The organism is Ramlibacter sp. (assembly GCF_036383835.1).
Classification (GTDB): Bacteria; Pseudomonadota; Gammaproteobacteria; order Burkholderiales; family Burkholderiaceae_C; genus Ramlibacter.
The window spans coordinates 1-55,553 of the sequence record NZ_DASVNN010000043.1 but is presented as its reverse complement, the minus strand read 5'-3'; the positions used below and the strand labels follow the sequence as shown (position 1 = coordinate 55,553).

Genomic DNA, 55,553 nt, shown 5'->3' with positions numbered 1-55,553 from the left:
CCCGAAACCATGTCGAAGCGGAACAGGCGGCACTCGATCGGCCCGTTCCACATGGGCACGCGCCGCGACTCCTTCAGGCGCATGCGCGTGGGCAGCTTGGGATCGGGCACCAGCACCCAGCCGGTCCAGCCGGCGTAGTTCTTCTTCCAGTGCGAGGCGAGCTGGGTGAAGAAATCGCCGGCCTCTTCCATCTGCGCGCGTTCGCGCCCGCCGCGCCCCGCCCCTGCGACACCGCCGACCTCGATGCGCTCGCCGTACGGAGGATTGAGCAGCATGATGCCGGGCGTGTCGGTGGGCGGCATGCGCTGCAGCGCGTCGCCGCCGCGCAGCTGCACGGCGTGCTCGACGCCCGCGCGCTGCGCATTGCGCTGCGCGAAGTCGACCATGCGGAAAGCGACGTCGCTGCCGAACACCGGCGCGGTGGGGGCGCGCCGCGCCGCCTGCGCCTCGGCCTTCAGCGCCGTCCAGTCGGCGGCCGCGTGCTGCCGCAGGCGCTCGAAGCCGAAGCGGCGCAGCAGGCCCGGCGCGACGTTGCACGCGACCTGCGCCGCCTCGATCGCGATGGTGCCGCTGCCGCAACAGGGGTCGTACAGCGGGACGGTCGCGTCCCAGCCGCTGGCCGCGATCATCGCGGCGGCCAGGGTCTCCTTCAGCGGCGCCTCGCCCTTGTCCTCGCGCCAGCCGCGCTTGAACAGCGGCTCGCCCGAACTGTCGATGTAGAGCGTGACGGTCTCGGCGGCGAGGTGGGCGAAGATGCGCACCGCCGGCCACTGCGTGTCGACGTCCGGCCGAACGCCTCCGCGCGCGCGGAAGCGATCGGCGACCGCGTCCTTGATGCGCAGCGCCGCGAAGTTCAGGCTCTTGAGCGGGCTCTGGTGCGAGGTGAGCTCGATCTTGAAGCTGTCGCGCGGCGTGAACCACTCTTCCCAGGCGACCGCGGCGGCCGCCTCGTAGATGTCCTGCTCGGCGCGATACGGCCCGTGCCGCAGTTGCACCAGCACGCGCTGCGCAAGCCGGCTGTGCAGGTTGAGCTTCATCACCTCGGCCCAGCCGGCCACCAGCTGCACGCCGCCGCGCGCGGTGCGCAAGTCGCGCGCCGCCGCGCCGCAGATGCGCGCCACTTCTTCGGAGAGATAGGTTTCGACCCCGCCCGCGCAGGGCAGGAACAGTTGCAGTTGGAGTTGCATCAGAGCGCCTTGCGCAGGTTGGCCGGGGCGATCCGCAGCGCCTCGCGGTATTTGGCGACGGTGCGGCGCGCACACTCGATCCCCTGCTCCTTGAGCATCTCGGAGATCTGGCTGTCCGACAGCGGCTTCCTGTCGTCCTCGGAAGCGACGAACTGCTTGATCAGCGCGCGCACCGCGGTGCTCGACGCATTGCCGCCGGTCTCGGTGCCGAGCGCCGAGCCGAAGAAGTACTTCAGCTCGAAGGTGCCGAAGGGCGTGGACATGTACTTGGCCGTGGTCACGCGCGAAATGGTGGATTCGTGCAGGCCCAGTTCGTCCGCGATCTCGCGCAGCACCAGCGGCCGCATCGCGAGTTCGCCGTGGATGAAGAAGTTGCGCTGCCGCTCCACGATGGCGCCCGACACGCGCAGGATGGTGTCGAATCGCTGCTGGATGTTCTTGATGAACCAGCGGGCTTCCTGCAGCCGCTGCTGCAGCGCCTGGTGGCCTTCGCCGCGATGCGCCTTCAGCGCGCCGGCGTAGACGTCGTGCACGCGCAGGCGCGGCATCACGTCGGGATTGAGCTGCACCCGGAAGCCGACGCGCGCGCCGCGGCCGGTCTGCGTGACGATCACGTCCGGCACGATGATGTTGCGCTCGACGTCGATGAAGCGCCGGCCCGGCTTGGGCTCCAGCCGCGTGATCAGCGAGATCGCCGACTTCACGCGCAGCTCGCTGTCGCCGCAGAGCTGGGCGAGCCGCTTGACGTCGCGCTTGGCCAGCAGGTCGATCGGCTGGCGGCACACCTTGATCGCGACGGGGCAGACCTCGTCGTCCGGCGTCGCATCCCGCATCGCCCGCAATTGCAGCGTCAGGCACTCGGCCAGGTTGCGCGCGCCCACGCCCGGCGGATCCAGGCTTTGCAGCAGGCGCAGCGCCACCGTGAAGCGGTGCGCCAGCTCCTCCTGCTGCTCCAGATCGGCGGGCGACAGGCCCGAGGCGAGCGCCTCCAGCGAGTCCTCCAGGTAGCCGTCGTCGTTGAGCGACTCGATCAGGTAGCGCAGCGCCGCGCGATCCAGCTCCGACAGCCGCAGCGCGAGCGCCTGGCGGTGCAGCCAGGACGGCAGCGACTCGTTGCCGCGCGCCAGGTCGGTGGCGTCCACCTCGTCGTCGTCGCCCAGCGAATTGCGCTTGGCGGCCGGCGCATCCCCGCCCCACTCGCCGTCGTCGGGCACGGTCTCGGTGGTGCCGTCGCCGTCCCAGTTGGGGGCGGCATCGTCGCCGAAGTCGGCCGGTTCCGGATCGCTGGCGCCGTTCGGCACGGACGACTCGAGCGGCGCCGCGGCGGTCTCGTAGTCGCCTTCGTCGGCCGGGCGGGCATCGGACTGGGCCGCGCCGAACTCCTCCGCCACCTCGTCGGCCTGCACCTCGAGGAAGGGGTTCTCGTCCAGCATCTGCTGGATCTCCTGGCCCAGCTCGAGCGTCGACAGCTGCAGCAGCCGGATCGACTGCTGCAGCTGCGGCGTGAGCGCCAGGTGCTGCGAGACGCGGAGAGAAAGGCCCTGCTTCATACTGCCAGCAGCGTCCTTACATGCGGAAATGCTCGCCGAGGTAGACCCGGCGCACGTCGGCGTTGTTCACGATCTCGGCGGGCGTGCCCTGCGCCAGCACGTGCCCCTCGCTGATGATGTAGGCGTGGTCGCAGATGCCCAGGGTCTCGCGCACGTTGTGGTCCGTGATCAGCACGCCGATGCCGCGCGACTTGAGGAAGCCGATGATCCGCTGGATCTCGATCACGGCGATCGGGTCGATGCCGGCGAACGGTTCGTCCAGCAGGATGAAGCGCGGTTGCGTCGCCAGGGCGCGCGCGATCTCCACGCGGCGGCGTTCTCCGCCCGACAGCGCCAGCGCCGGCGAGTCGCGCAGGTGGTCCACCCGCAGGTCCTGCAGCAGGGCGGTGAGCCGCTTCTCGATCTCGTCCTTCGACAGGGACTTGCCGTCGGGGCCGTGCTGCAGTTCGAGCACGGCGCGCACGTTGTCTTCGACGTTGAGCTTGCGGAAGATCGACGCTTCCTGCGGCAGGTAGGACAGGCCCAGGCGCGAACGGCGATGGATCGGCATGTGCTCCACCGGGCGGCCGTCGATCGAGATCTCGCCGCCGTCGGCGCGCACCAGGCCCACGATCATGTAGAACGAGGTGGTCTTGCCCGCGCCGTTGGGGCCCAGCAGCCCCACGACTTCGCCCTTGGCGACGGCCAGCGAGACGTCTTGCACCACCTGACGCCCGCCATACGACTTGCGCAGGTGGCGCGCCTCCAGCCGGCTGGCCGCGGCCACTTGCGGTGCCGCGTGCACCGTCTCCGCGTCGCCCATCAGCGGCTCTCCTGCCGCAGCGTGTCCGAAGGCCGCAGGCGGGCGGCCGCCGGCGCGGGCGCATTGCCCGAGACGGCGGCACCACCGGGTGCCGAAGCCGCGCTGCGCGGCGCCAGCGTGGCGCGCACGCGCCCGCCGGGATTGGAGGCGGCCGCGGTGTTGCTGCCGCCGTCCACCGTGAACTGGTCGTTGCCGTTGTCGTAGGTGATCACGGCGCCGCTGGTCTCGTCGTTGACGGCGGTGCCGCGCAGGCGGCGCATCTCCGCGCGGCCGATGAACTTCACCTTGTCGGCGCGGCCGTCGTATTCGATGGTGTCGGCCTCGCCCTCGATGTATTCGTCCACCCCGTCGCGCTTCTGGCGGAAGAAGGCGCGCTTGCCCGCTTCGGCCGTCACCGTGCCGGACTGGTAGCCCTCCGGATCCTGCTTCACCGTCATCTTCGCGCCGCGGATCACGATGGAGCCCTTGGTGACCACCACCTTGCCGGTGAAGACGCTGGTCTGCTGCAGGTCGTCGTAGCGCAGCGCATCCGCCTCCACGTTCATGGGCTTGGTGCGGTCGGCCTTTTCCGCGCCCGCGGACATCGCGGTCAACGCCAGGGCCGCGGCGAGGGCCAGGGAGGCATAGGAGGAGGTTTTCATAGAGGCACGATTCTTGCTGCGGATTGTAGGCCACACAGACGGAAAAAGCCCGCGAGCGCGGGCTTTTCTCGTGAAGCGCGCGGGGGTGCCCGCGCACCGAAGCGTGCTTTTTACTTGGTCTTGCGGGCTTCCGCGATGAGGTAGTCCACCACCTGCAGCATCTTTTCCATGCTGCCGGCCATGGTGGCATCGGTGTACCAGCGGCCGGCGACGCCCAGGGCGGGCACGCCTTCCACCTCGTACTGCTTCTGCAGCTGGCGCGCGCGGCCGGCCTTGCTCTCCACCGCGAAGGAGCCGTAGACCTGCTGGAACTGCTTGGGGTCCAGGCCGTTCTGCTGCGCGAACTCCAGGATCAGCGGTTCGGTGTTGGTGGGCTTGTTCTCGCGATGGATCGCGTTGAACACCTTGCCGTGCAGGTCGCCCAGCTTGCCCATCGCCTCGAGCGTGTAGAACAGGCGCTGCTGCGGCACGAAGTCGTCGCGGAAGTGCACCGGCACGCGCTTGAGGACGACGTCCTTGGGCATGCGCTGCGACCAGCCGACCAGCCTGGGCTCGAAGGCGTTGCAATGCGGGCAGCTGTACCAGAAGAACTCGATCACTTCGACCTTGCCGGCCGGCGCATCCACCGGCGCGCGCTTGTCCAGCGCGCGGTAGTCCTTGCCCTCCTGCGGCGCGCCCTGCGCCAGGGCCTGGCCCGGCAGGCCCAGCGCGGCGGAACCCAGCACACCCGCGGCACCCGCCGCGAACTCACGTCGATCCATTGCTTGTTTCTCCTTGAAGCGAGTCTGAGCCGCGCGCCGGCCGCGGGTTCCCCCGCCCGGCGGCCGCAGCCTACCGCTGGACGCGCACCAGCGCGGTCTCGAATCCGCCGGCGTCGAGCTTTTCCTTCTGGCGGTCGGCGTCGTCCCGGCTGTTGAAGGGGCCCACGCGCACGCGGTAGACCTGCCGGCCCGCCTGCTCGCGTTCGGTCACCCTGGCCTCGATGCCCATGAGGGACAGCTTGGCGCGCTGCGCCTCGGCGTCTTCCGGCGTGCGGAAGGCGCCGGCCTGCACGAAGTAGAGGAAGGGATCGCTGCCGCCGCCGCCCGTGCGGGCCGCGGCGAGGTCGCCCAGCGGGTCGGCCGGCGCCGGACGGCCCGTCACGGCGGGCGCTTCCGGCGGTTTGTCCTTCGCGTCCTTCTTGTCCACGCCGGGCACGGCGGTTTCGGGCGCCTTGGCGGTGGCGGCCGGGTTGGGCGGCACGGTGGGCGTCACGCCCGGCGCCGGCGGCAGCGGCTTGGCCGGGTTCTTGCCGTAAAGCGGCGCGTTCGGATCCCAGTTCTGGTTCTTGCGCGACTCCGCGGCGTCCTGCTCCGCGGAGCGGCTCGGGCCCTTCTGCAGGAAGGGCACCGGCACCTTGGTGACGTACACGGCGACCGCGAGGGCGGCGGCCAGTCCCAGCACCACCCCGATGATGATGCCGACGACGATGTTCCCGCGTTGCTTCTGTTTCATGCTCACATCTTCTGCGGGGCACTCACGCCCAGCACTGCCAGGCCATTGTGCAACACCTGCGCGACGGCAGCCACCAGCGCGAGGCGCGCGGCGCGCAACTTCTCGTCGTCCACCAGGATCCGCTCGCTGTCGTAGTAGCTGTGGTACGCGGCGGCGAGCTCGCGCAGGTAGAAGGTGACGTCGTGCGGCGCGAAGTCCGCCGCCGCCGCCGTCAGCACCTCGGGATAGCGCGCGAGCTGCAGCATGAGGTTCGCCGCCGCGGGGTGTTCCAGCGAAGACAGGTCGGCGCCGGCGAGCGTGCCGGCATCGCCGCCCCAGGCCGCCAGGACCGAGCAGATGCGCGCGTGGGCGTATTGAACGTAATAGACCGGGTTGTCGTTGTTCTGCGCCAACGCCAGGTCCACGTCGAACACGTACTCGGTGTCGGGCTTGCGTGACAGCAGGAAGAAGCGCACCGCGTCCTTGCTGGTCCACTCGACCAGGTCGCGCAGCGTCACGTAGCTGCCGGCGCGCTTGGAGATCTTCACCTCCTGGCCGCCCCGCATCACGCGCACCATGGTGTGCAGCACGTAGTCCGGATAGCCCTCGGGGATGCCCACGCCCGCCGCCTGCAGGCCGGCACGCACCCGCGCGATCGTGCCGTGGTGGTCGGTGCCCTGGATGTTGACGACCTTGGTGAAGCCGCGCTCCCACTTGGTGATGTGGTACGCGACGTCCGGCACGAAGTAGGTGTAGCTGCCGTCGCCCTTGCGCATGACGCGGTCCTTGTCGTCGCCGTAGTCGGTCGACTTCAGCCACAGCGCGCCTTCGTGTTCGTAGGTCTTGCCGGCATCGCGCAGCCGCTGCACCACCCCGTCGACCTTGCCCGAGGTGTACAGGCTGGACTCGAGGTAGTACTGGTCGAAGCGCACGGCGAAGGCCTGCAGGTCCAGGTCCTGCTCGTGGCGCAGGTAGGCCACTGCGAACAGGCGGATGCCGTCGAGGTCGTCCGCATCGCCGCTGGCGGTGAACTCGCGGTCGTCCGACTTCACCGTCTTCTTCGCCAGGAAGTCGTTCGCGATGTCCTGGATGTAGTCGCCGTTGTAGGCGGCCTCGGGCCACTGCGCGTCGCCGGGCTTGAGGCCCTTGGCACGCAGCTGCACCGAGGTGGCCAGCGTCTGGATCTGCACGCCGGCGTCGTTGTAATAGAACTCGCGGTGGACGTTCCAGCCCTGCGTGGCGTACAGGTTGCAGATCGCGTCGCCCAGCGCGCCCTGGCGGCCGTGGCCCACGTGCAGCGGGCCGGTGGGGTTGGCCGACACGTATTCCACCAGGACGCGGCGGCCGTGCAGCGCCTGCTGGCCGAAGCCGGCACCGGTGGCGAGCACCTCGCGCACCACTTCCTGCTTGGCGGCGGGCTTGAGGCGGATGTTGAGGAAGCCGGGGCCGGCGATCTCGATCGCATCGACCCACTTCTGGAAGGCCGGCGACGCGAGCAGGGCCTCGCGCAGGCCTTCGGCGACCTGGCGCGGGTTCTTCTTCAGCGGCTTGGCGAGCTGCATCGCGGCGGTGCAGGCGAGGTCGCCGTGGGCCGCCACCTTGGGGCTTTCGAAAGCAGCCTTGTCGGCCGCACCCGGCGACAGCTGTTCCAGCCCGGCCGCCAGCGCGGCGAGCAGTTCTTGTTTCGCTTGGAGCATCGGGGGATTTTAAGTTGGGGACCCCGCCCGTCCCCGCCGTGGCCTCATTTGCCCCCGAAGCCCCGCGCCAGGCAGGCCGCGGCCAGCGGGATGAAGGGGATGATGTGGGCCTGGAGCATGACCAGCTTGCGCGCCTTGCGCACCTCCTCCGGCGCGGGCAGCGCGCCGGAAGCGCGCAGGTCCTTGCGCCAGCGGAGGAAGCGCAGCGTCGGCGCGATCGAGATCAGCCCGACCGCGATGAAGGCCCCGAGCTTCAGGTGCAGCAGCCAGTTGCCCCAGTACCAGGCCGCGCCCTTGGGGCCCAGGTAGACGCGGACCAGGCCGGTGGCGAGCACGGCCAGCGCCGCGATGCCGTAGATGCGGTCGACCGTCGCCAGCCGCTCGACGATCTTCGCGTTCATCCACTCGGGACGGCACAGCGCCGCCTCGCTGGAGATGAACACCACCAGCGCGAGGATGGCGGAGATGTGCAGGAATTGGAGGATGGCGTCCAGGGTCATGCGGGCGGGTGCGCGGCCATCCAGAAGTGCGGCTGCGCGTAGTGGTGCTTGAGGAAATCGATCCACAGCCGCACCCGCAGCGGCAGGTGCTTGCGCTGCGGGAACACGGCGTAGATCCCGTTGGGCGGGGCGGCGAAGCCGGCGAGGATCTCGACCAGGCGGCCGTCGGCGATCTCCTGCTCCACCTCCCAGGTGCTGCGCCAGGCGATGCCGTAGCCGGCCACGCACCATTCGTGCAGCACCTGGCCGTCGGAGCAATCGAGCGGGCCGGCGGGCTTGAGGTGGACGATCTCCGATTCGGCCTTCGGGCTGTCGGGCGGGAGCAGGAAGGCCCAGCCCCGCGTCTGCGACGCATCGCTGGACAGCGTGAGGCAGGCGAAGCGCATCAGGTCCTGCGGATGGTCGGGCGTGCCGTGCCGCTTGAGGTATTCCGGCGCGGCCACGCACATGCGGCGGTTGTCGGCCAGGCGCACGCTCACCAGCGAGGAATCGGGGAAGTCGCCGACCCGCACGGCGCAATCGAAGCCTTCGCCGGCAAGGTCCACCACCCGGTCGCTCAGGTTGAGCGAGATGGTCACGTCGTTGTGCAGTTCGCGAAAGCGCGGCACCAGCGGCGCCACGTGGCGGCGGCCGAAGCCGGCCGGCGCGGTGATGCGCAGGTGCCCGCTCGCCTTGACGCCGCCGGCGCTGACGCTCGCTTCGGCGTTGGCGAGGTCGGCCAGCAGCCGCTGGCAGTCCTCGAGGAAGGCGCTGCCCTCGTGCGTGAGCGTGATGCGGCGCGTGGTGCGCACCAGCAGCTTCACGCCCAGGCGCTCTTCCAGCGCGTCGAGCCGGCGTCCCATGATGGCCGGCGCGACGCCCTCGGCGCGCGCGGCGGCCGTCAGGCTGCCCTTGGTGGCGACCGAGACGAACGATTCCAGCTGCTTGAGCTTGTCCATGGCGCGCTGATTATGCGCGCGCAGGTCACGAATCCAAGCGAGTCCTCAAGTCATTGCGCCGGACGGTGGCGGCAGCATCCGGGCGATCTGGTCTTCACCGTAGCCCAGTTCCTTCAGCAGTTCGGCCGTGTGCTCGCCCAGTTTCGGCGGCGGCAGGCGCACGCCGGGACGCTCGCCGGCCAGCGTGAGGGGCAGCAGCGGCACCCGCGTCTCGCGCCCGTCGGGCAGCGCCAGCGGCGCCAGGCCGCCGGTCGCGTTGAGGTGCGGATCGTCCAGCAGGTCCTGCGGCCGCGTGATGGGCGCAAACGGCAGGCCCTTGCGCTCGAACACCTCGCTCAGCTCCCCGGCGCCGTGGCGCGCCAGTCGCTCCCGCAGCAGCGGGATCAGCCAGTCGCGCGCCCGCACCCGGTCGTTGTTGGTCTTCAGGCGCTCGTCGCCCTGCAGGTCGGCATAGCCGAAGGCCTCGCAGAAGATCTTCCACTGCGTGTCGCTCACCGCCGCCAGGAAGATCTGCTCGCCGTCCTTCACGGTGAACACGTCGTACACGGCCCAGGCCGAGATGCGCGCCGGCATCGGGTCGGCCGCCTTGCCGGTGACGGCGAACTGCATCATGTGCTGGGCGACCAGGAACACGTTGTTCTCGAACAGCGCGCTCTGCACTTCCTGGCCGCGGCCGGTCTGCTCGCGCTGCGCCAGCGCCGCCATCGCGCCGATCGCGCCGAACATGCCGCCCATGATGTCGTTGACGCTGGTGCCGGCGCGCAGCGGGTCGCCGGGGCGGCCGGTCATGTAGGCCAGGCCGCCCATCATCTGCACCACTTCGTCGAGCGCCGTGCGGTGGTCGTAGGGACCGGGCAGGAAGCCCTTGTGGCTCACGTAGATCAGGCGCGGGTTCAGCTTCGCCAGCGACGCGTAGTCCAGCCCCAGCTTCTTCATCGTGCCGGGCTTGAAGTTCTCGCTGACGACGTCGGCGGTCGCGACCAGGCGCAGCGCCGCTTCCTTGCCTTCGGCCGACTGCAGGTCGAGCGCGATGCTCTTCTTGTTGCGGTTGAACAGCGGATAGAAGCCCGCGCCGGAGCCGAGCAGCCGGCGCGTGTTGTCGCCCGCGGGCGGCTCCACCTTGATCACTTCGGCGCCGAGGTCCGCGAGCACCATGCCGCAGGTGGGGCCCATCACCATGTGGGTGAATTCGACGACGCGGAGGCCCGCGTAGGGCAGCTTGGCTTCAGGCATGCGCCACCTCCTGCGCGAAGCCCTTGGGCAAGCCGGCATCGGGTGTCATGCCGTAGAGCGGCTCGCCGGGCAGGCCTTCGGCCAGCGGCGCGCGCGCGGCCATGAGCTTTTGCAGGTCGACGCCGGTGCGCACGCCCATCGCTTCGAACATGAACACGAGGTCCTCGGTGACCACGTTGCCGGAAGCCCCCGGCGCGTAGGGGCAGCCGCCGAGCCCGCCCAGCGAGCTGTCGAAGGTGCGCACGCCGACGTCGTAGGCGGCCAGGCAGTTGGCCAGGCCCAGGCCGCGCGTGTTGTGCATGTGGGCCGCGCCGGTCTTGTCGCCGATCTCGGCGCGCACGCGCTGGAACAGGCGACGCACCTGCGCGGGATTGGCCATGCCGGTGGTGTCGGAAAGGCCGACGTCGTCGACGCCGGCTGCTGCGAGCGCCGCCGCCAGCCGCACGACGTCGTCCTCGGGCACCACGCCTTGCAGGGTGCAGCCGAAGGCGGTGGAGACGCCGGCTTCGATCTTCGCGGTGGGCGCGAGCTCGTCGCGCAGCGCGAGGATCGCGCGGACCTCCTCCACCATGTCCAGCGGCGTCTTGCGCACGTTGGCCAGGGAATGCGCCTCGCTGGCGGAGACAGGGAGGGTCAGCTTGTGGGCGCCGGCACGCAGCGCGGCTTCGGCGCCCTTGCGGTTCGGCACCAGGGCCATGACGGTCCAGCCGGGCAGCGTCAATGCGTACTGGACGACTTCGGCCGCGTCGGCCATCTGCGGCAGCAGGCGCGCCGGCACGAAGGAGGCGACTTCGATCTCGCGCAGGCCGCTGCCGTGCAATGCGGCGATCCAGCGCAGTTTGGCGGCGGTCGGCATCGTCGCCTTGACGGACTGCAATCCGTCGCGCGGGCCGACCTCGCTGATGAGGACTTCGGGGAGCATGCCGCGATTGTGCGGCAGGCGTGGCAAGGCCGCGTTCCCGGCGTAGGGTGGGCAAGCTCGCTTGCCCACCATCCGCATCACTCCGCCTTGAACCCCGACGCCTTGATCGGCGCTTCCCAGCGCTTCAGGTGCGTGGCCTGCGTGACCGCCAGGTCGGCGGCCGGCGCGTGGTTCGGCACCAGGCCGAAGTTGTTGATCTTCTCCTGCACGTCCGGCTGCTTGAGCGCATCGGCCACCGCGCGATCGATGCGCGCCACCACGTCGGACGCCATTCCCGGCGGGCCATACAGGCCGAAGAAGGCATCGGCCGCCATGTTGATGCCCTGCTCCTTCAGCGTCGGCACCTCGGGCAGCGCGCGCGAGCGCTGTTCGCCGGTGACGGCCAGGATGCGCACCTTGCCGGCCTTGTGGTGCTCGATGGTCTCGGAAGCCGTGTCCACCATCAGCGGGATCTGCCCGCCGATGAGGTCCTGCGCCGCCGGCGCGCCGCCGCGGTAGGCGACGTGCGTGAGCGGCACGCCGGCCGCCTGCGCCAGCAGCAGGCCGGCGAAGTGGGGCACCGTGCCGGCGCCCGAGGTGGCGTAGTTGGCCTTGCCCGGGTTGGCCTTCATCCAGGCCAGCACCGACTTCAGGTCGCCCTGCGGCGCGGCCGGGCCGGCGGTGACCGCGAAATCGAAAGTGACGATGCGCGAGACCGGCGTGAAGTCCTTGATCGGGTCGTAGCCGATGTTGCTGTAGAGCCAGGGCGCGATCACCATCGCGCCGCTCGGCGACAGCACCAGCGTCTGGCCGTCGGGCGCGGCGCGCTTCAATTCGCCCAGCACCAGGCGGCCGGCCGCACCGGGCTTGTTGTCGACGATGACGGTCTGGTTCAGCGTCACCGCCATCTTCTGCGCCAGCAGGCGGGCGATGACGTCGGCCGAGCCGCCGGGCGGGAAGCCCACCAGGATCTTGAGCGTGCGGTCCTGCGCGAGCGCGGCCGGCGCTGCCAGGGTGGCGGCCGCGAGCGCGGCGAAGTGGCGGCGTTTCATGTCGTGTTCTCCTCGGATGGTTTTCGGATCCCTTCGAACGTTAGCAAGCTACCATTCCGCCTGCCATCCGGGCGCACCCGGAGGACCCTCCAACGGAGACAAGAGGAAGTACGCCATGACCGTCATCGACGTCCACACCCACATGTTCACCCACAAGTGGCTCGCGCTGCTGCAGGAGAAGGGGGGCATCTACAACATCCAGGTCCGCCCGGACGGCCAGCGCGAGATCTTCCGCGGCAACACGCCGGTCGTGCTGCCGCAGAAAGGCCACTTCGACTGGGAGCTGCGCATCGAGCACATGAACGCGGCCAAGGTCGACGTCTCGGTCGTGTCCCTCACCTGCCCCAACGTCTACTGGGGCGGCGAGGAAGCGAGCGTGCAGGCCGCGCGCGAAGCCAACGACAACGTGGCCGAAGCGCAGTCGCGCTACCCCGACCGCATCCGCTGGTTCGCCTCGCTGCCCTGGGAGTATCCGCAGCGCGCCGTCGAGGAGCTGGAGCGCGCCTGCGCCAAGGGCGCGGTGGGCGTGATGGTGCTGGCCAACGTGGCCGGCAAAAGCCTCACCGATCCCATGTTCGCGCCGATCTGGAAGGCGATCGACGACCGCAAGCTGCCGGTGCTGGTGCACCCGACCGATCCGCCCGGGGTCGATGCCATGGACATGACCAAGTTCGACCTGAGCTGGTCCGTGGGCTTCATGTTCGACACCACGCTGGCGATCACCCGCATGATCTTCGAGGGCTTCTTCGACCAGTACCCGAACCTGAAGGTGATCGCGTCGCACGGCGGCGGCACCCTGCCCTACCTGGTCGGGCGTTTCGAGAAAGGCGACGAGGTCGAGCTGCCCTCGCGCCGCCAGATGAAACGCAAGCCCACCGATTACCTGCGCCATATCCATTACGACTGCATCACCTACAACCCCGGTGCACTGCAATACCTGATCTCCGTGGTGGGCGCGGAGCAGGTGATGTTCGGCACCGACTGGCCGCACTGGGTGCACGACACCAAGGGCGCCTTCGCCAACACGGCGCTGCTGCCGGAAGCGCAGATGCACGCGGTTCGATCTCGCAATGCGGAACGCGTTTTCGGGTTCTGAGGTCGATTACCGACACCAACGTCACTGATTCCGAACTTTTCTCGTCACCAATGACGAGGAAGGTTCCGAATACAGTATCGCCATGGACCATCCCAAGGCGGTACTGTTCGATGCCTACGGCACCTTGTTCGACGTGTACAGCGTCGGCCTGCTCGCGGAACAACTGTTTCCCGGGCAGGGACAGGCCTTGTCCGTCCTCTGGCGCGACAAGCAGATCGAGTACACGCGCCTCGTCACCGCCAGCAACGACGGCGCGCACTACCAGCCCTTCTGGGAACTGACGCGCGCCGGACTGCGCTACGCCTGCAAGCGCCTCGGCCTCGAGCTCACGGCCGAACGCGAGCAGCAGCTGATGAACGAGTACCGGCATCTCTCGGCCTTCCCCGAGAACCGCGAGGTGCTGCAGGTGCTGCGCACGCGCGGCGTCGTCACCGGCATCCTGAGCAACGGCGACCCCGAGATGCTGCGCATCGCCGTGCGCAGCGCCGGACTCGAAGGGCTGCTCGATCACGTGATCAGCGTCGACGGCGTGCGCAAGTACAAGACGCATCCCGAGGCCTACCGCCTCGGCGTGCAGGCCGTGAAGAAGCCGGCCGGCCAGATCCTTTTCGTCAGCTGCAACGGGTGGGACGCGCTGGGCGCCACCTGGTTCGGCTACCGCACGCTGTGGGTCAACCGCTACCGCCTGCCCTTCGAGGAACTGGGGACCCAGCCGACGCGCGTGGGCAGCAGCCTCGACGACGTGCTCGCATTTTTCGATTAGCAACTTCCCGAGAGAGAAACCATGACCAGCCGGACCCCGATCCACGGACTCGAAGTGGACGACGCGCTCAAGCGCTTCATCGACGAACAGGTGCTGCCCACGGTGGGCGTAGCCCAGGAGAAGTTCTGGAAAGGCTTCGATGCGATCGTTCGCGAGCTCGGCCCGAAGAATGCGGCGCTGCTCGCCGAACGCGAGCGCCTGCAGTCGGAGCTCGATGCCTGGCACCGGAAGAACCCGGGCCCGATCCGCGACATGGCCGCCTACCGCGGCTTCCTGGAAAAGATCGGCTATCTCGTGCCCGTCCCGGAGGGCGCGAAGGCCACGACCGCCAACGTCGACGCCGAACTCGCGCTGCAGGCCGGCCCGCAGCTGGTGGTGCCCATCCTCAACGCCCGCTACGCGCTCAACGCCGCCAACGCGCGCTGGGGTTCGCTGTACGACGCCTTCTACGGCACCGACGTGATCCCCGAAACCGGCGGCGCCGACAAGGGCCCCGGCTACAACGAAGTGCGCGGCGCCAAGGTGATCGCGCGTGCGCGCCAGGTGCTGGACCAGGCGGCGCCGCTGGCCAAGGGCTCGCATGCGGACGCCACGGCTTACCGGGTCGAAGGCGGCCAGCTGGTGGTGCAGTTGCGCGGTGGCCAGTCCAGCGGCCTGAAGGATCCGGCGAAGTTCGCCGGATTCCAGGGCGAGGCTTCGGCGCCCTCCTCCGTGCTCCTGAAGAACAACGGCCTGCACCTGGACCTCGTGATCGACCGCAGCAGCACGATCGGTGCGACCGATGCCGCGGGCGTGAGCGACCTGGTCGCCGAAGCGGCCCTGTCGACCATCCTGGATCTCGAGGACTCCGTAGCCGCTGTGGACGCGCAGGACAAGCTGCTCGCCTATCGCAACTGGCTGGGCATCCTGCTGGGCACGCTCACGGAGCAGGTGAGCAAGGGCGGCAAGTCCTTCACCCGCGGCCTCAACAAGGACCGCGTCTACCAGGGCCCTGATGGCCGCGAAGTGCGCCTGCACGGCCGCTCGCTCCTGTTCCTGCGCAACGTCGGCCACCTCATGACCAATCCGGCCATCCTGTGGGACGGCGGCAAGGAGATCCACGAAGGCATCATGGACGCGGTGATCACCACCGCGATCGCGATGGTCGACCTGCAAGGCCAGGGCAAGGACGGCATCCGCAACTCGCGCACCGGCTCGATCTACATCGTGAAGCCCAAGATGCACGGCCCCGCGGAAGTGGCGTTCGCTTCCGAGCTGTTCGGCCGCGTGGAGCAACTGCTCGGGCTGCCGGCGGACACCGTGAAGCTGGGCATCATGGACGAGGAGCGCCGCACCAGCGTGAACCTGCAGGCCTGCATCGCCGCGGCGCCGGCGCGCGTGGCCTTCATCAACACCGGCTTCCTCGATCGCACCGGCGACGAGATGCACACCGCCATGCACGCGGGCCCGATGATCCGCAAGGGCGACATGAAGTCCAGCGCCTGGATCCAGGCCTACGAGAAGAACAACGTGACGGTGGGCCTGGCCTGCGGCTTGCGCGGCCGCGCGCAGATCGGCAAGGGCATGTGGGCCATGCCGGACATGATGGCCGCGATGCTGGAACAGAAGATCGTGCACCCGAAGGCCGGCGCGAACACCGCGTGGGTGCCGTCGCCCACCGCGGCGACGCTGCACGCGCTGCACTACCACCAGGTCGACGTGTTCGCCCTGCAGCAGGACCTGGAGAAGGCCAGCGCCGGGGCCGAGCGCGAGAACCTGCTCACCGGCCTGCTCACGGTGCCCGTCGCCGCGCAGGCGAACTGGAGCGCGGAGGAGCGCCAGCAGGAACTCGACAACAACTGCCAGGGCATCCTGGGCTACGTGGTGCGCTGGATCGACCAGGGCATCGGCTGCTCCAAGGTGCCCGACATCCACAACGTGGGCCTGATGGAAGACCGCGCGACGCTGCGCATCTCCAGCCAGCACATCTGCAACTGGCTGCTGCATGGCGTCGTGACGGAGCAGCAGGTGCGCGAAACGTTCAAGCGCATGGCCGCCGTGGTGGACAAGCAGAACGCGGGCGATCCCTTCTACCGGCCGATGGCGGGCCACTGGGACACTTCCGCCGCGTTCCGGGCGGCCCAGGACCTGGTGTTCGAGGGCCAGGAGCAGCCCAGTGGCTACACCGAGCCGCTGCTGCACGCCTGGCGCCTGAAGGTGAAGGCCGCGCGCTAACACATCGATACATCTGTCGCCGTCCGGCGCGCCCGATGGCGCGACCGGCGGGGCGACCTTGCGGGCCATCGCGAGCGTGCATCCAATCGCCCCCAAACAAGGGAGCGTTCAGGGGCACATGTCCGCAGTCGTCAGCCACACCATCGAGCGCAGCGTCGGCGAAGCGGCCGATGCCGCGGCGCGCCTGATCGAACGCTGCGTCCAGCATGCGGTCGCGGAGCTGCAGGCTTCCGAGACGAAGGCGGAAGCGGAGCGTCGCAAGGAGGTCTCCGAGGCCTGGCGCGCGATGCTGACGCGCCGCGAGGACTGGGGCCAGCGCTTCCCGGGCCTGCTGCAGGCGGCCATCGAGGCCGACGTCTGCGGCGACGGACCCGCGCCCACCGAGACCGGCAACTCCGGTTTCGCGGCGCTCACCCTCGTCGACGACAGCGAGATCTCCCGCAAGATCGAATCGACGCGGCTCGCGCAGCAGCTCACGGCGATGCTCGAGCGGCCGCTGGCGGAACTCGATCCCCTCATGAGCAGCGCGCTGGGGCTGGACGGCATCCAGCCGCAACGCAATCCGCTGCGCCCCGGCATCTATGCGCAGGTGCTGCGCAAGCTGGTCGAGGACGACCAGTCCGAACCGGGATGGACCGCGCTGTGGCTGCGTTCCATGGTGAAGCCGCTGGCGCAAGGCCTCGACGAGCTGTACCGCGGACAGGCGAAGCTGTTGACCGACGCGCAGGTGCATGCGGCGGACTACAAGGTGCTGACCACGCCGGGCAAGGCGCCCGCCGCGGCGGCACCGAAACCTGCACCCCTCGCGGCTTCCGCGCCGGCGGTTGGCCCTGCTGGCACCGCCGCCGTCGGTACCGCGCCGGCACCGGTTGCCGCGGCCGCTCCTGCCGCGGCCGCTCCTGCCGCGGTCCTGCCGCGCCTGGACGCCGCACGCCTGCAGCAATTCCTCGCGCGCGACGAAGCGCAGGCGCACGAAGCGCTCGGCGCCGACTTCCTCGCGCAGGCCGAAGCCGAACTGCGCGCGCTCGAGGAGCGTGTCGACGCGCGCAGCTTCGATGCGCAGGCCGCGCAGCAGCACCGGGACCTGCCCGTGGTCGACCGCCCGGCGCGCAGCGTCGGTACCGACAGCCCGCTGCCCACCGAGCGCTGGGGCGAGTACGCCGCGCCGCGCGAGCGCTCGCTGGTGCGCGGCCGCCTGAAGACGCAGGCGCGCGAACTGGGCCAGGTGATCGGCCTGGAAGCGGTGCGCCAGGTGATCGACAAGGTCGCGGAAGATCCGCGGCTGCTGGCGCCGGTGCGCGAGGCGATGGTGGCGCTGGAACCTTCGCTGGCGCGCCTGGCCATGGTGTCGCCGCGCTTCCTCAGCGACGACGCGCATCCGGGCCGGCAGCTGGTCGAACGCGTCGCCCAGCGCAGCTTCAAGTACAACGACGAATTCAGCCCCGAGTTCCAGGACTTCGTCGGCACGGTGGCCGAAACGGTCGGGCGGCTGAACCAGCTGGAGAAGTTCCGCAACGCGACGCCCTTCCAGGCGGCGCTGGCCGCGCTGCAGACCGAGTGGGCCGAGGTCGATGCGGAGGAACAGGACAAGCAGCGCAAGGCCCTCGAGCGCGTGCAGTTCGCCGAGCGCCGGCAGAAGGAGGCCGAGCAGCTCGCCGGGCAATGGAAGCAGCGCGAGGACCTGCGCGCCGCGCCGCAGCCGGTGCAGGACTTCGTGCTGCGGACCTGGTCGCTGGTGATGGCGCACGCGAAGCTCACGCACGATAGCCAGGAGGACGATCCCGGCGGCCATCGCGCCGTCGTCACGGATCTCCTCTGGAGCGTGAACCGCGACGCCACGCTGCACGAACCGGCCCGCGCCTTCGCGCTGATCCCGCGGCTGCTGCAGAAGCTGCGCGACGGCCTTGCCTCGCTGGGACAGGCGCCGTCGGACAGCGACGCGTTCTTCCATGAGCTGGAGAACCTGCACCGCCCGGTGCTGAAGCTGCGGGCCCGTCACCGCCACGGCACGGTCGCGCCGCCGGAGCCGCCGCCGCCGACCTCGGTCGCACCGCAGCGACCCGCCGAGCAGCCCTGGATGCCCGAGGCGGAGTTGCGGGCCGCCGGCTTCGACGACACGCACCCGAGCGACTTCCACGACCTGCCGCCGGAGCAGCGCCCGACGCAGGGCGCGGCACAGTCCCTGGGCGACAGGGCCGCGGAGGAAGTCCTCGGCAGGCTGGAACCGGGCACCTGGGTCGACCTGTTCGCGCACAGCCAGTGGCGCCGCGCCAAGCTGGCGTGGGCCGCCGACAAGGGCACCCTGTTCATGTTCCTGAGCCAGGGCGGCCAGCCGCATTCGATGACGCGCCGCAGCCTGCACAAGCTGGTGAAGCACCAGTTGCTGCGGCCCGTGCTGGGCGACGGCGTGGTGCCGCGGGCGCTGCAAGGCCTGGCCCAGCCCTCGCCGCTGACGGCCTGAGCTCGCCCACCGCGGGTAGGATGCGGGCGTGAACGCGCGCCTTCCCGATCCCGCCTCGTGCCCCCTCTGTGGCCAGGCCAACCGCTGCGCCATGGAAGTGCAGCGCGAAACCGGCCAGCCCCAGCCGCCCTGCTGGTGCACGAAAGTGGACTTCGGCACGGAGCTGCTCGCGCGCGTGCCTGCCGAAGCGCAGTGCCTCGCCTGCATCTGCCCCGCCTGCGCCAGCGGCGCGAAGAGCGCGTGAGCGATCCCTCCTCGATCGCGGCCCTGCGCGAGCGGCATGGCCCGCGCTACCGCTGGCTGCTGCTCATCTCCGTGATGGTGGGCACGATGGCGTCCATCATGTCGTCGACCGTGGTGAACGTCGCGATCCCCGGCATGAGCCACTACTTCACGCTCGACCAGGGGCGGGCCCAATGGGTCAGCTCCGGCTTCATGGTGGCGATGACGGTGTCGATGCTCACCACGCCCTGGCTGCTCGCGCGCTACGGCTATCGGCGCACCTACGTCGGCACCATGGTCCTGCTGATGGCGGGCGGCCTGGCCGGCGGGCTCGCCGCGCACTTCCCTGTCGTGCTCGCTGCGCGCGTGGCGGAAGGACTCGCCGCCGGCGTCGTGCAGCCGATTCCCGCGATCATCATGCTGCGGGCCTTCGAGCCGCACGAGCAGGGTCGCGCCAGCGGCCTGTTCGGCATGGGCGTGGTGCTGGCGCCGGCGCTGGGCCCCAGCATCGGCGGGGTGCTGGTCGACTGGTTCGGCTGGCGCTCGATCTTCTTCATGGTGGTGCCCTTCTGCCTCGGCTCCATCTGGCTCGCCTACCGCTACGTGCCCACCAGCGCGCCGGGCGGTGCCTCGGCGCAGTCGCAAGGCCCGCGCCTGGACTGGCGCGGCCTGCTGCTGGGAAGCGTGGGCACGCTGTGCCTGCTCAACGGCCTGGTGGAAGTGCGCGGCGGCAATCCCGCACTGGCGGCGGCGCTGCTGCTCGGCGCGCTCGCGGCACTGGCGGCGACGATCCTGTGGCTGCGGCACGCGCGCCGCACCGGCCGCGAGGCGCTGATCAACCTGGACCTCTTCGCCTACCGCACCTACACCTACGGCAGCCTGGTCGCCTTCATCTACGGCATCGCGCTGTTCGGTTCCACCTACCTGCTGCCGGTGTACATGCAGCTCGCGCTGCAGCTGCCGGCCTCGCACGTCGGCACCATCCTGCTGCCCTCGGGCATCGTGCTGGCGATCACGATCGGCATCGCCGGTCGCCTCACCACCCGGCTGCCGACCTACGTGATGGTGAGCGGCGGGCTGGTGCTGCTCGCCGCGTCCTTCGCGCTGATGCCGACGGTAGGACTGCAAACCGGCCTGTGGGTGCTGGTGGCCTGGGCGATCCTCGGGCGCATCGGCCTGGGCTTCATCCTGCCTTCGCTGAACCTGGGCGCGATGCGGCCGCTCGACAAGGCGCTGATCCCGCAGGGCGCCAGCGCGATCAACTTCCTGCGCATGCTGGGCGGCGCCACCGGCGTGAGCCTGTGCGCCATCGTGCTCGAGTGGCGGCTGGCGGTACACGGCGACGCGCTGACGCGGCCCGGCACCAGCGTCGCCCGGCTGGCGGCCTTCAACGAGTCCTTCCTGCTGCTGGCGGCGATCTGCGGACTGGCCGTGATCGCCGCGTGGCGGCTGCGCGATCCGCCCGGGCACGTGCCCGTTGAAGAATAATCGTCCCATGTGCCAGCTGCTGGGGATGAACTGCAACACGCCCACGGACGTGACGTTCAGCTTCGCCGGCTTCCGCCAGCGGGGCGGCCGCACCGACGAACACGTGGACGGCTGGGGCATCGCCTTCTTCGAAGGGCTGGGGCTGCGGCATTTCGTCGACCACCAGGCGGCGGCGGAATCGCCCATCGCGGAGCTGATCCGCCGCTATCCCATCAAGAGCCGCAACGTGATCGCGCACATCCGCAAGGCGACGCAGGGCGTGGTGGCGCTGGAGAACTGCCACCCCTTCGTGCGCGAGCTGTGGGGCCGCTACTGGGTGTTCGCGCACAACGGCGACCTGCAGGACTTCCATCCGCGCCTGCACGCGAACTTCCGCCCGGTCGGCTCCACCGACAGCGAACGCGCCTTCTGCTGGCTGATGCAGGAGATGGCGAAGTCGCACGCCGGCGTGCCCAGCGTGGAGGAACTGACGCTGACGCTGCGGGAGCTGACGCCCTGGATCGCGAAGCACGGCCGCTTCAACTTCATGCTGTCCAACGGCGATGCGCTGTGGGCGCACTGCTCCACCAACCTGTGGCACGTGCAGCGCAAGCACCCCTTCGCGCATGCCAAGCTCGCGGACGAGGACCTCAGCATCGATTTCGCGCAGCACACCACGCCGGAGGACAAGGTGGCCGTGGTGGTGACCGCACCGCTGACGGTCGACGAAGCCTGGACGCAGTTCCAGCCGGGGGAGCTGAAGGTCTTCGTGGGTGGGGCGCTGGTGGGATAGTCGTCATCCCCGCGCAGGCGGGGACGACGGAGATATTCAAAGCACCGTCCGGTCGCGATCGACCGCTTCTTCGAGCGCGTCGATGAACATCGCCGGCACGTCGAATCCCGTCTGCTGCGTGATCTCCTGGAAGCAGGTCGGGCTGGTGACGTTGATCTCGGTCAGGCAGTCGCCGATCACGTCCAGCCCGATCAGCAGCAGGCCGCGCCCGGAGAGCAGCGGGCCGATGGTCTCGGCGATCTCGCGGTCCCGTTCCGTGATCGGCTGCGCGACGCCCTTGCCGCCGGCGGCGAGGTTGCCGCGGATCTCGCTGCCCTGCGGGATGCGCGCCAGGCAGAAAGGCACCACCTGGCCGCCGATCACCAGCACGCGCTTGTCGCCCTGCGAGATCTCGGGCACGAAGCGCTGCACCATGAGCGTGGTGCCGCCGTGCCGGTTGAGCGTCTCGATGATGGAGCCGAGGTTGAGTCCTTCCGGGCCGACGCGGAAGATGCCCATGCCGCCCATGCCGTCCAGCGGCTTGAGGATGATGTCGCCGTGCTCCTCGTGGAAGCGCCGCACTTCGTCCGGCTGGCGCGTCACCAGCGTCGGGCTGACGAACTGCGGGAACTCCATGATCGCCAGCTTCTCGGGATGGTCGCGCAGCGCCGCCGGCTTGTTGAACACCTTGGCGCCCTCGCGTTCGGCCTGCTCCAGCAGGTGGGTCGCGTAGAAGTATTCGCTGTCGAAGGGCGGGTCCTTGCGCATCAGCACCGCGTCGAAGTCCTTCAGCGCCTTGAGCGCGGTGCGGTCGACCCGGAACCATTCCTCGTCCTCGCCCGTCAGCGTGATCTCGCGCACCGTGGCATGCACGACGTCGCCGGCGCTCCAGGTGAGGTCGCCGGGCTCGCAGGCGGCGACGCGATGGCCGCGCCGCTGCGCCTCCCGCATCATCGAGAAGGTGGTGTCCTTGTAGATCTTGAAGACCTCGAGCGGGTCGGCGACGAAGAGGATGTTCATGGTGCGGGTCTTACTGTTGCACAAATCGTCGCGACCCGTCCCGCGCGCGGCTCCAGGCCTCCTCGCATGGCGCCTTCATGGAAGCGCCTGGCGTGAACGGCGCTTTTGTGGTGATGGGCGGAAGCGGCGCCGCGAGCCGGCCGGATGCCGGCGATCCATTCCGTCGCCAACGAGCGGTTTGCGTGAGAAAGCGCACGGCTTTCGGCCGGCATCCTCCACATGGCGGCTAGCGGACATGTAAGTAAGTGTACGAACATGTTTCAACCCTAAGGAGGTTCCATGTCCCGCAATGCTTTCCTGTCCATCGTCCTCGCGTGCCTCGTGGCCGCTCCCGCCCATGCCGGCGACCAGGAGTTCGACCAGGCGCTGCAGTCGTATCGCAGCGGCCGCCACTCGGACGCCTACGGCCGCTTCCTCGACCTCGCCTACCGCGGCGACCCCGATGCGGCCCGCATCGTGCTGTTCATGGGGGAGATGGGTCCCGCCGTGTTCGGCAAGGAGTGGGAGCTGACGGAAGACGATGCGCGCTTCATGCGCCGCGTCGCGGCCCGGCCCTCGCTGCGCGAGCAGAAGGCGGAGCCGGCCGGCGACTCCACCGGCCGCCGCCACGCCTTGCTGCTGCAGGAAGTGGCGGCCAAGCCCGAGCCGCTGGCGGTGCGTCGCTAGATCTCCACCTTGCTCCCCAGCTCCACCACCGAGTTGCTGGGGAGGTTGAGGAATTCGGCGGCCGCGCTGGCGTTGTGGTGCATCTGCGCGAACAGCTTCTCGCGCCAGGGCGCCATGCCGCTGCCGATGGTAGGCACGACCACGTCGCGCGAGAGGAAGTAGCTGGTGGTCATCGGGTCCAGTTCACAGCCGCGGTTGCGGATCTGGTCCAGCGCTTCCGGCACGTCGGGATCGTTCTTGAAGCCGAAGTGCAGCATCACCTGCCAGCAGTCGTGCCCGAGCGACTCGATCTCGACGCGCCGCTCCATGCCGATCCACGGCACCTCGTGGTTGCGCACGGTCACGAACAGGTTGTGGTCGTGCAGCACCTTGTTGTGCTTGAGGTTGTGCAGCATCGCGTTGGGCACGGTGCCGGGTTCGGCGGTGAGGAAGACCGCCGTGCCGGACACCCGCGTGGGCGGCGCCGAAAAGACCGACTCGAGGAAGCTCTTGAGGTCGATCGCGTCGGTGCGCAGCTTTTCATTGAGCATCGCGCGGCCCCGCTTCCACGTCATCATCAGCGTGAAGATCGCGCCGCCGATCATCAGCGGGAACCAGCCGCCGTCGACCAGCTTGAGCAGGTTGGACGAGAAGAAGGCCAGGTCGACGATGAAGAACCAGCCCGTCGCCGCGATGCACAGCGCCAGCGGGTACTTCCAGCTGTAGCGGATCACGAAGAAGGTGAGCGTCGTCGTGATCAGCATGTCCAGCGTCACGGCGATGCCGTAGGCCGATGCCAGCGCGCTCGACGAGCGGAACATCACCACCGCCAGCACGATCGCCACGAACAGGCCCCAGTTCACCGCCGGGATGTAGATCTGGCCGGTGTCCTTGACGCTGGTGTGCTGCACGTTCAGCCGCGGCAGGTAGCCGAGCTGCACCGCCTGCTTGGTGACGCTGAAGGCGCCGGTGATCAGCGCCTGCGATGCGATCACGGTGGCGGCCGTGGCCAGCACCACCAGCGGCAGCAGCAGCCATTCGGGCGCCATCATGAAGAAAGGGTTCTTCACGGCCTCGGGCCGCGCCAGCAGCAGCGCGCCCTGGCCGAAGTAGTTGAGCGTGAGCGCCGGCCAGACCACGCTGTACCAGGCCAGCCGGATCGGCTTCTTGCCGAAGTGGCCGAGGTCGGCATAGAGCGCTTCGGCGCCGGTGACGCACAGCACCACCGCGCCGAGGATGATGAAGGCGACGCCCGGGTTCTGCCACATGAAGCGCAGCGCATGGTGCGGGCTGAGCGCCTGCAGGATCTCCGGATGGCCCAGGATGTGGACCACGCCCAGTGCCGCGATGCCCATGAACCAGACCAGCGTCACCGGCCCGAAGAAGCGGCCGATGCCGGCGGTGCCGCGCTTCTGCACGCTGAACAGCGCCAGCAGGATGACCAGGGTCAGCGGGATCACCCACTCCTTGAAGCGCGGGGAGAACACCTCCAGGCCTTCCACCGCGGACAGCACCGAGATCGCCGGGGTGATCACGCCGTCGCCGTAGAACAGCGAAGTGCCGAAGATGCCGATGCCCAGCATCCACTGGCGCAGCTTGGGCTTGTCCTTCACCGCCTGGGAGGCCAGGGCCAGCATGGCGACCAGCCCGCCCTCGCCGTTGTTGTCGGCGCGCAGGACCAGCAGCACGTACTTGATCGAGACGATCACGGTGAGCGTCCAGAAGAAGATGGACAGCACGCCGTAGATGTTCGGGGTGGTGAAGGGGACGTGTCCGGAACCGAACACCTCCTTCATGGCGTAGAGGACACTGGTGCCGATGTCGCCGTAGACGACACCGATGGCGCCGAGGGTCAGCGCCGCGAGAGAGGATTTCGAGTTCTGCACGAGCAGCCCCGTCCCGGCATGAGCCACCGGCAGGGTCTTGAACTTGGGACCGCTATTGTGCGCCCGGCCGCATCAGGAAACCGGCGGAATGTTGCGGTGCAGCAACCAAGGCATGGATCCCGGATCGGGTCCGGGATGACCCCTGCGGGGTCACTCGTAGGTCTCGGCTTCGGGGTCCGTGGCTTCCAGCTCGTAGCTGGCGGCCAGCATCGCCAGCCGGCCGATCACGCCATACATGTAGAAGCGGTTCGGCGCGCTGGCCCCCGGCTTCTGTCCGGGCTGGGGTAAGCGCGTACTCTCTGCGAAAGCGAGCGGCACGTAGCTCGCGCCGGGCGCATTGAGGTTCTCGTCGACGCCGCGCTCGGCGTGGATGCGGTAGAAGCCGCCCACCACGTAGCGGTCCATCATGTAGACCACCGGCTCGGCCACGGCGTCGTTGATCCGTTCGGCCGTGAGCACCCCTTCCTGGATGATCACGTCGGTGATGGCCTTGCCGCCCTTGACCACCGGCGGCCGGTTCTTCGGCAGCTTGCGGATCTCCTCCAGGTCCTTCACGTCGCGCACGGTCATGATGCCCATGCCGTGGCTGCCGTAGTCGGCCTTGACGATCACGAACGGCTTCTCGTTGATGCCGTATTCCTTGTACTTCTTGCGGACCTTGGCCAGCAGCGCATCGACGTTGGTGCGCAGGCACTCCATGCCCTCTTCCCGCGCGAAGTCCAGTTCGCCGCAGCGGTTGAACAGCGGATTCACCAGCCAGGAGTCGATGCCCAGCATCTTGCCGAAGCGCTTGGCGACTTCCTCGTAGCTCTGGAAGTGGCGGCTCTTGCGCCGCACCGACCAGCCCGCGTGCAGCGGCGGCAGCAGGTACTGCTCGTGCAGGTCCTCCAGGATGCCGGGCGCGCCCGCGGTGAGGTCGTTGTTCAGGAGGATGGTGCAGGGGTCGAAGTTCTTCAGCCCCAGCCGCCGCTTGCTGCGCACCACCGGCTCCAGCGTCACCGTTTCGCCGCCGGGCAATTCCACGGCGGTCGCCTTCTTGATCTCGGGGTCGACGGAACCCACGCGCACGTTGAGGCCCGCCCCGCGGAAGATGCGCTGCAGCTGCGCGATGTTGGCCAGGTAGAACGAGTTGCGGGTGTTCTCGGGGATCACCAGCAGGTTCTTCGCTTCCGGGCAGATCTTCTCGATCGCGGCCATCGCCGCCTGCACGCCGAGCGGCAGCATGTCGGGCGTGAGGTTGTGCCAGCCGCCCGGGAACAGGTTGGTGTCCACCGGCGCCAGCTTGAAGCCGGCGTTGCGGATGTCCACCGAACAGTAGAACGGCGGCGTGTGCTCCATCCACTCGAGGCGGAACCAGCGCTCCACCGCCGGCATCGATTCGAGGATGCGCTGTTCGAGCTCGTTGATCGGGCCGGTCAGGGCCGTGATGAGGTGCGGAACCATGCGGTCCTCTTGTTGTTGTGGGTCAGGACCGGATTTCGCCGTTGCCCAGGACGATCCATTTGAGCGAGGTGAGTCCTTCGATGCCCACGGGACCGCGGGCGTGGAACTTGTCGGTGCTGATGCCGATCTCGGCGCCCAGCCCATACTCGAAACCATCGGCGAAGCGCGTGCTGGCATTGACCATCACGCTGGCCGAATCCACCTCGCGCAGGAAGCGCTGCGCGTGCACGTGGTCGCGCGTGAGGATGGCGTCGGTGTGGTGCGAGGAGTAGCGGTTGACGTGCGCGATCGCCTCGTCGATGCCGGCCACCACCTTCACGCTGATGATCGGCGCGAGGTATTCCTCGGACCAGTCCTGCTCGGTGGCGTCCTGCAGGTTCGCGCCCTTCACCGTCTGCAGGATCGCCTTGGCTTCGGGGTCGCACCGCATCTCGACGCCCTTGGCCGCGAACACCGCGCCGATCTTCGGCAGGAAGTCCTTGGCCACGCCGCGCGCGACGAGCAGGCCCTCGCTGGCGTTGCAGGGGCTGTACTTCTGCGTCTTGGCGTTGTCGGCGACGGTGACGGCCATGGCGATGTCGCAGGGATCGTCGACGTAGGTGTGGCAGTTGCCGTCCAGGTGCTTGATCACGGGCACCTTCGCTTCGCGGGAGATCCGCTCGATCAGGCTCTTGCCGCCGCGCGGGATGACCACGTCGACGTATTCGGGCATGGCGATCAGGCGGCCCACCGCCTCGCGGTCGGTGGTCTGCACCAGCTGCACGGCAGTCGCGGGCAGGCCTGCCTGTTGCAGCGCCTGCTGCACCAGCCGCGCCAGCGCCTTGTTCGATTCGATCGCCTCGGAGCCGCCGCGCAGGATGCAGGCATTGCCGCTCTTGATCGACAGGCTGGCGGCCTCGATCGTCACGTTGGGGCGGCTCTCGAAGATCATGCCGAACACGCCGATCGGCACGCGCATCTGGCCCACGCGGATGCCCGTGGGCTGCTGCTTCATGCCGATCACCTCGCCGATGATGTCGGGCATGGTGGCGAGCTGCTCGCAGCCGACGGCGAGCGTCTCGATGATCTTCGGCGTGAGCTTCAGGCGATCGACCATCGGTTCGGCCAGGCCGGCGGCGGTGGCGCGTGCGATGTCTTTCGCGTTGTCGGCCTGCAGCGACTGCACGCTGGCGCGCAGCAGCGCGGCCAGGCCGCGCAGGGCGTCGCTCCTGGTGGCCGAGGACGCCGAAGCCATGCGCGCCGAGGCCTCGCGGGCCTGCAGGCCAAGGCTCAGCATGTGTTCGGCGATATTCACGGCGTTCATAAGCTAACCATTATCCCCGCGTGGCATGAGCCTTGCCTGAGCACTCCAGGCACAACCCCAGGGCCAGCTTGTGGAGGGCCTGCCAGCCATCCGTCGGCCAGCCCGGCGACTTCAATCCCTTGACGATGCCGTCCACCACGTGGGCGCCGTGCAGCAGGTTTTCAAGCGCGGTGGCCGACAGGCGCGGCAGCACGCGTTCGAACAGCTTTTCCTTCAGGCCCCAGACCCGCTGCTCGCGCAGCGCCATCGGCAGCGGCTTGCCGCCGGCCATGGCGTCCTTCACCCGCTTGAGCGCGCGGATGTCCTCGGCCAGCGTGTAGTGCACCAGCACCTCCGCCTCGCCCTCCGCCTGCAGGCCCTCCAGCATGCGCTGCACCCGCGCCACCTGACCGGCCAGCACCGCCTCGGACAGCTTGAAGACGTCGTAGCGCGCCACGTTCAGCACCGCGCTTTCGACCTGGTCGAAACGCAGCTCCCCGGCGGGATGGAGCAGCGCCAGCTTCTGGATCTCCTGGTGGGCGGCGAGCAGGTTGCCCTCCACGCGGTCGGCGAAGAACTGCAGGGTGCGCTGGCCTTCCTCGCCCGCCACGACGCGCTGTCCCTGCTGCGCGAGCCGCTGGGCGATCCATTGCGGCAGCGCGTTGCGCTCCACAGTCTGCACTTCGATCATCACGCCGGCACCTTCCAGTGCCGCGAACCAGGCCGATTTCTTCGTCGCGAAGTCCAGGCGGGGCAGCAGCACGAGCGTGAGCGTGCTGTCATTGCCCGCGGCACTCTCGGCCACCTGCTGCAGCGCCGTGCTGCCGTCCTTGCCCGGCTTGCCGGTGGGGATGCGGATCTCCACGATCTGCTTGTCGGCGAACAGGCTCAGCGAGCCGCCCGCGGCCAGCACCGCGCTCCAGTCGAAGTGCGCGCCGGAAACGGTGTGGACCGTGCGTTCGGTGTAGCCCTGGGTGCGCGCCGCCGCGCGGATCGCATCGGCCGCTTCCTGCACCAGCAGCGGCTCGTCGCCGTACAGGGTGTAGAGCGGGCGCAGGCCCCGTTGCAGGTGTTGCGTCAGTTGGGCGGGCGCGAGCTGCATCCCGCCAGTTTACCGGGCGAGCTCAGGCGGTGATCACCTGCTGGTTGCGCCGGCGGTCCAGCCCCAGCTGGTGCCACTTCTCCTTCGCCACCCGATGGAAGATGTCCACCGCACGGTCGATCAGGTCGTAGCTGATGGTCAGCGGCGGCGCGAAGCGGATCACCGTGTCGTGCGTCTCCTTGGACAGCACGCCGGCCGCCGCGAGCCGCTCCACCAGGTCGCGCGCGCTGGTGCAGGACGGCTCGATGTCGACGCCCACCCAGAGGCCGCGGCCGCGCACGTCGCGGATCAGCGGCCGCACCTCGGCCTGGACCTCGCGCAGGCGCCCGAACAGGTACGCGCCCTTCTCGGCGCAATGTTCCACCAGGCCTTCCTCTTCCAGCACCTTGAGGCCTTCCAGCGCCACCGCCGCGGCAAGCGCATTGCCGCCGAAGGTGGAGCCGTGGCTGTTCGGCACGAACACCGACATCACCTTGTCGTCGGCGCAGAACGCGCTGACCGGCAGCAGCCCCGCGCCCAGCGCCTTGCCGAGGATCAGCCCGTCGGGCCGGATGCCCTCGTGCTCGAAGGCGAACCACTTGCCGGTGCGCCCCAGCCCTGCCTGCACCTCGTCGTCGATCAGCAGGACGTTGTTCTCGGTGCACCACTGCCGCAGCTCCCGGAAGAAGCCGGGCGGCGGCACGATCACGCCGGCCTCGCCCTGGATCGGCTCGATCAGCACGGCGCAGGTGTTCTCCGTGGCGGCGGCCTTCACGCTCGCCATGTCGCCGTAGTCGAAGTGCTGGAAGCCGCCGCAGAACGGCCCGAAGCCGGTGCGGTAGTCTTCCTCGCTGGAGAAACCGATGATCGTGCTGGTGCGGCCGTGGAAATTGCCGCGGGCCACCAGGATGCGCTGCTGCCCGTCGGGGATGCCCTTGACCTGGTGGCCCCAGCGTCGCGCGCACTTGATGGCGGTCTCCACCGCCTCGGCCCCCGTGTTCATCGGCAGGACGCGCTCGAAGCCGGTGACCTCGCTCAGCTTTTCCAGCAGCGGGCCCAGCGTCGTGCCGTAGTAGGCGCGGGACATCACCGCCACCTTCTCCAGCTGGCGATGCGCTGCCTCGACGATGCGCGGGTGCAGGTGGCCGTGGCTGACCGAGGAGTAGGCGCTCATCATGTCGATGTACTCCCTGCCTTCCACGTCCCAGACCAGGCAGTCCTTCGCGTGGTCGACCACCACCGGCACGGGCGCGTAGTTCTTCGCGCCGAAGCGCGCTTCCTTGGCGATGTGGCTTTCCGTCGCGCTCATGTTGCACATGTGGGACCTCCAGTCTTCAGACGAAGAGGTTCCCACCGCCGGGCGCGCAAGGATGTAGGACGGCACTGGACGGCGCTCGCGGGTCGCCTGACGGTGCCCGCGCGCCCTTTCTTACACGGCCTTGAGGGCTGCGAGCCTGCGCATGAGCTGTTGCACGATGTCGTTCTGCATGTCGCGGTAGAGCAGCGACTCTTCCTGCTCCTTGGCCAGCACGGCGGACTCGTTGAAGCTGATGTCGCGCTGCTGCAGCAGTTCGGTCTCGGGGATCAGCTCGCGGCCCTGCGGAGTGCGCAGGCGGAAGCGCGTGCGCAGCCGCAGCTGGAACTCGCGCACCTGGCCCGAGGCATTGAGGCCCACGACCACCTTCTCGCGCTGCTCCACCGGCAGGTCCAGGATCACCTGGGCCTTGGTCGGGTCGGTGCCGGACGGCAGCACGCGCACGCGGCCATCCGCCGCGAGCTGGCGCCGCAGCTGGTTGGCCAGCCCGGAATTGACGTCGCCGGTGACCAGGATGTTGTCGAAGGCGAAGTCCGGCGCCTTGCGCAGCTGGAAGCCGCAGCCGGACAGCAGCACGGCGGCGCCACTTGAGAGAAGGAGGCGGCGCTTCATAGGACGACGTTCACCAGGCGGCCGGGCACCACGATGACTTTCTTTGCGCTCGCGCCGTCGGCGAACTTCACGAAGGCCTCGCTCGCCAGCGCGATGCGCTCGATCTCGGCCTTGTCCGCGCCGGCCGGCACCTGGATGGAGCCGCGCAGCTTGCCGTTGACCTGCAGCATCAGCTCGACCTCGTCCTGCTTCAGCGCGCCTTCGTCGACCTTCGGCCAGGGCGCATCGAGCAGCTCGCCGGCGGCGGCCACGTAGCCCAGTTCGTTCCACAGCCCGTGGGCGATGTGCGGCGTGACCGGATACAGCACGCGCAGCAGGATGCCGAAGCCCTCGCGCTGCGCGGCGTCGGCCCCGGCGTCGCCGTTGGCCTTGAAGTCCTCCAGCGCGTTGAGCATCTTCATCGCGCCCGAGACGACGGTGTTGTACTGCATGCGCTGGTAGTCGTAGTCCACCTGCTTGAGCACGGTGTGGATCTCGCGGCGCAGCGCCTGCGCGGCCTTGCCGTAGCTGGCCGCCTTCGCCGGGTCGCCCGCGCCCAGCCTGGCGCCGAAGTTCCAGATCCGGCGCAGGAAGCGATAGCTGCCTTCCAGCGCGGCGTCGTTCCATTCCAGCGTCGCCTCGGGCGGCGCGGTGAACATGGTGTACAGGCGCGCGGTGTCGGCGCCGTAGCGCTCGATCAGTTCCTGCGGGTCGACGCCGTTGTTCTTGGACTTGGACATGGTCGTCCAGCCCTCGTACGTCACCGGCTGGCCGTCGGACTTCGCCTTGGCGGAGATCACCTTGGCGTGTTCGTCGCGCTCGATGTCGAGCTCGTGCGCCCAGAAGAAATGCTTGCCGGTGGTGGTGCGCGAGAAGGCCTCGTTCAGCACCATGCCCTGCGTCAGCAGGCGCGTGAAGGGCTCGTCGATCTTCACCAGCCCGAGGTCGCGCATCACCTTGGTCCAGAAGCGCGCGTACAGCAGGTGCAGGATCGCGTGCTCGATGCCGCCGATGTACTGGTCCATCGGCATCCAGTAGTTGGTGCCCTCGGCGACCATCTTGCGGTCGTTCGCCGGGTCGCAATAGCGCATGAAGTACCAGGACGAATCGACGAAGGTGTCCATCGTGTCCGTCTCGCGCCGCGCGGGCTTGCCGCACACCGGGCACTGGCAGGCGAGGAAGTCCTCGCGCTTGTTCAGCGGGTTGCCGCTGCCGTCGGGCACGCAGTCCAGCGGCAGCACCACCGGCAGGTCCTTCTCGGGCACCGGCACCGCGCCGTGCACGTCGCAGTGGATGATGGGGATCGGCGTGCCCCAGTAGCGCTGGCGGCTGACGCCCCAGTCGCGCAGGCGCCAGGTGGTCTTCTTCTCGCCCAGGCCGCGCTGCTCCAGGTGGTGGGCCACCGCATGCACCGCTTCCTGGTAGTTGAAGCCGCTGAAGATGTCGGAGTTGATGGTGACGCCGTTCTCCTTGTCGGCGTACCAGTCGTGCCACTTCTTGTAGTCGTAGGTCTGGCCGTCGACATGGATCACCTGCACGATCGGCAGGCCGTACTTCAGCGCGAAGGCGAAGTCGCGCTCGTCGTGGCCCGGCACGCCCATCACGGCGCCGTCGCCGTAGCCCATGAGCACGTAGTTGCCGACCCAGATGTCCACCGGCTCGTGGGTGAGCGGGTGCGTCACCGTCAGGCCCGTGGGCATGCCTTCCTTTTCCCGCAGTGCCAGTTCGGCCTCGGTCGTGCCGCCCCGCTTGCACTCCTCGATGAAGGCCGCGAGTTCCGGGTTGTTCCTCGCCGCGTGCTGCGCGATCGGATGCTCGGGTGCCACCGCGCAGAAGGTCACGCCCATGATCGTGTCGGCGCGCGTGGTGAACACGTACATGCGGCCGTCGCCGATCGGCTTGCCGTCGTCGCCCTGGATGTCGTGCGTGAAGGCGAAGCGCACGCCCTCGCTGCGGCCGATCCAGTTTTCCTGCATCAGCTTCACGCGCTCGGGCCAGCCGCCGAGGTCCTTCTGCACGTACTCGAGCAGCTCCTGCGCGTAGTCGGTGATCTTCAGGTAGTAGCCCGGGATCTCGCGCTTCTCCACCACCGCGCCGGTGCGCCAGCCCTTGCCGTCGATCACCTGCTCGTTGGCCAGCACGGTCTGGTCCACCGGGTCCCAGTTCACCACCTGGGTCTTGCGGTAGGCGATGCCCTTCTCCAGCATCTTCAGGAACAGCCACTGGTTCCACTTGTAGTAGCTCGGGTCGCAGGTGGCGATCTCGCGCGACCAGTCGATGGCCAGGCCCATGGCCTGCATCTGGCCCTTCATGTACGCGATGTTCTCGTACGTCCACTTGGCCGGCGGCACGCCGTTCTTCAGCGCCGCGTTCTCGGCGGGCAGGCCGAAGGCGTCCCAGCCCATGGGCATGAGGACGTTGTAGCCGTTCATGCGCAGGTACCGCGTCAACATGTCGTTGATCGTGTAGTTGCGCACGTGCCCCATGTGCAGCTTGCCCGAGGGGTACGGCAGCATGGAGCAGGCGTAGAACTTCTTCTTGCGCGGATCCTCGGTCACCCGGTAGGCATCGCGCGCGCTCCATTCGGCCTGCGCGGCCTTTTCGACCGCGAGGTGGTTGTACTTGTCTTCCATGATGGGGAAATTGTAGGGGCGGGCGCTATTTCGCCGGTTCCGCGACGAAACCGATCCGCGTCAGCCCCGCCTTGTGCGCCAGTCCCATCACCTTCACGACCTGGCCATAGGGCACGCCCTCGTCGGCACGCAGCTGGATCTCGGTCTCGGGATTCTGCTTCGCCGTGGCCGCGAGCTGCTCGGCGAGCTGGCCGGCGCCCACGGGCTTGTCGTTCAGGAAGGCCTGGCCGGATTTGTCCAGCACCAGGGTCACGAAGCGCGGCGCGTCGGCCGACTGGGTGCCTTCCGCCTTGGGCAGGTCCAGCCGGATCGAGCTGGCCAGCAGCGGCGCGGTGATGATCAGGATCACCACCAGCACCAGCATCACGTCCACCAGCGGCGTGACGTTGATGTCGCTCATGGGCGGATCGCCCTCGGTGCGCTCGATCCGCCCGAACGCCATGTCAGACGGCGGCCGCCGGCTGCGGCGCGGCGCCGTGCGTCAGCAGCTCGCGCAGGTCGCGGGCGAAGCCTTCCAGGTCGGCTTCGATGCGGTGGATCAGGCGGCCGAAGATGTTGTAGCCCAGGACGGCGGGGATGGCGACGGCGAGGCCGGCCGCCGTCATGATCAGCGCCTCGCCCACCGGGCCCGACACCTTGTCGATCGTGATCTGGCCGGCGTTGGCGATGCCGGTGAGTGCGTGGTAGATGCCCCAGACCGTGCCGAGCAGGCCGACGAAGGGTGCCGTGGAGCCCACCGTGGCCAGCAGCACCTGGCCGAACTGCAGCTTGCCGACCACCAGGTGCAGCGCATCGCGCAACACGCGCGTCAACTGTTGCGACTTGTCACCCGCCGACGCGAGCGAGCCGGGCGCCTGCACCTCCGTCGCCGCGATCAGGGGCAGCACCAGCGCCTCGCGGTCGAAGGCTTGCACCTTCTGCCGCGCATCGACCAGGCTGGGCGATTGCCAGAATGCCGCCGTGCTGCGGGCGACGTCGCGGCCCGCGCGCTGCAGCAGCCAGGCCTTCCAGAGGATCACGACCCAGCTGGACACCGACATCACGAGCAACAGGACCGCCACCACCTGGGTGACCGCGTCGCCCTGGCGGAACAAATCCAAAAAGCTCACGCCCGCAGCCCCAGCACGTCGAACATGTCGAACAGGCCCTTCTGCTGGCCCGCGAGGAAGCGCACCGCGCGCAGGCTGCCCTGGGCGTAGGTGGCGCGGCTGGCCGAGCGGTGGACGATCTCGATGCGCTCGCCGGTGCCGGCGAACAGCACCGTGTGGTCGCCGACGATGTCGCCGCCGCGGACCGCGGAGAAGCCGATCGTCGAGGGGTCGCGTTCGCCGGTGACGCCTTCGCGGGCGTACACCCCGCACTGCTTCAGGTCGCGGCCGAGGGCCTCGGCGATCACCTCGCCCATCTTCAGCGCGGTGCCGGAGGGCGCGTCCACCTTGTGGCGGTGGTGCGCCTCGATGATCTCGATGTCGTAGCCGCTGGAGAGCGCCCTGGCGGCCATCTCCAGCAGCTTCATCGTGACGTTGACGCCCACGCTCATGTTGGGCGCCATCACGATCGCGATGTCGCGCGCGGCATCGGCGATCTGTTCCTTCTGGGCGTCGGTGAAGCCGGTGGTGCCGATCACCATCTTCACGCCGCGCCGGCGGCACGCCTTCAGGTGCTCCAGCGTACCCTCGGGCCGGGTGAAGTCGATCAGCACGTGCGCGTGCTCCAGGCCGGCGGCGACGTCGGCCGTCACCGGCACGCCGCTCGCATGGCCCAGGAAGGCGGCGGCGTCGTTGCCGATCGCGGGGCTGGACGCCATGTCCAGCGCGCCGGCGAGGACGCAGTCGTCCGAGGCGCGGATCGCCTCGATCAGCATGTGGCCCATGCGCCCGCTGGCGCCGGCCACCGCCACCTGGTGCTGGTTGCTGCCCGCGGCCTGCGGCTGCACGGCGCCGGCCACGGCCACGTTCTTGAGGGTGCCTCGGGTCATGCCGGCCTCAGCGCGGTGCCGACTCGAGCGGCGGGTAGCTGGCGGACACCGGCGCGGACGCGGCGGGCTGCGGCGCGGCCGCGGCGGCGGGCTTGTTGGCGTTGAAGCGCCGCAGTTCCTCCTCGGTCGCTTCGAGCTTGGGGATCTTGCCGCCCTTGCGGCGGTTGTCCAGCGTCGACACGAAGTCGGCTTCGCTGGGCATCGGATCGCCTTCGACACGATCCATCGAGCCGTCCTTGAAGAACACGGTCAGCTGCCGGCGTTGCTGATCGACACCCTGGCGCTTGAGCGTGAACACGTAGTCCCAGCGTTCGCCGTGGAACAGGCTGGTCACCAGCGGCGTACCGAGGATCTGCCGCACCTGCTCGGGGCTCATCCCCTTCTGCAGCGCTTCGACCTGCTCCTTGGAGACGTGGTTGCCCTGCACCACTTCCACCTTGTACGGCGTGATGGCATCGGTGATGCGGCGGCTGGCTCCGTCGACCGCGCTGCATCCGGCGAGGATGGCGAAGGCCGCGGCAACCAGGCCGAGGCGCGGAGCGCGCGGGGGCATGGCAGGCATGGGAGGGGGTCCGATATGATCGGGGCATTGTAGCGGCAGCACCATGGCCAACATCGACGAACTCAAGAGCACAGGACTCAAGGCCACCTTGCCCCGGCTGAAGATCCTCGACGTCTTCCACAAGGGCGACCAGCGCCACATGACGGCGGAAGACGTGTTCCGCGTCCTGCTGGAGGAACGGTCGGACATCGGCCTGGCCACCGTGTACCGCGTGCTGACGCAGTTCGAGCAGGCCGGCATCCTGAGCCGCAGCCACTTCGAGAGCGGCAAGGCCGTCTACGAATTGAACGAAGGCCAGCACCACGACCACCTGGTGTGCATCGACTGCGGGCGGGTGGAGGAGTTCTACGACGCCGAAATCGAGAAGCGGCAGAACGACGTCGCCAAGCTCAAGGGCTTCGAGATCGCCGACCACGCGCTGAGCCTGTACGCGCACTGCACGAAGAATCCGTGCCCGCACCGGCCGAAATAGGATTCCGTCATTCCCGCGGAGGCGGGAACCCAGGGCATTGAAAAAGGCGGCCACTGGCCGCCTTCATGTTTCCGGAAGCTCTGGATCCCCGCCTGCGCGGGGATGACGGCTACCCGCCTTTTTCCATCGCGCGGCGGTGCCGCTCGACGAACTCCTGGTAGGTGTCGACACCCCGCAGTTGCAGGATGGTGTTGCGCACGGCGGCTTCCACCAGCACGGCCATGTTGCGGCCGGCGACCACCGGGATGACGGCCTTGCGCACCGGCACGCCCAGCACGTCCTGCGTGAGCGGCTCGTAGGGCAGGCGTTCGTACTCGCGTTCCATGGTCTCGCGCCGCACGAGGTGCACGATCAGGCGCAGGCGCATCTTCCGGCGCACCGCCGTCTCGCCGAAGATCGCGCGGATGTCCAGCAGGCCGATCCCGCGCACCTCCAGCAGGTTCTGCAGCAGCTCGGGACAGCGGCCTTCGATGGTCGTCTGGTTGACGCGGTACAGATCCACCGCGTCGTCGGCCACCAGGCCGTTGCCGCGCGTGATCAGCTCCAGCCCCAGCTCGCTCTTGCCCAGGCCCGATTCGCCGGTGATCAGCACGCCCAGGCCCAGGATGTCCATGAACACGCCGTGCATCGAGGTGCGCTCGGCGAAGTGCTTGGACAGGTAGGCCCGCAGCACGTCGATCACGAAAGCCGAGGGCTCGTGCGTGGCGAACATCGGGATCTGCGCCCGCTCGCACATCGACAGCAGGGCGTCCGGAGCGGTCTGGCCGTCGGTCAGCACCAGCACCGGCGGCTCCAGCGTCACGATGCGCGCGATGCGGCGGGCGCAGTCGTCGGCGGTGGCGTTGGTGAGGTAGGCGATCTCCCGCTCGCCCAGGATCTGGACGCGGTAGGGATGGATGTAGTTGAGGTAGCCCACGAGGTCCGCGCCGGAGCGCGCGGCCCGCACCGCCACTTCGTCGAAACGGCGCTCGGACGCGCCGAGGCCGGCGACCCACTCCCACTTCAGCGTGGTGCGATGGTCCTCGAACAGGACGTCGGCACTGACGACGGTCGGTTTCAAGCGCTCGCGGCCCGCACCTTATTGCGGCTGGGCCGATTGCCAGCTGGCGATGAGCTGGTGCAGCGCGCCGGCGTCCGCGCTGGTCTTCATCCTCTCGCGCAGCGGCGCGTCGCTCAGCAGTTCGGCGATCTCGGACAGGATTTCGAGGTGCTTCTGGGTCGCGGCTTCAGGGACCAGCAGGAAGATCAGCAGGTTGACCGGCTGCTCGTCGGGCGCGTCGAAGCCGATCGGGTGGGCGAGCTGGAACAGCGCGGCCATCGGGGCCTTCAGGCCCTTGATGCGTCCGTGCGGGATGGCCACGCCGTGGCCGAGGCCGGTCGAGCCCAGCCGTTCGCGGGCGAACAGGCTGTCGGTGATCAGCGCGCGGGACAGGCCGTGCAGGTTCTCGAACAGCAGCCCGGCTTCTTCGAAAGCCCGCTTCTTGCTCGTGGCGTCGACGCCGACCAGGACCTGGGCGGGCGGCAGGATGGACGCAAGGCGGTTCATGGTTAGGTGGGCGGATTATGCACAGATGAACAGTGCACCGCACCAAAACGCCTGTCCGGCTCCCGTGGAGGACACCAGAAAAGCAAAAGGCCCCTTCGGGGGCCTCGTCGTCAGCTTTACATCACGCGTTTGTGGCCGTCGTGATGGTGGTCCTGCACGCGGGTCTTGTGGCGGCCGACCTGGCGGTCCAGCTTGTCCACGAGTTCATCGAGCGCGGCATAGAGGTCCTCGTGGGCGCTCTCGGCGAACATGTCGTTGCCCTTCACGTGGATCTTGCATTCGGCGCGTTGCCTTCGTTCCTTCTCCTTCTGCTTTTCGACGGTGAGCAGTACCTTGATGTCCACGACCTGGTCGAAGTGGCGGGTGATGCGATCGAGCTTGGTGGTCACGTAATTGCGCAGAGCCGGGGTTACTTCGAGGTGGTGACCGCTGATCGTCAGGTTCATGAAGCCTCCATTGGCAGGTGGATGATGCGCCGTTGCGGCGCCGCGAAGGAAGGGGGAGGGATCTCGACGTGTTGCGATTCACTATGCGCGCCCACCCCGCAAAAGTCCATTGATATCCCTCAAGGCCGAGGCGCGAATTCGCTTCGCATCGCAACAGTGCGCGCGAATGGACGCGCGGCCTTGCATCGATGCGCGCAGCATGCAATGCGTCCCGGAAATGCAAAGCGGCCCCTGAGGGCCGCCAAGCACGAAATGCGACCGCGCGGGTCGCCTCTCGTCGTATCAGTGGATCGTGCGAACGATCAACGCAGGCGCCACAGCGCCGCGGCGTCCAGGCGGTTCCACGAGCCCTTGGCCTTGGGGTGGGCCTGCGCGCCGGGGCGCTCCAGGTTCGCGTGCTCCACGCGCTCGGCCTGCGGTTTGTCGCGCGGCGTGTCGTTGAAGCGGTTGGTGGACTTGGGTTCCTTGAACATGACGTGCTCCGTGCGAGGCGGCTTCAGCTGCCGCTGTCGCTGCGTTGGGTGCGTTGATGATCCTGCTGGCCCGCGCTGCGCTCCGTGTGCCGGCTGATGAACGGCCACGCATGGCCGCTGCGTTGCCGGCGCGCTGCCAGGGTGTCTTCCCTGGCTTCGGCCGCGGCGGGACGCCAGGTCGAGCGGCTGGCGTTCGGGTCGGTCGCGAGCTGGATCATCTTGGCTCCTATGCAGGTACTCCCGGACCGCGGTCCGGGGCGATGGAGTCAATGTAGGGCGGCCTCCTGAGCCGTGGTGTCGGACGTTCTGGCCCAGCCGTGTAGGATTTGTCTTTCAAGCTCAACATCCCCGCAGTCCTCCATGAGCCTCGACAGCGTCATCCACGAAGGGCTGTCGCGGCCCGAACGCCCGGTCCACGGCCTGGTCCTGATGGGAGGCGGCGCCCGCACGGCCTACCAGGTCGGCGTGCTTGGCGCGGTGGCCTCCTTGCTGAGGCTGCAACCCGCCGGGTCCGGCGACTTCCCGTTCCAGGTCCTGGTCGGGACCTCCGCCGGCGCGCTCAATGCCGGCTACCTCGCCAGCAGTGCGAGCCGCGGGCTGGCCGCGCTCGACGAGCTGCGCCGCTTCTGGTCCGAGCTGCATTGCGAGGCCGTCTACCAACTGGAAGCGCCGCTGTGGATGCGCTTCAGCCGGCTGCTCGCGGCGGTGAAGCTCTGGGGCCATGCGCGCGCGCGCGGCGCGGTACTCGACACCATGCCGCTGGTCGACACCCTGCACCGGCGCATCTCGCTGGCGGGCATCGAGGCCTCGCTCGCCGCCGGCGCGATCGACGCCGTCGCCGTCACCGCCTCCAGCTACACGACCGGCGTGCACTGGACGTTCTGCCAGAGCGCCAGCGACCGGCAGCCCGAAACCTGGACGCGCCCCGGCCGGCGTGCCGCCTTCGAGCCGCTCACCATCGAGCACCTGATGGCGTCCAGCGCCCTGCCCTTCCTGTTCCCTGCGACCCCGCTGTGGGTGGACGGCCGGCGCGAATACTTCGGCGACGGCTCCATGCGCCAGATCTCGCCGCTGTCGCCCGCGATTCGCCTCGGCGCGGGCAGGATCCTGGTGATCGGCGTCGGCCAGTCCGAGCGCGCCGGCCCCGGCGGACCGAACGGCCACGAGCCCGGCCTCGGCGGCATCGCCGGCCATGCGATGGCGAGCGTCTTCCACGACACGCTGCAGGCCGACGTGGAACAGACCCAGCGGCTGGCGCGCACGCTGCACGGCTTGCCGCGCGAAGTCGCCGCCTTGCTGCCCTACCGCCCGATCGACGTGCTGGCGATCCAGCCGTCCGAGTCGCTGGACGCTCTGGCCCGCGAGCACCTGAAGCTGCTGCCCGCCTCGGTGCGCCGCGCGCTCGGCGGCCTGGGCGCCCTCAACGACGCCGGCGCCGGCCTGGCCAGCTACCTCCTCTTCGAGCCTGCCTTCGTGCAGGACCTGGTGGCATTGGGCGAGCGGGACGCCTATGCGCGGAAGGCCGAGCTCCTCTCGTTCTTCGGCGCCGGCGCGGCATAATCGCGCCCATCTTTTCGCCCGGAGAACGCTCCTTGGATCCCTACCCCAGTCGGTAGCCTTCCGAGAATTGGGGTCAGATTCCAATTTTTCGGAGGCCGCACCTTTTCCTCGCATCCGAAGAACCTAGGAGTCCGGGCAGCATGCTCAATATCTTCTCGCTCGCCAACGGCCGCCTCTTCCAGGAAGAGATCGAGTCGCTGGAGGAGCTCTCCCGCTTCCAGCCCATCTGGGTGGACCTCGAGTCGCCGACGCCCGAGGAGAAGCGCTGGGTCAAGCAGTACTACGGGCTGTCGATCCCGGAAGACGCGATGGACGAGGACATCGAGGAGTCCGCGCGCTTCTACGAGGAGGACAACGGCGACCTCCACATCCGCTCCGACTTCCTGATCGCCGGCAGCGGCGACGACGAGCCCCGCACGGTGCGCGTGGCCTTCGTGCTGAACATGCTGAACGCTTCGCTGAAAAGCCATGGCGTGCTGTTCTCCATCCACGACGAGGACGTGCCGGTGTTCCGACTGTTGCGCCTGCGCGCCCGCCGCGCGCCCGGCCTGATCGAGGACGCCAAGGAAGTCCTGCTGAAGCTGTACGACGCCGACGCCGAATATTCCGCCGACACGCTGGAAGGCATCTACGACGAGCTCGAGATGGTGAGCAAGCAGGTGCTCTCCGGCGAGGTCACCGACACGCTGGCCGGCGAGGCGCTGGAAGCGATCGCCCGCCAGGAAGACCTGAACGGCCGCATCCGCCGCAACATGATGGACACGCGCCGCGCGGTGAGCTTCATGATGCGCAGCCGCATGCTGAACGCGGAGCAGTTCGACGACGCGCGCCAGATCCTGCGCGACATCGAGTCGCTGGACAGCCACACGGCCTTCCTGTTCGACAAGATCAACTTCCTGATGGATGCCACCGTCGGCTTCATCAACATCAACCAGAACAAGATCATCAAGATCTTCTCGGTGGCCAGCGTCGCGCTGCTGCCGCCGACGCTCATCGCCAGCATCTACGGCATGAACTTCAAGTTCATGCCCGAGCTGGACTGGGGTGGGGGCTATCCCTACGCACTCGGGCTGATGGTCGCATCGGCGGTCGTGCCCATGCTGTACTTCCGCAAGCGCGGCTGGCTGCGGTAGAAAGCCTCCATGCGCTTCGACGGCTTCCAGCAACTGCGCCAGCAGCCCCTCCGGTGGCTGCTCGTGCTGGCGCTGTGGCTGCCGTTTGCACAGTGGGCCGCGGCGGTGCACGTGCTGGAGCACCTGCACGAAACCACGATTACCGCGGACGCCGAACCCAAGGGCCTGACCGCCTGCGACACCTGCGTGGTGGCCGCCGCGCTGCAGGCCGCGGCACCGGTGCCGCCGGCCCTGCCGCCGGCTTTGCCCACGGCAGGGCAATCCACTCCTGACGGACCGGTCGCCGCACAAGTCACGGCCGCGCCCCACCTTCCCTACCGCAGCCGCGCCCCTCCGCTCCCGCACGCCTGAACGTCTTTCGCCGCGCCACTTTCGCGCGGGGTTCGTCATGCACAAGGAGCAAGCAAATGGAATATGCATCGCGCCTGGCAGGGTTCGCCCTCTGCCTGGCCGCAGGCAGCGCCGCGGCGCAGCCCACCCCTGAAACGCAGGCGCTGCGGCGCGAAGTGGAGGCGCTGCGCGCCGACTACGAGGCGCGCATCCGGGCGCTGGAAGAGCGCTTGAAGAAGGCCGAGGCGGCAGTCGCAGCACCTGCCGCGGCGGCGCCCGCGAGCGCTCCGCCCGCGGTCGCCGCGGCACCGGCAAGCCCCGCAGCTGCCGGCAGCGGCCTGCAGACTTCGCTCATCCTCACCGGCCAGTACCAGCGCACCTCGCGGGATCCGGCGGGCTACCGGATCCGCGGCTTCCAGCTGCCGCCCGATGCGGAGGTCGGTCCGGGCCCGCGCGGCTTCAGCCTGGGCGAGAGCGAGCTGACGCTGTCGGCCAACATCGACCCCTCGTTCCGGGGCGTGGCCACGGTCGCCTTCGCGCCGGAAGACGGCGTTTCCGTGGAGGAAGCCTTCTTCGAGACCACGTCACTCGGCCGAGGCTTCACGTTGAAGGGCGGGCGCTTCCTGTCCGGCATCGGCTACCTCAATTCGCAGCACCGCCACGTGTGGGACTTCGCTGATGCCCCGCTGGCCTACCGGGCGATGCTGGGCGGCCAGGTCAACGACGACGGCGTGCAGCTGACCTGGCTCGCGCCCACCGACCGCTTCCTGGAGCTGCGCGCCGAAGCTGGCCGGGGACGCAGCTTCCCGGGCGGCGACAGCTCGGGCAATGGCGCCGGCAGGTTCTCGCTGGCCGCGCACACCGGCGGCGACATCGGCGAGAGCCACAGCTGGCGTGCGGGCCTGTCTTTCCTGCGCGCGCGCGCGGCGGACCAGGGACTGGCGGCGGTGGACACCGCGGGCAACGACATCGTGAATGCCTTCACCGGCAATACGCGCGTCTGGATCGCCGACGCCGTGTGGCGCTGGGCCCCCGAGGGCAACGCGACGCGGCGCAACTTCAAGCTGCAGGCCGAATACCTCCACAGTACGCGCGACGGTGAGCTCACCGCCGATACGACGGGCGTCGCGAGCACCGACCGCTACCGCGCGGTTCAGTCCGGCGGCTACCTGCAAGGCGTCTACCAGTTCATGCCACGCTGGCGATTCGGCTTGCGCACGGAATGGCTGCGCCCCGGCTCGCCCTTCCTCGGCGCCAACGCCGGCCTGGTCGCGACGGACGAGGGCCGGCCGCGCAAGAACTCGCTCATGCTGGAACACAACCCGAGCGAGTTCTCGCGCATCCGCCTGCAGCTCGCGCGTGACCAGTCGCGCCCGGGACCGGTCGATTGGCAATGGCTTCTGCAATACCAGATGAGCTTGGGCGCGCACGGCGCCCACGGCTTCTGAGGAGCGCACGATGAACTTCACCCGCAAATCCCTCTTCGCCGCCGCGCTCCTGTGGCTCGCGCTGCTGCCCGCCCACGCCGCCTTGCGCGTGTTCGCCTGCGAACCCGAGTGGGCGGCGCTCGCGCAGGAGCTGGGCGGCCCGCTCGTCGAGGCCTCCTCCGCCACCACCGCGCAGCAGGACCCGCACCAGATCCAGGCGCGCCCCAGCCTGATCGCGCGCGTGCGCAACGCGGATCTGGTCGTGTGCACCGGCGCCGAACTGGAAGCCGGCTGGTTGCCGCTGCTGCTGCAGCAATCGGGCAATGCGAAGGTGCAGCCCGGGCAGCCCGGCTACTTCGCGGCGGCCGACCAGGTCCGCAAGCTGGAGATCCCCGCCAGCGTGGACCGCGCACAAGGCGACGTGCATGCGGCGGGCAATCCCCACATCCAGACCGATCCGCGCAACATCGCGACCGTGGCGGCGGCGCTCGCCACCCGCCTGCAGCAGGTGGATGCGGCGAACGCGGCGAAGTACCAGCAGCAGGCCGCGGCCTTCCAGCAGAAGTGGCAGCAGGCGCTGGCGCGCTGGACCGCGCAGGTCGCACCCCTGCGCGGGCTGCCGGTCGTATCGCAGCACAAGGCCTTCGTCTATCTCTACGACTGGCTCGGGCTGAAGGAAGTCGCGGTGCTGGAGCCGAAGCCCGGCGTGGAGCCCAGTGCCGCGCACCTGCAGTCCGTGCTCGGCACGCTGAAGGCGACGCCGGCCCGCATGGTGCTGGTCGCGGTCTACCAGGATCCGCGTCCCTCGGAGTGGCTCAGCCGCAATGCCGGCATTCCGATGGTGCGATTGCCCTTCACCGTCGGCGGCAGTGACGCGGCGAAGGACCTGGTCGGCCTGTTCGACGACTCCATCGCGCGCCTGCTCGCCGCGGCCGGCACCAAATGAGCATCGGGCCGCTGGACCTCGGCATCCTGGCTCCGGCCTTCCTGGCCGGCCTGCTCGTGCTGGCCACGCACGTGCCGCTCGGCACGCAGGTGCTGGAGCGCGGCATCGTGTTCATCGACCTCGCGATCGCGCAGATCGCGGGGCTGGGCGTGATCGTCGCCGATGCGCTGGGACTTCCCGGCGGCCCGGTGGCCGTGCAGGCCGCCGCGGTGTGCGCGGCACTGGCCGGCGCGGCGCTGCTCGCCTGGACCGAGCGGCGCGCCGGCGCGCAGCTGGAGGCGCTGATCGGGGTGCTGTTCGTGCTCGCCGCATCCACCGGCGTGCTGCTGCTCGCCAGCAACCCGCATGGCGGCGAGCACCTGCAGGACCTGCTGGTCGGCCAGATCCTCTGGGTCGGCTGGCCGCAGCTGGCTCCGCTCGCGGTCGTCACCGTCGTCCTGCTCGCGGTGCTCGCGCTCGGCTGGAGCGCGCGGCTCGGGCGCTTCGGCTTCTACGCCACCTTTGCAGTGGCGGTGACCGCCTCGGTGCAGGTGGTCGGGGTCTACCTGGTTTTCACCAGCCTGATCGTGCCGGCACTCGCGACGCTCGGCGCCCGCCATCGCCTCGCCGCCGCTGCGGCGATCGGCGCGATCGGCTATGCCGCCGGCCTGGTGTTCTCCGCCCTGCTCGACCTGCCCTCCGGGCCCACCATCGTGTGTGCTCTCGCCGCCGTGGCGTTGATCGCACACCGGATTCGTGCTTTGGCCTGATCAGCCCGCGCGCAGGAAGGCCTCGACGATCGCGGCCGAATGGCGGCTCGCGACGTCCTCGATGAACCGCAGGAAGTCGCCGTGCGCCTCGTCGTCGGCGCGGTCGGAGATGGTGCGCACCGCGGCGAAGGGCACGCCGTAGTCGTGGCAGACCTGGGCGAAGGCGGCGCCTTCCATTTCCACCGCCAGGGCCTCGGGCAGCGCGCGCTGCAGCGCCTGGCTCTCGGCAGCGCTGGAGACGAAGCGGTCGCCGCTCGCCACCAGGCCCCGGTGCACGTGCGTGCCGTGCAGCGCCTGCCGCACGGCGGCCGCGAGCTGCTCGGTCAGCGCCGGGTCGGTCGCGAAGGTGCTGGCGCCATACAGCGGCACCTCGTAGCGCGGAAAGATCGGCGAGGCATCCAGGTCGTGCTGCAGGAAGCTGTCGGCCACGACGACATCGCCGCGCTGCACGCCGGGGGAGAGCCCGCCGGCGACGCCCGTGAACACGATGCGGTCGACCGCGAAGCGCTCCACGAGCGCGGTGGCGGTGGTCGCCGCCGCAACCTTGCCGATGCGGGACAGCACGGCCACGACCTCCTGCCCGTGCAGGTGCCCCACCCAGTAGTCGCGTCCACCGGCCACCTGCTTGTGCTCGTCGGGCAGCAGGGCGAGCACCGCGGACAGCTCCTGGTGCATGGCGGCGACGATCGCGGTGCGGGGCATGGCGCCATTCTCCCGTCATTCCCGCGGAGGCGGGAACCCAGGGCTCCCAAATAAAAGCGCGCCCGCAGGCGCGCTTGTCCGATGCCCTGGGCCCCCGCCTGCGCGGGGGTGACGGTCAGGCGGTCGCCGCCACCTTCTTGTCCCGCAGCTCGCGCCGCAGGATCTTGCCCACCGGCGTCTTCGGCAGGTCGGTGCGGAACTCGATCACCTTGGGCTGCTTGTAGCCGGTCAGGTTCGCGCGGCAGTATTCCTTGACCTTGTCCTCGGTCAGCGCGGCGTCCTTGCGCACGATCACCAGCTTCACGGCCTCGCCGGTCTTCTCGTCGGGCACGCCGACCACGGCGCACTCGAGCACGCCTTCGAGCTTGGCCACCACGTCCTCGACCTCGTTCGGGTAGACGTTGAAGCCGGAGACCAGCACCATGTCCTTCTTGCGGTCGACGATCTTGAAGTAGCCGTGGGCGTCCATGACGCCGATGTCGCCGCTCTTGAAGTAGCCGTCGGCCGTCATGACCTTGGCCGTCTCGTCCGGGCGCTGCCAGTAGCCCGCCATCACCTGCGGGCCCTTGATCGCGATCTCGCCCGGCTGGCCCAGCGCCACTTCGTTGCCGTCGTCGTCCACGCACTTCATGAGGGTCGAGGACAGCGGCACGCCGATGGTGCCCGTGAACTGGGTACCCGTCACCGGGTTGCAGCTCGCCGAGGGCGAGGTCTCCGACAGGCCGTAGCCCTCGCAGATCGGGCAGCCGGTCTTCTTCAGCCACAGGTCCGCCACCGCGCCCTGCACGGCCATGCCGCCGCCGACGGACACCTTCAGGTTGCTCCAGTCCACCTTGCCGAAGTCCGGATGGTTGGCCAGGCCGTTGAACAGCGTGTTCACCGCCGGGAAGCTGTGGAACTTCTGCTTCGAGAGTTCCTTCAGCACCGCCGGCAGGTCGCGCGGATTGGGGATCAGGATCAGCTTCGCGCCGGTGCGCATCGACAGCATCATGCCGACCGTGAACGCGAAGATGTGGTACAGCGGCAGCGCGCAGACGCCGGTGGACTGCTCGTTCTTCGGCACCTTGTCCATCACCGGCTTGTTCCAGGCCTCGGACTGCAGCACGTTGGCGATCACGTTGCGATGCAGCAGCACCGCGCCCTTGGACACGCCGGTGGTGCCGCCCGTGTACTGCAGCACCGCGACGTCGTCGTGCCTGATCTCCGGCTTGCGCAGCGTGCCGCGCTCGCCCCGCGCGATCGCATCCTTGAACTTGACGGCGGCCGGGAGCGAATACGCCGGCACCATCTTCTTGACCTTGCGCACCACGTAATTGACCAGCGCGCCCTTCAGGCCGCCGAGCATGTCGCCCATGCTGGCCAGCACCACGTGCTTGACCGGCGTATTGGCGATGCACTGCTGCAGCGTGTTGGCGAAGTTCTCGATGATCACGATCGCCTTGGAACCGGAATCCTTCAGCTGGTGCTCGAGCTCGCGCGGGGTGTACAACGGGTTGACGTTCACCACCACGAAACCGGCGCGCAGGATGGCCGCCACCACCACCGGGTACTGCGGCACGTTCGGCATCATGATCGCCACCCGGTCGCCCTTGGCCAGGCCGAGCCCCTGCAGGTAGGCCGCGAAGGCGCGGCTCAGCGAATCGGTCTCGCCGAAGCTGAGCTCCTTGCCCATGAACACGTAGGCCGGCCGCGCCGCGAACTTCTGGAAGCTCTCTTCCATCAGCTGCACGAGCGACTGGTACTGCGACGGATCGATGTCGGCCGGCACGCCTTGCGGGTAGGCGCCGAGCCAGGGGCGGTTGTTCATGCCGGTTGTCTCCTCATCCTTGTCATTGTTTCAGCGCGGCCAGGACCTCGTCCAGCATCTTCTTGGCGTCGCCGAACAACATGCGGTTGTTGTCCTTGTAGAAGAGCGGATTGTCCACGCCCGCGTAGCCGGACGCCATGCTGCGCTTCATGACGATCGAATGCCGGGCCTTCCAGACTTCCAGCACCGGCATGCCCGCGATCGGGCTGGCCGGGTCGTCCTGGGCGGCCGGGTTCACGATGTCGTTGGCGCCGATCACCATGGCCACGTCCGTCTCCGGGAAGTCCCCGTTGATCTCGTCCATCTCCAGCACGATGTCGTAGGGCACCTTGGCCTCGGCCAGCAGCACGTTCATGTGGCCCGGCATGCGTCCCGCCACGGGGTGGATGCCGAAGCGCACGTTGACGCCCTGCTCGCGCAGGTGGCGGGTGATGTCGTTGACCGTGTGCTGCGCCTGCGCCACGGCCATGCCGTAGCCCGGAACGATGACCACGCTCTTGGCCTCGCGCAGCATCTCCGCGGTCTCCACCGCGCTGATCGGCGCGACTTCGCCGGCGGGCTGTTCGCCGGCCGCGGCAGCCGGCGCCTTGCCGCCGCCGCTGCCGAACCCCCCGGCGATCACGCTCACGAAATTGCGGTTCATCGCGCGGCACATGATGTACGACAGGATCGCGCCCGAAGAGCCGACCAGCGCGCCCACCACGATCAGCAGGTCGTTGCTCAGCATGAAGCCGGTGGCGGCCGCGGCCCACCCCGAGTAGCTATTGAGCATCGAGACCACCACCGGCATGTCGGCGCCCCCGATGGCCATCACCATGTGCACCCCGAACAGCAGGGCGACGATGGTCATCACGATCAGCGGCGTCATGCCCGCCTCGATGGTCGCGGCATGCAGGAACGCGCGCCCGAACCAGATCACGATCAACAGGCCGGCCAGGTTGAGCCAGTGGCGACCGGGCAGCAGCACCGGCTTGCCGCCGATCTTGGCCGACAGCTTGCCGAAGGCGATGAGGGAGCCGGAGAAGGTGATGGCGCCGATCAGGATGCCGATGTAGATCTCCATCTCGTGGATGGACTTCTCGGCCGCCGTCGCGAAGACGGTGGAAGTGTCGACGTAGCTGGCGAAACCGACCAGGCAGGCCGCGAGACCGACCAGGCTGTGCATCAGCGCGACCAGCTCGGGCATCTGCGTCATCTGCACCTTCCTGGCGGCGAACAGGCCGACGGCGCCGCCGACGACCAGGGCCGCGACGATCCATGCATAGCCGCCGGGCGTGACGCGCGGACTGAGCACCGTGGCCAGCACGGCCACCGCCATGCCGATCATGCCGAAGACGTTGCCGCGGCGGGCGGTCTCGGGGTTCGACAGGCCGCCCAGGCTCAGGATGAACAGGATGGTGGAACCGATGTAGGAGACGGTGGCAAGGCTTGCGTTCATTTCCGTTTCCTTATTTGCGGAACATCGCCAGCATGCGACGCGTGACCGCGAAGCCGCCGAACATGTTGACGGCCGTGAGCGTGAGCGCGAGCACGGCCATGCCGAGGATCAGCAGGTTCGGCCGGTTGGCGGCCCCGTCGGTGAGCGGCGGCGCCACCTGGATCAGCGCGCCGATCGCGATGATCGAGGAGATGGCGTTGGTCACGCTCATGAGCGGCGTGTGCAGCGAGGGCGTCACGTTCCACACCACCATGTAGCCGACGAAGCAGGCGAGCACGAAGACGGTGAAATGCGACAGGAAGGTCAACGGCGCGTACAGGCCCACCAGCAGGAACAGCAGCGCGCCGACGCCGAATACGATGGCCAGCGACCGGCCCGACATGGGCTCGCCGGCGCCGTGGCCGTGGCCCTTGGGCGCGGCGACCGGCGCGGCAGATTTCGGTTTCGCAGCCGCTGCCGGGATCTTCGGCGGCGGGGCCGGCCAGGTGATCGCGCCTTCCTTGATCACCGTGAGGCCGCGGATGGCGTCGTCGTCCATGTTGACGTCGATGCGGCCGTCCTTGGCCTTGCACAGCTCCTCGGCCAGGCGCAGCAGGTTGTTCGAATAGAGCGTGGACGACTGCTTGGCCAGGCGGCTCACCAGGTCGGTGTAGCCGACGAGGGTGACGCCGTGCTTCACCACGGCCTGGCCGGGCTCGGTCAGTTCGCAGTTGCCGCCCTGCTCGGCGGCCATGTCGACGATCACGCTGCCCGGCTTCATGCTGCGCACCATCTCCGCGGTGATCAGCTTCGGCGCCGGCTTGCCGGGGATCAGGGCCGTCGTGATGATGATGTCGGCGTCCTTGGCCTCGCGCGCGTACATCTCGCGTTGCGCCTGCTGGAAGCCCTCGCTCATGACCTTGGCGTAGCCGCCGCCGCCCGAGCCTTCTTCCTCGTAGTCGACCTTGACGAATTCGCCACCGAGCGAGACGACCTGGTCGGCCACCTCGGCGCGCGTGTCGTTGGCGCGAACGATGGCGCCCAGGTTGGCGGCGGTGCCGATCGCGGCCAGGCCCGCCACGCCCGCGCCCGCGATGAAGACGCGCGCCGGCGGGATCTTGCCCGCGGCGGTCACCTGGCCGTTGAAGAAGCGGCCGAAGGCATTGGCGGCCTCGATCACGGCGCGGTAGCCGCTGATGCCCGCCATGGACGTCAGCGCGTCCATCTTCTGCGCACGGGAGAGCTGGCGCGGCAACGAATCGATCGCGAGCACGGTGGCGCCGCGTGCGGCCAGCTGCTGCATCAGCTCGGGATTCTGCGCGGGCCACACGAAGCCGATCAGCGTCGCGCCTTCGCGCAGCATCTGGACTTCGTCCGGCGTGGGCGGCCGCACCTTGAAGACGATGTCGGCCCGCGACCAGAGCTGCGCCGCGCCGGGCACCACTTCGGCGCCCACGGCGCGGTAGGTGTCGTCGGCGAAGTGGGCCGCATCCCCCGCGCCGCTTTCCACCGCGACGGCGAAACCGAGCTTGACGAGCTTCGCCACCACTTCCGGAACCGTGGCGACGCGCTTCTCGCCCGGCGCGATTTCCTTCGGGACGCCGATCAGCAGCGGCGCCCGCGTCGGGGCCGGTGCGGAAACGACGGGGGATTCGCTCGCCGACGGCGCGGCAGGAGCAGCGATTTGCATGGACTCTTCTCCGATGGGGGCAGCTGGTGATCTTCTGTAGCTGAACCCAAGCTTACATGAAGGCTTGTCGAGCTCCGCGGCCGACAACGGAAAACAGAAATGACCGGGATGACCCGGCGCGCACGCCGTGTGCGCGGGCTGCAACGGCTGCCGCCGGGGCTTTCAGGGAACGACGACTTCGTAGTGCGCGCCGAGGTTGTCGTCCACGGTGCGCCAGGGATGCGGGCCAACGGCAAAGGCGAGGATCTCGCAGAAGTAATGGCCCGCCGGCAGGCCGGCGAGGTCCACCACCTGCTCTTTCGCGGCTTCGAGGCTGGCGCGACTGCCGGAGGCGCGCCCCAGCAGCATGCGGCGCTGGTGGGTGTTGAAACGCACGGCGCCCGTGCAGGCGACGGCGGTGCTCCAGTGCAGCCGCGTACCCACCACCCTGGGTCCGAGGACCTGCGGGAAGGTGGCGGTCGCGGCGAGCTGCACGGCGGCGCGCACGTCCAGCCGGCCCGCGCCCCAGGACAGGTCCGGCGCGCCGGACGCCGGGCCGTCGCGCCGCGCCGAGCGCGCCAGCAGCTGCTGCACCTGCTCGCAGGTGAGCCGCGGACGCGCCTGCAGCAACAGCGCCGCGGCGCCCGCCACGTGCGGCGCGGCCAGGCTGCTGCCCTTGCCGGACGCATAGCCGCCGCCCGGCGCGGCGGCGAAGATCACTTCGCCCGGTGCCGCGAGATCGGGCTTGGCCAGGCCGGAGCGCGTCGGTCCGCGGCTGCTGTTGCGCGACAGCTCGCCCAGCGGCGGCGCACCGGGCTCCACCCGGGTGACATAGGCGCCGACGGTGATGATCCTGCGGGCCGTGCCGGGAACGGTGATGGTGCGGGAGGGATCGGCGTCCGCCGCGACGAACAGCGCCTGCTCCAGCGGCTTGAGGCCGAAGGGGTAGCGCTCGACCCAGGCATCGAAGCGCCCGTCGACGACATGGTCGCCGCGCAGGTGCAGGGTCCAGTCGCCCGGCTGGATCAGGCCGGCGGCGCCGCGGCCGATGAATACCATCACCTGCACGTCGCCGGTGCCTTCCGCGTCGATGCCGTCCGCGTCGATCTCGATCGCGTTGCGCGCCTGGGTCTGGAAGCGCACCACCTGGCCGGGCGCGGCGAAGTGCTCCGGCAGCGGCTCGGGCGCACCCGGCGGCTGCACGGCGACGGCGATCCGGTCGTCGCCGCCGAACCAGATCTCGAGGATGTCCTGCTCCTCGTTCTGCAGGCTCGAGTTGAAGCGGCGGCGCAGCGTTTCGCCCTGGGCGATCCGCCCGCCCGCATGGCTGCCGCGGCCGTGCTCGTTGCCGGCGGACTTCACCAGCACCACGCCGGGCCTTCGCGCGAGGCTGTCGACCGCGGCCTCCAGCATGCTCTCGCCACCGTGGCCGCCGCGATTGGAGCCGTTGCTGATGTTGATCACCAGCGGCCGGTGCATCCGCTCGGCGCACTGCGCCATGAAGTCCAGCCCGGCCACCATCAGGGCCGGATTGAAGACTTCGACCGGCCCGATCGGCGTGGACACCACGACGAGGTCCGCCTCGGGCGCCATGCCGGCGCGCTGCGGCTGGTGCGCCACCCGGCCGTTGCCCGCGGCCACACCCGCGATCTGGGTGCCGTGCCCCTGCTGGTCCTGGTGCGGCACCGGCGCACCGCCGCCGGCCAGGAAGTCGTCCAGTTCCTGCCGGGAATAGACACGCCCGATGTCCCCCGGGCCGGGCGCGCCGCCCACCGCCGCCTTCTGGTCCCACAGGAACTGGATGCGCGAAGTCCCGTCCGCATGGCGGAAGTCGGGGTGCTTGAGGTCGATGCCGGTGTCGATGAAGCCGATCAGGACGTCCTCGCCGCGCAGCGGGGGAACGCCCTGGTGCACCGCCGTCGCCCCGGCTTCGACGCAGGATCGGTCCACTTCGCCGTGCAGCTGGCCCGCGGCTTCCACCCCGAGCACCACCTCGTCCCCGGCCAATGCGCGTGCGCCTTCCAGGCTGGTGAGCCCGCTCACGATCGTCTGCGGCCCCTCCACCACCGCGAGGATCGCCATGTGCGCACCGAGGCGCTCCCTGAGCGTCCCCGCTGCCTGCCCGGCGCAGCGCACGAGCACGAAGAGGCCTTCGTCGGCGGGCGGCAGCCGGATCGACGCCGCGAGCGCTGCCGGGTCGTCCGGCCGGTGCCGCAGCAGGTAGCGCAACTTGGGATCGAGCTTGGGCATGGCGCACCCCCTTCGCCACGGTTGTAGGCGGCGGCGGTGGGAGCTTCAAGCCCCCCGTTGCAGGAGGCGCCTTGATTCCTGGGCGGCCGCCGCGACCTAGGGAAGATGTCCTTCGGCACCGTCCTGGCCCTGTCGGCCGCGCTGCACCTGTACATCGGTGCCCGCCTCGTTCCCGTCCTCCCGGCGATCGCCGGCGTCCCGCTCGCGCTGGTCCTGCTCGCATCGGCGGTGCTGGTTCCGGCCGGCCTGCTGGCGCGCCGGCTGCTGCGGCCACCGGCCGCCGACCGCGTCACCTGGATCGGCATGCTCTGCATGGGCTGGTTCTCCACGCTGCTGGTGCTGACGGTGCTGCGCGACCTGCTGCTGCTCGCCGGCGCCGCCTTCGGGCCGTGGCCGCCGGCGTTGGTCGAGGACAGCGCCATCGCCGCCGCGGCGCTGTCGTTCGCGCTCACCGCCATCGGCTTCTTCAACGCCCGCCGCACCGCGCGCGTGAACACGGTGCGCATCGCCCTGCCCGACCTGCCCGCCGCGCTCGCGGGGTTCCGCATCGTGCAGATCAGCGACATCCACGTCGGCCCTACGATCAAGCAGGACTACCTGCAGGCGATCGTCGACCGGGTGAACGCCCTGCAGCCGGACGTGGTGGCCGTCACCGGCGACCTGGTGGACGGCTCGGTGGCGGAGCTGGCGCCGCACGTCGCACCGCTGGGCCAGCTGCGCGCCCGCCATGGCGTGTTCTTCGTGACCGGCAACCACGAGTACTACTCGGGGGTGCACGGCTGGGTGCTCGAACTGCAGCGGCTGGGCCTGCGCGTGCTGCACAACGAGCATGTGGTGCTGCAGCACGGCGACGCGCGCCTGGTGCTGGCGGGCGTGCCCGATTACTCCGGCCACCACTTCGATCCGGCGCACCGCAGCGACCCGGCGCAGGCGCTCGCGGGCGCGCCGGCCGGTGTGCCGCGGGTGCTGCTCGCCCACCAGCCCCGCACCGCCGCCGCGGCCGCCGAAGCAGGCTTCGACCTGCAGCTCTCGGGGCACACCCACGGCGGCCAGTTCTTTCCCTGGTCCTTCTTCGTTCCGCTGCAGCAACCCTTCACGGCCGGGCTCCACAAGCTCGGCCGTTTGCAGATCTACGTCAGCCGTGGCACGGGCTATTGGGGTCCGCCGAAGCGCCTGGGCGCACCATCCGAAATTGCCGAGTTGTTTCTGTCCCCGGAAGGCTGAGTCCTACAGGCCGGTGAGGTGCTGTCCGACGTGGCTGAGCTTGCAGGCCACTGAACACTGGGCTCATGGCACGCGCAGCTTCCCTCCCCTTTTCCCTCTTCGGCGCCGGCGCCTCGAACGTCATCTACCTCGGCGCCTCCCTGTGCCGCCGAAAATTCGAGCTTTTCTATCCCGAAGGCTTCGAGGACGAGACCTATCTCGTCGCCGAACGCAGCCACAAGGAACGCGCCCACCTGGAGTGGGACGCCGAGCTCAGTGCGGCGGACTTCCGCAAATTGCTGGCGCGCGGCGAGTTCCGCCAGGTCGCGGACATCGCGGTGCGCATCGAGTCGCGCGCGAACCTGCTGTTCTCGTTCGAGCGCATGGCGCTTCGCGATGCGGTGAAGTCGCCCGCTGGCGCCCGCCTGTTCGCGACCGAGCTCTACGCTTTCCTGTACGGACACGGTTCGACGCAGCGGCGCTTCAACGACTGGATCGAGGCCCTCTCGGACCTGCCCCAGCGCAAGAGCAAGGTCCTGACCTGGCCGGTGGCCACGGTGTTCGGCTTCATCGCGCGGCCGGACCGCCACATGTTCTTCAAGCCCCGCGCAATGCGCAAGGCGGCGCACCTGTACGGCTACGCGCTGGGGTACCACGCCCTCCCCACATGGGCGCAGTACCAGGACCTGATGACCTTCGCGGCGGTGGTGCGCCGCGACCTCGATCGCAAGTCGGGCTTCAAGGCGCGCGACATGATCGACCTGCAGTCCTTCATGTGGGTGCAGGGCGCGGCCGAATACGAGACCTGAGGTTCAGGGCAGCGGGACGCCGTAGCGCCCGGCCCAGGGCGCGAGCGCCGGCAGGATGCCCGCATGCAGCGACACACCGGACGCGGCCTGCGTGGCCGCGAGCCCGTAGGCGCGCTCGCCCGGCAGGCGCACCGGCCGCTTCGCGTCCACCGGCTTGGACGCACGGCACTGGCGTGCGACTTCGCCGACCTGCCGCTCGAAGGCCGCCAGCCCCGCGAAGGCGGCGGGATCCATCACCTGCAGGAACACCGTGGCGCCCCAGCCCTCGCGCGCGTCGGCGCGCCCGTGGCCGGCCAGGCCGCCGGTCAGCGCTTCCACCAGCAGCGACAGCCCATAACCCTTGTGGCCCGAATCCAGTCCGCCCAGCGGAAGGATCGTGCCCTTGGGCTCGTCGAACAGCACCGCGGGATCGTCGCTCGGCTGTCCATGGCCATCGATCAGCCAGGGCGCGGGCAGCTTGCCGCCTTCCTGGTGCAGGCGATTCGTGAGGCCGTTGGTGGTCGTGGACGTCGAGATGTCCACGGAGGCCGGCGTCCCGCCGGTGGGGAAGCCGGCGGAGATCGGGTTCGGCGTGAACACCGGATCGAGGCCGCCGAAGGGCGCGACGCTGGCGGTGTTCGGATCCGAACAGGCGAGCAGCAGCATCAGGCCCCGCTCCGCCGCGCGGCGGTGGTAGCTGGCGAGGCTCGCGATGTGGTGGCTGCGCCGGATCACGATGGTGCCCGTGCCCTGCGTCTTCGCCAGCGTCGCCGCCTGTTCCAGCGCCTGCAGCACCAGCCAGGGACCGGGCAAGCGGCGGCCGTCCCACAGCTGCGCCGCGGGCAGCGACGACAGCCGCTCGGGGCCGCCTTCGATCGTCATCGCGCCTTTCTCGATCTCCGCCAGGTAGGGTGCGAGCAGTTGCAGGCCGTGGGTGGTGTGGCCCATCAGGTCGCCGTCGACCAGCACGGTCGCAACGGCCTGCGCCTTGTCATCGGGCATGCCGGCCTTGCGCAGCAGCGCCTGCGCGAAGGTAGTGAGTTCGGCGACGGGGATGCGGCGCTGGCTGGTTTCTTCGTGCATGGTCAAGCCTGCGTGTACGCCGTCTTCACGGTCGTGTAGAACTCCGCCGCATAGCGGCCCTGCTCGCGCGGGCCGTAGCTGGAGCCCTTGCGGCCGCCGAAGGGCACGTGGTAGTCCACGCCCGCGGTGGGCAGGTTCACCATCACC

Annotated in this window: 53 protein-coding genes (1 of these 53 running past the window's edge); 17 read left to right on the top strand and 36 right to left on the bottom strand. The window is 69.2% G+C overall.

Going from position 1 to position 55,553, the window contains the following annotated elements:
- The 12 genes from VF522_RS07375 to VF522_RS07320 form a co-directional block, all read right to left on the bottom strand.
- Positions 1 to 1,187 carry the 5' portion of a THUMP domain-containing class I SAM-dependent RNA methyltransferase gene (locus VF522_RS07375; protein ID WP_330907589.1) on the bottom strand. Its footprint begins 34 nt before the window's first position, so 1,187 of the gene's 1,221 nt are visible here — the first part of the coding sequence; it begins with the start codon at positions 1,185 to 1,187; its stop codon lies off the left edge, out of view.
- Positions 1,187 to 2,737, bottom strand: a complete 1,551-nt coding sequence (locus VF522_RS07370) for an RNA polymerase factor sigma-54 (protein ID WP_330907588.1) — start codon at positions 2,735 to 2,737, stop codon at positions 1,187 to 1,189. The genes VF522_RS07375 and VF522_RS07370 overlap by 1 nt, the downstream gene beginning before the upstream one ends.
- Before the next feature lie 16 nt (positions 2,738 to 2,753).
- Positions 2,754 to 3,539: an LPS export ABC transporter ATP-binding protein gene (lptB, locus tag VF522_RS07365; protein ID WP_330907587.1), complete on the bottom strand. Its 786-nt coding sequence runs from the start codon at positions 3,537 to 3,539 to the stop codon at positions 2,754 to 2,756.
- On the bottom strand, positions 3,539 to 4,180 hold the full coding sequence (gene lptA / locus VF522_RS07360) for a lipopolysaccharide transport periplasmic protein LptA (protein ID WP_330907586.1): 642 nt from the start codon (positions 4,178 to 4,180) through the stop codon (positions 3,539 to 3,541). The genes lptB and lptA overlap by 1 nt, the downstream gene beginning before the upstream one ends.
- 110 nt (positions 4,181 to 4,290) lie before the next feature.
- Positions 4,291 to 4,941 carry a thiol:disulfide interchange protein DsbA/DsbL gene (locus VF522_RS07355; RefSeq protein ID WP_330907585.1) on the bottom strand — a complete coding sequence of 217 codons (651 nt, stop codon included), beginning with the start codon at positions 4,939 to 4,941 and terminating at the stop codon, positions 4,291 to 4,293.
- A 70-nt stretch (positions 4,942 to 5,011) separates the two neighbouring features.
- Positions 5,012 to 5,674 (bottom strand): SPOR domain-containing protein, encoded by a 663-nt coding sequence (locus VF522_RS07350; protein ID WP_330907584.1) that lies wholly within the window; start codon positions 5,672 to 5,674, stop codon positions 5,012 to 5,014.
- 2 nt (positions 5,675 to 5,676) lie between these two features.
- Positions 5,677 to 7,350 carry an arginine--tRNA ligase gene (argS, locus tag VF522_RS07345; protein ID WP_330907583.1) on the bottom strand — a complete coding sequence of 558 codons (1,674 nt, stop codon included), beginning with the start codon at positions 7,348 to 7,350 and terminating at the stop codon, positions 5,677 to 5,679.
- 44 nt (positions 7,351 to 7,394) lie between these two features.
- Positions 7,395 to 7,850, bottom strand: coding sequence for a DUF2214 family protein (locus tag VF522_RS07340; protein WP_330907582.1), 456 nt, complete (start codon positions 7,848 to 7,850; stop codon positions 7,395 to 7,397).
- Positions 7,847 to 8,788 carry a LysR family transcriptional regulator gene (locus VF522_RS07335; RefSeq protein ID WP_330907581.1) on the bottom strand — a complete coding sequence of 314 codons (942 nt, stop codon included), beginning with the start codon at positions 8,786 to 8,788 and terminating at the stop codon, positions 7,847 to 7,849. The genes VF522_RS07340 and VF522_RS07335 overlap by 4 nt, the downstream gene beginning before the upstream one ends.
- Positions 8,789 to 8,833: 45 nt before the next feature.
- Entirely contained in the window at positions 8,834 to 10,021 is a 1,188-nt protein-coding gene (locus VF522_RS07330) for a CaiB/BaiF CoA-transferase family protein (RefSeq protein WP_330907580.1), read from the bottom strand.
- Positions 10,014 to 10,943, bottom strand: coding sequence for a hydroxymethylglutaryl-CoA lyase (locus VF522_RS07325; RefSeq protein WP_330907579.1), 930 nt, complete (start codon positions 10,941 to 10,943; stop codon positions 10,014 to 10,016). Before VF522_RS07325 ends, VF522_RS07330 begins: the two co-directional genes overlap by 8 nt.
- A 77-nt stretch (positions 10,944 to 11,020) precedes the next feature.
- On the bottom strand, positions 11,021 to 11,974 hold the full coding sequence (locus tag VF522_RS07320; RefSeq protein WP_330907578.1) for a Bug family tripartite tricarboxylate transporter substrate binding protein: 954 nt from the start codon (positions 11,972 to 11,974) through the stop codon (positions 11,021 to 11,023).
- 115 nt (positions 11,975 to 12,089) lie between these two features.
- Here VF522_RS07320 and VF522_RS07315 point away from each other — a divergent pair, with 115 nt between their 5' ends.
- The 7 genes from VF522_RS07315 to VF522_RS07285 all read left to right on the top strand — a co-directional run bounded on the left by VF522_RS07315 (position 12,090) and on the right by VF522_RS07285 (position 20,990).
- Positions 12,090 to 13,070 (top strand): amidohydrolase family protein, encoded by a 981-nt coding sequence (locus tag VF522_RS07315; protein WP_330907577.1) that lies wholly within the window; start codon positions 12,090 to 12,092, stop codon positions 13,068 to 13,070.
- Between the two features lie 82 nt (positions 13,071 to 13,152).
- Complete coding sequence (locus tag VF522_RS07310; protein WP_330907576.1) at positions 13,153 to 13,833, top strand: haloacid dehalogenase type II; 681 nt, start codon at positions 13,153 to 13,155, stop codon at positions 13,831 to 13,833.
- A gap of 21 nt (positions 13,834 to 13,854) precedes the next feature.
- Positions 13,855 to 16,047, top strand: a complete 2,193-nt coding sequence (locus VF522_RS07305; protein ID WP_330907575.1) for a malate synthase G — start codon at positions 13,855 to 13,857, stop codon at positions 16,045 to 16,047.
- Between the two features lie 118 nt (positions 16,048 to 16,165).
- On the top strand, positions 16,166 to 18,508 hold the full coding sequence (locus VF522_RS07300; protein ID WP_330907574.1) for a DUF1631 family protein: 2,343 nt from the start codon (positions 16,166 to 16,168) through the stop codon (positions 18,506 to 18,508).
- Between the two features lie 28 nt (positions 18,509 to 18,536).
- Entirely contained in the window at positions 18,537 to 18,752 is a 216-nt protein-coding gene (locus VF522_RS07295; protein ID WP_330907573.1) for a cysteine-rich CWC family protein, read from the top strand.
- A complete protein-coding gene (locus VF522_RS07290) occupies positions 18,749 to 20,218 on the top strand; it encodes an MFS transporter (protein ID WP_330907572.1) in 1,470 nt (489 codons plus the stop codon). Before VF522_RS07295 ends, VF522_RS07290 begins: the two co-directional genes overlap by 4 nt.
- Positions 20,219 to 20,225: 7 nt before the next feature.
- Positions 20,226 to 20,990: a class II glutamine amidotransferase gene (locus tag VF522_RS07285; RefSeq protein ID WP_330907571.1), complete on the top strand. Its 765-nt coding sequence runs from the start codon at positions 20,226 to 20,228 to the stop codon at positions 20,988 to 20,990.
- Positions 20,991 to 21,026: 36 nt separating this feature from the next.
- Here the strand turns inward: VF522_RS07285 and gshB are convergent, their stop codons facing one another.
- On the bottom strand, positions 21,027 to 21,989 hold the full coding sequence (gene gshB / locus VF522_RS07280; RefSeq protein ID WP_330907570.1) for a glutathione synthase: 963 nt from the start codon (positions 21,987 to 21,989) through the stop codon (positions 21,027 to 21,029).
- Positions 21,990 to 22,268: 279 nt separating this feature from the next.
- Here gshB and VF522_RS07275 point away from each other — a divergent pair, with 279 nt between their 5' ends.
- Positions 22,269 to 22,655, top strand: a complete 387-nt coding sequence (locus tag VF522_RS07275; RefSeq protein WP_330907569.1) for a hypothetical protein — start codon at positions 22,269 to 22,271, stop codon at positions 22,653 to 22,655.
- Here VF522_RS07275 and VF522_RS07270 read toward each other — a convergent pair.
- The 11 genes from VF522_RS07270 to VF522_RS07220 all read right to left on the bottom strand — a co-directional run bounded on the left by VF522_RS07270 (position 22,652) and on the right by VF522_RS07220 (position 35,405).
- A complete protein-coding gene (locus tag VF522_RS07270; RefSeq protein WP_330907568.1) occupies positions 22,652 to 24,520 on the bottom strand; it encodes a potassium transporter Kup in 1,869 nt (622 codons plus the stop codon). The genes VF522_RS07275 and VF522_RS07270 overlap by 4 nt on opposite strands.
- Before the next feature lie 150 nt (positions 24,521 to 24,670).
- Positions 24,671 to 25,963, bottom strand: a complete 1,293-nt coding sequence (gene gshA / locus VF522_RS07265) for a glutamate--cysteine ligase (protein WP_330907567.1) — start codon at positions 25,961 to 25,963, stop codon at positions 24,671 to 24,673.
- Positions 25,964 to 25,985: 22 nt separating this feature from the next.
- Positions 25,986 to 27,266, bottom strand: a complete 1,281-nt coding sequence (locus tag VF522_RS07260) for a glutamate-5-semialdehyde dehydrogenase (protein WP_330907566.1) — start codon at positions 27,264 to 27,266, stop codon at positions 25,986 to 25,988.
- Positions 27,267 to 27,276: 10 nt separating this feature from the next.
- Positions 27,277 to 28,347: a DNA polymerase III subunit delta gene (gene holA, locus VF522_RS07255; protein ID WP_330907565.1), complete on the bottom strand. Its 1,071-nt coding sequence runs from the start codon at positions 28,345 to 28,347 to the stop codon at positions 27,277 to 27,279.
- Between the two features lie 22 nt (positions 28,348 to 28,369).
- On the bottom strand, positions 28,370 to 29,635 hold the full coding sequence (gene rocD, locus VF522_RS07250) for an ornithine--oxo-acid transaminase (protein WP_330907564.1): 1,266 nt from the start codon (positions 29,633 to 29,635) through the stop codon (positions 28,370 to 28,372).
- Positions 29,636 to 29,755: 120 nt separating this feature from the next.
- The gene (gene lptE, locus VF522_RS07245; RefSeq protein WP_330907563.1) at positions 29,756 to 30,253 is read right to left on the bottom strand and encodes an LPS assembly lipoprotein LptE; all 498 of its coding nucleotides are present in this window, start codon (positions 30,251 to 30,253) and stop codon (positions 29,756 to 29,758) included.
- Positions 30,250 to 32,865: a leucine--tRNA ligase gene (gene leuS, locus VF522_RS07240; protein ID WP_330907562.1), complete on the bottom strand. Its 2,616-nt coding sequence runs from the start codon at positions 32,863 to 32,865 to the stop codon at positions 30,250 to 30,252. The genes lptE and leuS overlap by 4 nt, the downstream gene beginning before the upstream one ends.
- Before the next feature lie 25 nt (positions 32,866 to 32,890).
- The gene (locus VF522_RS07235) at positions 32,891 to 33,307 is read right to left on the bottom strand and encodes a biopolymer transporter ExbD (protein WP_330907561.1); all 417 of its coding nucleotides are present in this window, start codon (positions 33,305 to 33,307) and stop codon (positions 32,891 to 32,893) included.
- A gap of 1 nt (position 33,308) precedes the next feature.
- On the bottom strand, positions 33,309 to 33,974 hold the full coding sequence (locus VF522_RS07230) for a MotA/TolQ/ExbB proton channel family protein (protein ID WP_330907560.1): 666 nt from the start codon (positions 33,972 to 33,974) through the stop codon (positions 33,309 to 33,311).
- On the bottom strand, positions 33,971 to 34,843 hold the full coding sequence (dapB, locus tag VF522_RS07225; RefSeq protein WP_330907559.1) for a 4-hydroxy-tetrahydrodipicolinate reductase: 873 nt from the start codon (positions 34,841 to 34,843) through the stop codon (positions 33,971 to 33,973). The genes VF522_RS07230 and dapB overlap by 4 nt, the downstream gene beginning before the upstream one ends.
- A 7-nt stretch (positions 34,844 to 34,850) precedes the next feature.
- Positions 34,851 to 35,405, bottom strand: coding sequence for an outer membrane protein assembly factor BamE (locus VF522_RS07220; RefSeq protein WP_330907558.1), 555 nt, complete (start codon positions 35,403 to 35,405; stop codon positions 34,851 to 34,853).
- A 43-nt stretch (positions 35,406 to 35,448) separates the two neighbouring features.
- Here VF522_RS07220 and fur point away from each other — a divergent pair, with 43 nt between their 5' ends.
- Complete coding sequence (gene fur, locus VF522_RS07215) at positions 35,449 to 35,877, top strand: ferric iron uptake transcriptional regulator (protein ID WP_330907557.1); 429 nt, start codon at positions 35,449 to 35,451, stop codon at positions 35,875 to 35,877.
- A 109-nt stretch (positions 35,878 to 35,986) separates the two neighbouring features.
- Here fur and hprK read toward each other — a convergent pair whose 3' ends face one another.
- The 5 genes from hprK to VF522_RS07190 all read right to left on the bottom strand — a co-directional run bounded on the left by hprK (position 35,987) and on the right by VF522_RS07190 (position 38,560).
- Positions 35,987 to 36,937, bottom strand: a complete 951-nt coding sequence (hprK, locus tag VF522_RS07210; RefSeq protein WP_330907556.1) for an HPr(Ser) kinase/phosphatase — start codon at positions 36,935 to 36,937, stop codon at positions 35,987 to 35,989.
- Between the two features lie 18 nt (positions 36,938 to 36,955).
- The gene (locus tag VF522_RS07205; RefSeq protein WP_330907555.1) at positions 36,956 to 37,423 is read right to left on the bottom strand and encodes a PTS sugar transporter subunit IIA; all 468 of its coding nucleotides are present in this window, start codon (positions 37,421 to 37,423) and stop codon (positions 36,956 to 36,958) included.
- A 116-nt stretch (positions 37,424 to 37,539) separates the two neighbouring features.
- Positions 37,540 to 37,869 carry a ribosome hibernation-promoting factor, HPF/YfiA family gene (hpf, locus tag VF522_RS07200; protein WP_330907554.1) on the bottom strand — a complete coding sequence of 110 codons (330 nt, stop codon included), beginning with the start codon at positions 37,867 to 37,869 and terminating at the stop codon, positions 37,540 to 37,542.
- A 302-nt stretch (positions 37,870 to 38,171) separates the two neighbouring features.
- Entirely contained in the window at positions 38,172 to 38,342 is a 171-nt protein-coding gene (locus tag VF522_RS07195) for a hypothetical protein (protein ID WP_330907553.1), read from the bottom strand.
- A 23-nt stretch (positions 38,343 to 38,365) separates the two neighbouring features.
- Entirely contained in the window at positions 38,366 to 38,560 is a 195-nt protein-coding gene (locus VF522_RS07190) for a hypothetical protein (protein WP_330907552.1), read from the bottom strand.
- A gap of 142 nt (positions 38,561 to 38,702) precedes the next feature.
- Between VF522_RS07190 and VF522_RS07185 the strand changes: the two genes are divergently transcribed.
- The 6 genes from VF522_RS07185 (at position 38,703) to VF522_RS07160 (ending at position 44,487) form a co-directional block, all read left to right on the top strand.
- A complete protein-coding gene (locus VF522_RS07185; RefSeq protein ID WP_330907551.1) occupies positions 38,703 to 39,902 on the top strand; it encodes a patatin-like phospholipase family protein in 1,200 nt (399 codons plus the stop codon).
- Positions 39,903 to 40,042: 140 nt separating this feature from the next.
- Positions 40,043 to 41,035, top strand: coding sequence for a magnesium/cobalt transporter CorA (gene corA / locus VF522_RS07180; RefSeq protein WP_330907550.1), 993 nt, complete (start codon positions 40,043 to 40,045; stop codon positions 41,033 to 41,035).
- A 9-nt stretch (positions 41,036 to 41,044) separates the two neighbouring features.
- A complete protein-coding gene (locus tag VF522_RS07175) occupies positions 41,045 to 41,386 on the top strand; it encodes a hypothetical protein (RefSeq protein WP_330907549.1) in 342 nt (113 codons plus the stop codon).
- A gap of 56 nt (positions 41,387 to 41,442) precedes the next feature.
- A complete protein-coding gene (locus tag VF522_RS07170) occupies positions 41,443 to 42,813 on the top strand; it encodes a hypothetical protein (protein WP_330907548.1) in 1,371 nt (456 codons plus the stop codon).
- A gap of 10 nt (positions 42,814 to 42,823) precedes the next feature.
- Positions 42,824 to 43,738, top strand: a complete 915-nt coding sequence (locus tag VF522_RS07165) for a metal ABC transporter substrate-binding protein (RefSeq protein WP_330907547.1) — start codon at positions 42,824 to 42,826, stop codon at positions 43,736 to 43,738.
- Entirely contained in the window at positions 43,735 to 44,487 is a 753-nt protein-coding gene (locus tag VF522_RS07160; RefSeq protein WP_330907546.1) for a metal ABC transporter permease, read from the top strand. The genes VF522_RS07165 and VF522_RS07160 overlap by 4 nt, the downstream gene beginning before the upstream one ends.
- Here VF522_RS07160 and VF522_RS07155 read toward each other — a convergent pair whose 3' ends face one another.
- The 5 genes from VF522_RS07155 to VF522_RS07135 all read right to left on the bottom strand — a co-directional run bounded on the left by VF522_RS07155 (position 44,488) and on the right by VF522_RS07135 (position 52,332).
- Positions 44,488 to 45,189 (bottom strand): 5'-methylthioadenosine/adenosylhomocysteine nucleosidase, encoded by a 702-nt coding sequence (locus VF522_RS07155; RefSeq protein ID WP_330907545.1) that lies wholly within the window; start codon positions 45,187 to 45,189, stop codon positions 44,488 to 44,490. It abuts the gene before it with no gap.
- Positions 45,190 to 45,304: 115 nt separating this feature from the next.
- Positions 45,305 to 46,996 (bottom strand): long-chain-fatty-acid--CoA ligase, encoded by a 1,692-nt coding sequence (locus tag VF522_RS07150; protein WP_330907544.1) that lies wholly within the window; start codon positions 46,994 to 46,996, stop codon positions 45,305 to 45,307.
- A gap of 22 nt (positions 46,997 to 47,018) precedes the next feature.
- A complete protein-coding gene (gene pntB / locus VF522_RS07145) occupies positions 47,019 to 48,434 on the bottom strand; it encodes a Re/Si-specific NAD(P)(+) transhydrogenase subunit beta (protein WP_330907543.1) in 1,416 nt (471 codons plus the stop codon).
- Positions 48,435 to 48,444: 10 nt separating this feature from the next.
- Positions 48,445 to 50,103, bottom strand: coding sequence for a Re/Si-specific NAD(P)(+) transhydrogenase subunit alpha (locus tag VF522_RS07140; protein ID WP_330907542.1), 1,659 nt, complete (start codon positions 50,101 to 50,103; stop codon positions 48,445 to 48,447).
- 162 nt (positions 50,104 to 50,265) lie between these two features.
- On the bottom strand, positions 50,266 to 52,332 hold the full coding sequence (locus VF522_RS07135; RefSeq protein ID WP_330907541.1) for a S8 family peptidase: 2,067 nt from the start codon (positions 52,330 to 52,332) through the stop codon (positions 50,266 to 50,268).
- Between the two features lie 105 nt (positions 52,333 to 52,437).
- On the opposite strand from VF522_RS07135, the gene VF522_RS07130 reads away from it, so the two are divergent.
- Positions 52,438 to 53,556, top strand: coding sequence for a metallophosphoesterase (locus VF522_RS07130; RefSeq protein ID WP_330907540.1), 1,119 nt, complete (start codon positions 52,438 to 52,440; stop codon positions 53,554 to 53,556).
- Positions 53,557 to 53,621: 65 nt separating this feature from the next.
- Positions 53,622 to 54,344: a hypothetical protein gene (locus tag VF522_RS07125; RefSeq protein ID WP_330907539.1), complete on the top strand. Its 723-nt coding sequence runs from the start codon at positions 53,622 to 53,624 to the stop codon at positions 54,342 to 54,344.
- Between the two features lie 3 nt (positions 54,345 to 54,347).
- Here the strand turns inward: VF522_RS07125 and VF522_RS07120 are convergent, their stop codons facing one another.
- On the bottom strand, positions 54,348 to 55,406 hold the full coding sequence (locus VF522_RS07120; protein WP_330907538.1) for an Ldh family oxidoreductase: 1,059 nt from the start codon (positions 55,404 to 55,406) through the stop codon (positions 54,348 to 54,350).
- Between the two features lie 2 nt (positions 55,407 to 55,408).
- On the bottom strand, positions 55,409 to 55,553 hold a 145-nt coding region (locus VF522_RS07115), incomplete at its 5' end, for an aldehyde dehydrogenase family protein (RefSeq protein ID WP_330907613.1).

What these genes read in the sequence shown, in the direction of transcription:
- corA (WP_330907550.1), top strand. Translation starts at nt 40,043, where the DNA reads ATGCTCAATATCTTCTCGCTCGCCAACGGCCGCCTCTTCCAGGAAGAG.
- VF522_RS07350 (WP_330907584.1), bottom strand. Translation starts at nt 5,674, where the DNA reads ATGAAACAGAAGCAACGCGGGAACATCGTCGTCGGCATCATCATCGGG.
- VF522_RS07120 (WP_330907538.1), bottom strand. Translation starts at nt 55,406, where the DNA reads ATGCACGAAGAAACCAGCCAGCGCCGCATCCCCGTCGCCGAACTCACT.
- leuS (WP_330907562.1), bottom strand. Translation starts at nt 32,865, where the DNA reads ATGGAAGACAAGTACAACCACCTCGCGGTCGAAAAGGCCGCGCAGGCC.
- argS (WP_330907583.1), bottom strand. Translation starts at nt 7,350, where the DNA reads ATGCTCCAAGCGAAACAAGAACTGCTCGCCGCGCTGGCGGCCGGGCTG.
- VF522_RS07205 (WP_330907555.1), bottom strand. Translation starts at nt 37,423, where the DNA reads ATGAACCGCCTTGCGTCCATCCTGCCGCCCGCCCAGGTCCTGGTCGGC.
- hpf (WP_330907554.1), bottom strand. Translation starts at nt 37,869, where the DNA reads ATGAACCTGACGATCAGCGGTCACCACCTCGAAGTAACCCCGGCTCTG.
- VF522_RS07370 (WP_330907588.1), bottom strand. Translation starts at nt 2,737, where the DNA reads ATGAAGCAGGGCCTTTCTCTCCGCGTCTCGCAGCACCTGGCGCTCACG.
- lptB (WP_330907587.1), bottom strand. Translation starts at nt 3,539, where the DNA reads ATGGGCGACGCGGAGACGGTGCACGCGGCACCGCAAGTGGCCGCGGCC.
- VF522_RS07310 (WP_330907576.1), top strand. Translation starts at nt 13,153, where the DNA reads ATGGACCATCCCAAGGCGGTACTGTTCGATGCCTACGGCACCTTGTTC.
- VF522_RS07125 (WP_330907539.1), top strand. Translation starts at nt 53,622, where the DNA reads ATGGCACGCGCAGCTTCCCTCCCCTTTTCCCTCTTCGGCGCCGGCGCC.
- VF522_RS07325 (WP_330907579.1), bottom strand. Translation starts at nt 10,943, where the DNA reads ATGCTCCCCGAAGTCCTCATCAGCGAGGTCGGCCCGCGCGACGGATTG.
- rocD (WP_330907564.1), bottom strand. Translation starts at nt 29,635, where the DNA reads ATGAGCGCGACGGAAAGCCACATCGCCAAGGAAGCGCGCTTCGGCGCG.
- VF522_RS07355 (WP_330907585.1), bottom strand. Translation starts at nt 4,941, where the DNA reads ATGGATCGACGTGAGTTCGCGGCGGGTGCCGCGGGTGTGCTGGGTTCC.
- lptE (WP_330907563.1), bottom strand. Translation starts at nt 30,253, where the DNA reads ATGAAGCGCCGCCTCCTTCTCTCAAGTGGCGCCGCCGTGCTGCTGTCC.
- VF522_RS07315 (WP_330907577.1), top strand. Translation starts at nt 12,090, where the DNA reads ATGACCGTCATCGACGTCCACACCCACATGTTCACCCACAAGTGGCTC.
- VF522_RS07330 (WP_330907580.1), bottom strand. Translation starts at nt 10,021, where the DNA reads ATGCCTGAAGCCAAGCTGCCCTACGCGGGCCTCCGCGTCGTCGAATTC.
- VF522_RS07130 (WP_330907540.1), top strand. Translation starts at nt 52,438, where the DNA reads ATGTCCTTCGGCACCGTCCTGGCCCTGTCGGCCGCGCTGCACCTGTAC.
- VF522_RS07150 (WP_330907544.1), bottom strand. Translation starts at nt 46,996, where the DNA reads ATGAACAACCGCCCCTGGCTCGGCGCCTACCCGCAAGGCGTGCCGGCC.
- VF522_RS07320 (WP_330907578.1), bottom strand. Translation starts at nt 11,974, where the DNA reads ATGAAACGCCGCCACTTCGCCGCGCTCGCGGCCGCCACCCTGGCAGCG.
- VF522_RS07155 (WP_330907545.1), bottom strand. Translation starts at nt 45,189, where the DNA reads ATGCCCCGCACCGCGATCGTCGCCGCCATGCACCAGGAGCTGTCCGCG.
- VF522_RS07170 (WP_330907548.1), top strand. Translation starts at nt 41,443, where the DNA reads ATGGAATATGCATCGCGCCTGGCAGGGTTCGCCCTCTGCCTGGCCGCA.
- VF522_RS07305 (WP_330907575.1), top strand. Translation starts at nt 13,855, where the DNA reads ATGACCAGCCGGACCCCGATCCACGGACTCGAAGTGGACGACGCGCTC.
- VF522_RS07275 (WP_330907569.1), top strand. Translation starts at nt 22,269, where the DNA reads ATGTCCCGCAATGCTTTCCTGTCCATCGTCCTCGCGTGCCTCGTGGCC.
- VF522_RS07335 (WP_330907581.1), bottom strand. Translation starts at nt 8,788, where the DNA reads ATGGACAAGCTCAAGCAGCTGGAATCGTTCGTCTCGGTCGCCACCAAG.
- VF522_RS07175 (WP_330907549.1), top strand. Translation starts at nt 41,045, where the DNA reads ATGCGCTTCGACGGCTTCCAGCAACTGCGCCAGCAGCCCCTCCGGTGG.
- VF522_RS07260 (WP_330907566.1), bottom strand. Translation starts at nt 27,266, where the DNA reads ATGAACGCCGTGAATATCGCCGAACACATGCTGAGCCTTGGCCTGCAG.
- VF522_RS07165 (WP_330907547.1), top strand. Translation starts at nt 42,824, where the DNA reads ATGAACTTCACCCGCAAATCCCTCTTCGCCGCCGCGCTCCTGTGGCTC.
- gshA (WP_330907567.1), bottom strand. Translation starts at nt 25,963, where the DNA reads ATGGTTCCGCACCTCATCACGGCCCTGACCGGCCCGATCAACGAGCTC.
- pntB (WP_330907543.1), bottom strand. Translation starts at nt 48,434, where the DNA reads ATGAACGCAAGCCTTGCCACCGTCTCCTACATCGGTTCCACCATCCTG.
- holA (WP_330907565.1), bottom strand. Translation starts at nt 28,347, where the DNA reads ATGCAGCTCGCGCCCGCCCAACTGACGCAACACCTGCAACGGGGCCTG.
- VF522_RS07195 (WP_330907553.1), bottom strand. Translation starts at nt 38,342, where the DNA reads ATGTTCAAGGAACCCAAGTCCACCAACCGCTTCAACGACACGCCGCGC.
- fur (WP_330907557.1), top strand. Translation starts at nt 35,449, where the DNA reads ATGGCCAACATCGACGAACTCAAGAGCACAGGACTCAAGGCCACCTTG.
- dapB (WP_330907559.1), bottom strand. Translation starts at nt 34,843, where the DNA reads ATGACCCGAGGCACCCTCAAGAACGTGGCCGTGGCCGGCGCCGTGCAG.
- VF522_RS07135 (WP_330907541.1), bottom strand. Translation starts at nt 52,332, where the DNA reads ATGCCCAAGCTCGATCCCAAGTTGCGCTACCTGCTGCGGCACCGGCCG.
- VF522_RS07285 (WP_330907571.1), top strand. Translation starts at nt 20,226, where the DNA reads ATGTGCCAGCTGCTGGGGATGAACTGCAACACGCCCACGGACGTGACG.
- gshB (WP_330907570.1), bottom strand. Translation starts at nt 21,989, where the DNA reads ATGAACATCCTCTTCGTCGCCGACCCGCTCGAGGTCTTCAAGATCTAC.
- VF522_RS07220 (WP_330907558.1), bottom strand. Translation starts at nt 35,405, where the DNA reads ATGCCTGCCATGCCCCCGCGCGCTCCGCGCCTCGGCCTGGTTGCCGCG.
- VF522_RS07160 (WP_330907546.1), top strand. Translation starts at nt 43,735, where the DNA reads ATGAGCATCGGGCCGCTGGACCTCGGCATCCTGGCTCCGGCCTTCCTG.
- VF522_RS07185 (WP_330907551.1), top strand. Translation starts at nt 38,703, where the DNA reads ATGAGCCTCGACAGCGTCATCCACGAAGGGCTGTCGCGGCCCGAACGC.
- VF522_RS07235 (WP_330907561.1), bottom strand. Translation starts at nt 33,307, where the DNA reads ATGGCGTTCGGGCGGATCGAGCGCACCGAGGGCGATCCGCCCATGAGC.
- VF522_RS07340 (WP_330907582.1), bottom strand. Translation starts at nt 7,850, where the DNA reads ATGACCCTGGACGCCATCCTCCAATTCCTGCACATCTCCGCCATCCTC.
- lptA (WP_330907586.1), bottom strand. Translation starts at nt 4,180, where the DNA reads ATGAAAACCTCCTCCTATGCCTCCCTGGCCCTCGCCGCGGCCCTGGCG.
- VF522_RS07140 (WP_330907542.1), bottom strand. Translation starts at nt 50,103, where the DNA reads ATGCAAATCGCTGCTCCTGCCGCGCCGTCGGCGAGCGAATCCCCCGTC.
- VF522_RS07300 (WP_330907574.1), top strand. Translation starts at nt 16,166, where the DNA reads ATGTCCGCAGTCGTCAGCCACACCATCGAGCGCAGCGTCGGCGAAGCG.
- VF522_RS07190 (WP_330907552.1), bottom strand. Translation starts at nt 38,560, where the DNA reads ATGATCCAGCTCGCGACCGACCCGAACGCCAGCCGCTCGACCTGGCGT.